Consider the following 57,671-nt stretch of genomic DNA (forward strand, 5'->3'; position numbering starts at 1 on the left):
TTACCCACCCCAAAAAGGGCTGAAAAAGGAGATCGAAAAGCATAATTGGAATATTGGAACGAGAGAATATTTTTATATATAAGATATTGTTTTAAATTATATAATTTGCTTTTTCCCCGTTCCAAACACGTTGGAACGGTTTGGAACGGCTGGAACCGATTTTGACGTTAAGGTAAGAATCCATTCCAACGTTCCAATATCCGTTCCAAAGTTATTGGAACAACGGAATGCGAAATTTTGAACCGGCTCGCTTCGGCCATGTGCCATTCATTTCAACAATGGACCCGCCCGTTATCAGCCATTCAATAGCGTCCATCAGTTCTCGGCTGTTCGCACCGCTCACACCCTTCTTGGCGATGAGTTTGGAATAGGGCAAACCAGTCGGTGCGCCTTCGACTGCGGCCAGCACCGACTTCCGCAGCGCCTCGGCCGGAGACGCCGCCATATGCTTGCGAACGCCTTCTTCAATAAGCTGGATTGACGAGTGCGTTATGGACCATCCCCACTCTATGTCGGTCAGACCGACGGACGGATTGGCCGGGTCGCGACTTACGGCCCGCAAAGTTGCGAGACGGATAGTATTTTCCGCGGCACGACCGGCAAGCTCAGACTTAGCCGTCTGCTGCCAGACGAATATTTCACCCCATCTCTTGTAGGCGTCACCGCCGCCACCGCCCTCCATCGGGACGGTGTATTTCCCAGCCAGATTGCCACTTTTCGGAAAGTTGGTGCACGCGTCAGACAATTTGGCAAGAAGCGCAGCCGGCGGCGTTGCCTGGTAGTCCAGTGGCGGCGGCACAATAGGACCGACGTGCGGCGTGGCGGTGAAAAATAGGAACCGATTCAGGAATCCATCGCCAATGCTTGCTTCTGATAGCCCGGAATAAAGCGTGTCGATCGTGGTCATGGCCAGCACAGTCAGCGCCGGCCCCACCAGTGGGGCCTCATCCTTCTTTGTCTCAGCCGACGCATAAACACGTCCGTCAAAAACAGAATTCGCCTGGTCATAAATTACCAGCAGGAATTTTCGAATGCCTGCTGCCACGCTGTTTTTATGCTTTGCATTAACGTCCTGTAGCGTGATTCCAAACTCATCCATCGTAACGACAGTTGACGAGTTCTTACGCAGAATTCGCTCCAACGCGGCGTAGGAAGTCGGGTCACCGTTTGTCACCGCACCGACCGTCCCGGGTTGGTCGGCCAAAGTTCGTATTGCCCGCGGCGGCCATCCCTTCCCGCCTGCAGTCCCAAGCAGCGTCGTGATGTAAACATTCACACCGGCTCGCGTCGGTGTGAGCGCCACACGCCCAAAGATGCCAGCGAGCAGCGCAACGGATGCGGCAAGCGACAGCTCTGGCACGGGGATGATTGCGGTCGAGGTAATCCAGCGGCTGATATCGGACAGCAAGCCACCCGCGGCCTCTGGCGCGAACGGTGATGGGTGCATTGGCGGCAGAACCACGGTCGGCAAATTGTCATTTGCGGGATGTTTGTCCGCAAGCCTTTCGCCAACCCACATTGCGTCGCGCACGCGCTCGACGGCCTGTGCGTCGCCGATGAATTGCACGCGGCCGCGTCGATCGACGTGAAGCGATACGCCATCCTCTGGGAAGCGAACGCCAAGCTGATCCGGCGGCCAGCCCCAATCTTCAACAATAAAAAGTTCGGGCGAGCAAGCTGAGTGCCAACCGTTCGGAGCAACTACAATCTCGCCACCCAGATCAACCCATGGCTGTAGTATGTCGGCAATTTCTGGTTCAAGCTGATTCTTGGTCATTGGCTGCGCGGCCCCCATCCATGGCGGCGACGGCCGCGTTTGTAATTTGTTGCCCCAGCTCGGGATGGAACGAAACAACATGCTTCCCGCAGGAATTTGCCGAATATGTTCGATAGCCTCGCGGAGTGTGTCGCAGCAAAAGACTGAAAAGCCGCAAGTGCTCATTTATTTCGACATCGAATCGCGCAACAGCGCCCGGCCCGTACAAAGGCCGGATTGAAAGTATTCGCATTATTGATGGTTCCAGTTGTGTTTTACTGCGTGAATGGCCGTTTTTGCGGCTCTTGTTGTTTATGCGGATCTGGATTCCTGTTCCGAAATCCAAGCGGCGAGCGTCGATTTGCGTGCGCAAACCGTTTCGCCCAGACGAAAGTGCGGCAGGCTTTTTTCGCGACAAGGTGATAAATCGCTCGGCGCGGAAAGCCCAAATATGCCGAAATGGCGTCAGCGCCGCGGAGAAGGTCGGCGGCAAGATTGTCGTTGTCGTGGATCATTTTTGCGTCCTTTTGGTTTGTGTGGACGCCACGCGCCATAAAAAGGCACGTAACTCTACCATGTAGCAGTGAGACGATTTTTTCCAACCATCGCTAAAAATTATTTCGTGTTGCAACGTGTTGCATTGATTCCGTTAGTCCAATATCTCTGAAACATGGCTATTCGGATTCGCAAGTGGAACACCAAAGGCGTCGAGAAATCCGCGTATGTCGTGGACTACGTTGACCAGCACGGAAAGCGGCATCTCAAGACTTTCAGGACTAGAAAAGAAGCAGATGCATTCGATAGCAAAACCCATGTCGAGGTCATGGGGCGCATACACGTCGCAGACGCGGATACTGTAACTGTGTCAGACGCTGGCAAGCACTGGCTGGTGGCTTGTAGCGACGCCGGACTTGAGAGATCAACAATCAATCAATACAATCAACACCTGCGAATTCATATTGATCCGTTCCTCGGCAAGACTCGCCTAAACGAAATTACAGTGCCGACCGTCCGCACATTTTTAGACAAGTTACGCGACGAAGGTCGGTCGCCGGCAATGGTTCGTGCTGTGCGTGTGTCGCTCGGATCGCTGCTTTCCGATGCACAGGAACGCGGGCTTGTTGTGCGAAACGCAGTCAAGGACATCGGCCGCGCAAAGGGGCGAACGAAGGCCGCAGCGCGCCACCTGAAACGCGCGGAGATCGGTGTTGATATTCCTTTACCGTCCGAAGTGAAAGCAATCGTAGGACACGCCAAAGGTAAAGCGCGGGTGTTCATTTTGACAGCTGCACTAACTGGCATGCGAACGAGTGAGCTTCGCGGCTTGCGGTGGTCTGATGTCGATCTCGCCAAGGCGATGGTGACGGTACGGCAACGCGCCGATGCGTTTCAGAAAATCGGATCTCCAAAATCTATAAATGGCCGTCGAACAATTCCTTTACCGGCGTCGCTGGTTGGCGCACTCATGGAATGGAATACTGAATGTCCAGCCGGGTCGCTTGGTTTGGTTTTCCCATCCGGCACAGGTTCGATTGAGTACCATGCCAATATCGTCAAACGCTGGTGGCACCCACCGCAGATTGCTTCGGACGTAATAAATAGGGACGGAAACGCGAAATATTCAGGGCTCCATGCGCTTCGGCATTTTTACGCTAGCATGTGTATAAATCGCCCTATTGATGGCGGCCTCGGCTTGCCTCCGAAAGTCGTTCAAGAACGACTAGGTCACTCTAATATTCAAATCACCTTGGATACCTATTCCCACCTATTTCCGCGGGGTGACGACGGTTCTGAAATGGATGCCGCAGCGGTGGCTATTTTTGGCTAACTGCAACATGAGTGCGACATACGGTGATTATCTCAATATAATCAGGGCTTGTTCAAACACTCTGACTCCGTTAGTCCTGGTTCGAATCCAGGTTCCCCAGCCAAGCACTTCCTCAGAATCGAACCTCTGGAAGCGCCCGATAAAACCTAGCGCCTTCCACGACTTAGGTTGCATATCGAGAACATCTCGGGAGCGGTAGCAACCTCCGCAGGCCACTTCCGGCTAAATGTACTGAAAATCTCCGAACGCCAATTCAGCCCTGACACTGGCCGGTCTGGCAATGTGCGATCAATCGTCAATGCGCGCAATTTTTCGCCTTTTGTCTGCCGTCAGAGTTTTCGAGCAGTTGGGCAGGACAAATTAACGGAGGCTCCGGCTCATTCGGGGTGTCATGCGTACTTCTGGTGCGCAAATCATCATGTCAACTGCTGCACCGGAAGCCATCAGAAGAAATAGTTGAACGGGAAAAAGGTACTGCATGGCAAAGCTAATAAGGGTGGCCTGAATTACGAACAGGCCAGTGAAAGCAGCACAGACGATGACTGTGGAATAGGAATTGGTAGTCGCGTTTCCTCGAATCCGAATCCACCCGATCAATATAATCGCTGCTGAGATCAGCGCGAGCATTTCCCATAGCTGCAATAATGAAAAAGCGATTGGCATAGCCGTGCGGAGAACAATCACCAATTTCTCAACGTAAATTTTCGCAACTTCGGCTGGATTGTTTCTTAGTATTTCGAAGTACCGCGTTCGAAGGATATCGTAAAATCGTGGGCTCAAATAGGTGACAGACGGATCAACCTCTTTCACCGCATCAATTGCGCTATAGTCGTTCCATTCAATCCCAAACGGGTTCGGCACACCGCCAAGTCCCATGTACAAATTTGCCCAAGTGCCGTGACTTTCTAGCTTTTCGGAGGGCGGCAACTGATAAAGAGCATCCCGGCTGCGCAGTAGCGCGTAGGGAACCATCGAAATTGCAACTGTCATGAGGACCAAGATCACCGGATAGGCGATTGAGCGACTTCGGATCACAAGCCACGCACACGCCCCGATCGCCGCTACAACACCCATCATTCCGAGGGCCTCTCGAAACAACATGGCAAGCGCCAGAGTGAACACTCCAATAGCCACCCAAATGGCTCGAAATCGAAACTTACACAGAACGGCCAGTGGTAGAATAGCTGCGAAACACGCAGCGCCGAATTGGGCCGGGTGTGGCGTAAGTGCGTGAAGATTGTTCGCTATTAGCGTCCCGCCCGTCAATACTGCCAGTGACGAAATCGGCAAACGAAGAAAGAATAAAAGCATGGCTAGGGCCGACAGCCCTGCGTAGTTGATCGTTGTGTTGAGCGTTGAAATTTGTTCAGGAACAACATTCTGGTCGGTAACAGCCGAATAAATCTCAAGCGCTAAAGCATGGCCGATATCATCGCCACCGAAGCCATTTGCAATCGGAACAACTTTATCGCCCTCGCACAACACCAGAAACTTTTTTGTAGCCTTTGCGCAATCTGCGCTGGCGAGCCATACCTTTGAAGTTGTCCATGCAAACTGTAGTCCTTGCGCGGACTGAAATGACACCACCATTTGCGGCATAGTGATCGAAACAAAGGCCGCAAATAACAGAGCCGAGTAAATAAGCCTGGTTCGCATGCCCTAGAGACAACCAGGTCGTAGAATGTTTTGCTGGCAGGGATTGATGGTAGGTTTTTCAAGATCAGGCGCGAAATAGATCAACGCCGCAAAAACAGCGGCGGCGAATAAGACGAACATATGATTGACATCTATGCACATCTGAATGATCGCAGCCCCGTCACCCTGAAAGCGCACATCCTATAGTCGCGCCTTCTCCCTGACAATGTGAAATCCCATCCACAACACGGTGATCGTCGCCTCGCCACGCACCCAACCAAAACAATCCAGACCTTCTCCTCTGCTCCAAGCCGACCCGGCCAGCCCATATCCGGGGTGTATTGGCCCTGTTAGGCAAAGGTTGACTCCAAGTTACTCGCCTTGCGACGCAGTATCTTGATGGGTTGCGTCGCCAATTCCATCCGCTTCACCAAATGTCTCAATCTCAATTTTCGCGTTGTTTGAAGCCAGCACGGGATATGCGATGCCCGCGACCGGGCATCATAAAGCGCGGTTGATGCGGCTTTTTCCAATTCGAACCGCGCGCTTATCGCGTATGCGTCCCCTACGAAGGGACTGTCAGGTCGAAGGTTTCGTCGGGGAAGAACTTTGCCAATCGGATGTCTGCGGTGCGGGCGTGGCCTTCCATCCCCTCCAGTCGGGAAATCCTCGCGGTTGCCTCGGCTACGGATCGTGATCCCTCTCGGCTGGCGCGCTGCCATGTCACCGTTTTCATGTATTTGTGAACGGACAGGCCACCGGTGTAACGAGCCGCGCCCGACGTGGGAAGCACATGATTGGGTCCGGCCGCCTTGTCACCAAATGCCACTGTCGTTTCTTCACCAAGGAACAATGAACCATAGGCGCGCAAATTCGCCAGCCACCAATCCAGATCCTTTGCCTGTATATGCAAATGCTCCGGGGCGTATCTGTCGGCAGTCGCAGCCATTTCATCCCGGTTGGAACAAACGATGACTTCAGCATAATCGCGCCATGCAGCGGATGCATTCCTGGCATTCGTTTCCGGCAATGTGGCTATCAGACCCGGCACAGCGTCGATGACTGCTTGCGCCAATTTCCCGCTATCTGTCACCAGCCAGACTGGTGAATTGTACCCGTGTTCTGCCTGCCCGACGAGATCCCAGGCAACGAGCATGGGGTCGGCAGTATGGTCGGCCACAATCATGGAATCTGTCGGCCCGGCAAACATGTCGATCCCAACTCTCCCGAACAGGATGCGCTTTGCTTGCGCCACATACTGGTTTCCCGGGCCAACAAGAATCTCGGCCTTCGGCAGTCCGAAAAGGCCGAAAGCCATCGCCGCCACGCCCTGAACACCGCCAAGGTTCAAAATACGGTCGGCGCCACACAGTTTCATCGTGTACAACATCGCGGCGGGAATACCGGTGCCCGGTTTGGGGGAGCAAGCCGCAATGTGGGATACGCCCGCGACCTTGGCTGTCGTTATAGTCATTATGGCCGAAGCGATGTGGCTGTATCGGCCTCCGGGTACATAGCAGCCTGCAGAATCAACAGGGATTTGTTTCTGCCCAGCCCAAAAGCCGGGCTGCACCTCGATGCTGCAATCCGAGATGGTTGCTTTTTGCGCTTCGGCAAAGCGGCGGATGTTGTCGTGCGCAAAACGAATATCGGCTTTGAGTTTTTCTGGAACCGCTTTCTCGGCCGCAGTGGCTTCTGCGTCCGACACCAGCACATTGCCTTGCCAGCCATCCAGATCCCGAGCGTAACGCAACGCGGCTTCATCACCCTCCCGCTCGAGTTCATTCAACATTGACTGGACCGTATTTCGAACCTGGTCCTCATCGCTTTCAGCCGAGCGAATAGCTTTCTTGAGGTACGTGATGGTCATGTCATTTCTCTTGTTTCTATAGCCGAGGCTCGCCCTGAACCCTGTTGTTGGTCTGCGAAGCAAATTTCACAATGCTGTCTGCCAATATGTCGATGCTGTCGACAACATTGCAGGTTTTTGGGATTGCGTCCTTGACGATCGAAAACTCGCTACACGCGACAAGCAGCACGTGAGCACCAGCCGTGACGAGTTCATCGGCGGCGTCTTTCAATATCTGCCGGGCTTCTGTGTCAGCACTCGACATCTTGATACCGCGAATTGCAGCCAGCATGCGCTGTTCATCGTGAGGATAAAGCGGCGTGATCTGCCGCTTCTCGAACGCGCGTTCATATATTCCTGTGATGCGGATTGCCGGCGAAGCCAGGATGCCGACGATAAGTGGATTTCCCACCGTCATTGCCGCCAAGTGATCTGCGGTCAGTTCAACCATGTCCAGAAAAGCTATCCCGATGGCTTGGACAATCGCAGGGGAATAATTGTGAGCGGTATTGCACGGCATGGCGATAGCCTCGGCACCGGCCATTTCAAGGCCACGAGCCATATTGGCGATTACCGGTCCGGGGTCTTCGCCAACGCCTTCGATCAGCGCCTTGATGCGCGATGGAACCTGGGTATTGTTGTCGACGATCATGGGAATGTGGTCGGCATCATCCTTGGCTTTGGTGCGTTGGATGACCCTTATCATGAGCAACACCGTGGCTTCGGGCCCCATGCCACCAATGATTCCGATCTTGCGGGGATAGCGGCCTGACATCACAATCTCTTTGCGCAAAATTCTGTTGTACAATCAGCGATAATGTCCGCCACGAGGGCGCAATCATCCACCGTGAATGTCAGTGGAATTCTCATATCGAACAGGCTTGAAAGTATCTCGTCGGTAACCGGCATTGATTGTGGTTCGAAATAGCGCCAGCTATGGTGGTTGCTGGTGTAGGCTGCTGGCGCGTCGGCACCAAACCATTTCAATTCCACACCATGTTCCAGATTGGCGGCAACAAACGCCTGCGCGTCTTGCGCCGAGATGCCGGGAATACGAAACTGGATCGAGCTTCCGACGTAACGCTCTTCTCGTGGCCGCTCCGCAATGGCAATTGCCGCAACCTCTTTCAACCTGCGTTCGATGGCGCGATATCGCTCGTTCCACCGGTCAATATTGAGCTCCAGAGAGGCCAATTGAGGCCGCAAGATCGCCGCCCGCAAATTGTCCATGCGGCCCGACATGTTGGGCATTTCAAGACGTACGTCGTCGAATACCGATGTGTCCGGGGCAGCACCGTGGCGCTGATATAGCATGTAGGAACCCGACAGGATGATGGCGCGCGCCATGAACTGAGGATCGCTTGACGTGATCAGCCCCCCTCCCCGGAGTTCATATGCTTGTAGGTTTGCGTACTGAAGCAGCCTGCAATGCCAAAATTTCCGCTTTTCACGCCGTTCCAGGTAGCACCCATCGTATGTGCGCAGTCCTCGATAAGCATCACGCCAGAGCGTTCGACAAACTCCTGAAGCTGCCCCATGTCAGCAAGGTGCCCGCGCATATTGGATAGCAGAAGAAAGCGGGCACCGGTTACGTCGATCTTGCGTGCCAGGTCATCAAGATCGATGACCAGATCGTTGGTGATTTCAACAAGCACCGGCTTGCCACCGGCATTCACAATTGCACCAGGCACCGGTGCCAGAGTGAATGCATTGGTGAGGACAATTTCACCACGCGCCAAGCCGGCAGCCCGCAAAGCAACGCTCATTGCGTAGCCGCCCGAAGCACAGGCGAGACAGTATTTTACGCCCTGATAGGCCGCAAATTCAGCCTCCAGCGCCGACGCGACCGATGTCTCATCAACCGCGGTGTTGTAGCGATGAATGCGCCCGGTCCGCAAAACCTCCACTGCGGCGGCAATCGCGTCTTCGCCTATTGGCTCCTGTTGGGTGAAATTGCCACGAAAGCGCTTCATGATAGGCTCGCCTTTGAAGTTCACTCAGCCGCGACAGATAAGTTTCCGTCATATCCAAAGGCATGTGTGTACCCAAACAACGCCGCAGAACCACCAGTGTGGACGAAAACGATGCGTTCGCCTTTCTTGAAATGGCCTTTGCGGATCAGATCAATCAGGCCCGCCGCACCCTTTCCGGAGTAGACGGGGTCGAGAAGGATGGCTTCGAGCCGCGCGAACATTTCTATCGCCTCGATCCCTCCCTTGGTTGGAACACCATACCCTTCGCCAACATAATCGGTGTTGGCCACGACGTCTTCGCGTTTGACAACACCCGGGCAGCCCAGCTTTTCGGCTGTGGCAACAGCCAGTTTATAAACATTGTCTTCCTGCTTCTGTTTTGGTGCCCGAACGCCGATACCCAATAACGGGATATTCGCGTTGATCGCCTTCAGGCCGACGATAAGACCCGCCTGGGTGCCGGCACTGCCCGTGGCATGGACGATATGATCGATCGCGAGGCCGAGATCGTTCGCCTGGCTTACAATCTCCAATGCACAATTGGCATAGCCAATCGCGCCCGTCGGGTTCGAGCCGCCACCGGGGATCGTGTAGACTTTTCGTCCCTCGCCCCGGAATTTATCTGCGGCCTTTTCCATCTCGGCATTCATGTCGAGACCACCGGCGCATCTTTCGGTCGTGGCGCCGTGCAAATGATCAAGGAAAACATTGCCGTTGTGGTTGTGATTTGGATCGTTGGAGCCGGTCCGGTCTTCCAAAAGGATATGGCAATCCATGCCGATCTTGGCGGCAAATGCAGCCGTCTGGCGGGCATGGTTCGACTGCGTGGCGCCTTGGGTCATGACCATATCAGCACCCTGTTCCACGGCTTCGGCCATAAGGAACTCGAGCTTGCGCGTCTTGTTGCCGCCTGTCGACAAGCCGGTGCAGTCATCCCGCTTTATCCAGATTTCCGGCCCATTCAGTTCGCGCGTCAGGCGCTCCATTGGCTCCAGCGCTGTGGGAAGATGCCCTACCCGAATCCGAGGGAAACGTGCCAGATGCATAGCGATCTACTCCTTATGAAATGATGTTAGCGCATAATCTTCCATCATCGACCACTATTCAAATGCAAATTTGTCTTTATAACTTGCATATTAGGCATAATGTGAAAAAAGCTAACCCAAAGGAAGCTCGGCTGAGGAACTTGATTCGGAAAAGAACGATTTGTTCCTGTTTGGCCTGCTTCCCATGCCAACCAGGTTCGCAACAACATTCGAAACGGCGACAGAAATCGCTATTTTGAACGCAGTTAAACAGCTTCCCGTTTCAACGTGTCTGGCCGATGTCACCCCATGAGCGTATTGAGCGAGCATCCGCCACGACCCGCTCAATCGAAATCTACAATTCCCACACTCTCCGGTGCAATTGCCCGCTCATCCCCTTACATGCCGATAATCCGGGTCATAAAGGCATTCCGGCGAGACGGAGGCCGAAAATTTGCGTCCGATTATCTCGATGTCGAGTTGCGTACCCTGCGAACTGAATTTTGGTTCCACAAAACCCATTGCGAGGTTCTTGCTGACCCGGTGACCCCACCCGGCAGACGTCACGGTGCCGACTACTCGACCATCCGCGAGGATTGAATCGCCTGGATGTGCAGGTGCCTCGTTGCCATCAATGACAACGGAGATGAATCGCTTGCGCGCACCGACATTGTGCATCTTCATCAGCGCGTCCTTGCCGACGAAGTCCTTTTCCAAGTTCACGAAGCGGTCGAGCGCACTTTCAAACGGATTGTACTCGGTAATCAGATCGGCCTTCCAGTGCCGATACCCCTTTTCCAGCCGCATGGACTCGGTCGCATGAAGGCCGAAAGGTTTCATGCCAAAGCTTTTTCCGGCCTCGCGCAGAATGGAAAAAGCGAGCTGCAATTGGGCATTGGGGATGTGCAATTCCCACGCCAACTCACCGGAGAACGAGACCGACATCGCAATTGCCTCGGCGTTGCCGATGAATGTCGGGCGAATGGAAAGCCATGGAAACCCTTCTCTGGACCAATCAGTGCGAGGCGCAGCCTTGGCAAGCACCTGACGCGATTTCGGACCAGCTACCACCAGTATCGTGTAGTCATTGGTCAGGCTTTTGATGCTCACGGAACCGTCCGCTGGCAATCGCTCGGTGAGCCAGTCCATATCATGATATTCTGCCGCAGCCGCAGAGCCATACCAAATCTTGTCGGCCGCAAGATTGGCGATAGTGGCTTCACCCTTGATATTCCCCTGCTCATTGAGAAGGTAGCAAAGCCCCACCTTGCCGGGCTTGCGCGTCAGCCGCGAGCACACAATGGTGTCGAGCCAGTCATGGGCATTCTCGCCGGTAATCTCATAGCGGTTGAAACCAGAGACCTCCATGAGACCCACGTCATTTTGAACGGCGTTGACTTCCTGGGCGACGACCTCGAACGTATTATTGAAGCGGAACGAGTGATTTTCGACAAAGTCGGCGCAGGGTTTGTAAAATGCCGCCCGCTCCCAACCATTGACCACCCCGAATTCGGCGTTCATCTCTGCAAGCGTTTCGGTCAGAGGTGTCGTCTTTGCCGGACGGCCCGCCGGACGATGCTCATGTGGCATGTGAAAACGGAATTCGTTCTGGTAGTCCTCAATAGCCTTGAGTGCCGTATATTCGACATTGGCGTAGCGTGAAAACCGCCTCGGATCGATGCACCATGTGTCGTAGCAGGCCTCGCCATGGGCGATGATCTGCGCCAGCAGCCAGCCATGACCACCACCTTCACCAAGACCGGCGCGAAGGCCCGTGATGCAGTAAGCATTCCGCTTTCCGGGGATATGACCAACGAGAGGCGAGCCGTCGGGCGTGTAGGTGATCGGACCATTTATGATGGTGTGCACGCCCGCCTCTGTCAGGCATGGCAAACGCTTGAATGCACCGTCCATGACATCAACGACGCGCTCAAGGTCATCAGGGCAAAGCGCCATCGTGAAATTCGGATCGATGCCATCGAGACCCCAGGTTTTGCAGTCCTGTTCATAGAACCCGACCAGAAGGCCGTTCTTTTCCTGACGCGAGTAGAAGTCGTCCGTCGGACAACGGATAAGAGGAACGCGAAAACCGAGCGCTTCTATCTCGGCAATCGGCTCGGTGAGCATGTATTGATGCTCCATGGAGGCGACCGGAAGCTCGACCCCCATCATTGCGCCCAGTTCATTGCATCGATAGCCGCCAGCGTTGACGATCTTCTCGCAATGGATATCACCGTTTTTGGTCTGGACGATCCAGCTTTGGTCCGGTTTTTGAACGAGCCCGACAACCGGATTGAAGCGGTAGATTTCCGCGCCTGCCTTGCGGGCACGGTACGCAAGCGCCTGACAAAGCTGTGCGGGATCGATGTCGCCGTCCATCGGGTCCCACAATGCGCCAAGCAGGTTGTCCGATGAAATCAGGGGGTGACGGCGCTTGCATTCCGCAGCGTCTATGAGTTCAAAGTCGACACCCATCCCCTTCGCCTGGCTTATGAAATGGTTGTAGCCATCAAGATGGTCCTGCGTCGCGGCAAGTCGGATTCCGCCGGTAGCATGGTGGTAGTTGATCGGATATTCAGGATCGTTCGCCAGTTCCTTATACAGGCGAATGGAATGGCTCTTCAGCCCCACCATCGTCTGGGTCCCACCAAAGTTCGTGACCTGCGCCGCTGAATGCCATGTCGTGCCGGACGTTAGCTCGTCCCTCTCGACCAGAACGCAGTCAGTAATCCCCTCCTGCGTAAGGTGATAGAGCGTGGAGCAGCCGCCAATACCACCACCTATAACGACAATTTGAGTGTGGGATTTCATTTTCTCGTTCCGGTTTCCACAATAGCAACAGACTTTTCCGGCCCCCACATTTGCGCGGCAGCACCATTCATTTCCAGCCCCATCTCACTTGTTTATATTTTTGAAACAGCTTGTTCCGAATTCATAACATTTCACTCCAGCCATTTCGCTCGTAATGAATATGCGCGAGATTTGGATTCCAGACTTGGGAGGAGCCGCGATGACGAGCCAGGAATTGCATATCAACCGGCGCGGACGTGCCTCTCGCGTGCTGGCACGTAGCATGCCCAAGTCAGAGGCCAATCCATGTCCTCCCGGACAACGCGGAGGGCAATACCGTCCCCTTTCGGAACATGAACTCACGCAGATTATCGACACTGCCCACCGGATTTTGGAGGAAATCGGGATCGGTGAAGTTCCGCCGGTGGTGTTTGAACGAGCGCTGGAACAGGGTGCGACGAAGAGCGATAGCGGGCGTCTGCTTTTTTCACGATCCTTTGTGGAGGATATTCTCAACGGTGCAGCGAAGACGTTCGTCTACCATGGTCGTGATCCCAGTCACGACTTTGAAATCGGAGGTGACCGCGTCTATTTCGGCACGGGAGGTGCGGCCGTTCAAACACTCGATATGGATACCGGCCTTTACCGCTCGTCGACGCTCAAAGACCTTTACGATTTCACCCGTCTGGCCGACACGCTCGACAATGTAAGCTGGTTCACGCGCTGCTGTGTGGCAACCGACATTCCGGACAATTTCGATCTTGACGTGAACACCGCCTACGCCCTTCTGGCCGGCACAACCAAACCTGTCGGCACCTCATTTACGATTGCCGAACACGTCGATCCGATCATCGACATGTTCGATCTGGCACTTGGTGGCGAAGGGCGGTTTCGTGAGCGCCCCTTCTGCAAAGCCCACATTTCACCAGTTATCTCACCGTTGCGCTTTGGCGAAGACGCCGTTGATGTGACGCTTGCGTGCATTCGGCGCGGTGTGCCGATAAATTCCATCATCGCGGCGCAGTCCGGTGCGACTGCTCCAGCTACGCTTGCCGGGATGTTGGCCCAGACCACAGCTGAAACGCTCGCCGGGCTAATTCTCGTGAACATATTCGCCCCTGGCTATCCGATGATCTTTTCCAACTGGCCGCTGGTCATTGATCTCAGAACAGGCGCGTTTTGCGGCGGCGGCGGGGAAATATCGCTTATGAATGCCGGTGCGGCGCAGATCAGCAACCATCTGGGCCTGCCATCTGGTGTGGCGTCGTCAATGGCGGACGCTAAAGCGGTCGATGCCCAAATGGGCGCCGAAAAGGCAATTGCTGCCTTGGCTGCCGGATTGGCCGGTGGAAACATGGTCTACGAGTCATCTGGAATGATGGCCAGCCTTCTTGGGGCGTCTTTTGAAGCATTCGTGGTCGACAATGAAATGCTGTCGCATATTCACCGCATGGTGCGCGGCATTGAAGTGAACGAAGAAACGCTCGGCTTCGAGGCCATCAAGAGTGCCGTCACCGGCGAAGGTCATTTCCTCGGAGCGTCGCACACAATGTCTGCCATGCTACGCGATTATTTCTACCCGCCCCTTGCAGATCGCGACGCGCCGCGTGTGTGGGAAGAAAAAGGTGCTCACGACATTTGGTCGAAGGCGCGCGACAAGGCAAAGCACATCCTCTCGACGCATTACCCGCATTATCTCGACAGCGCGGTCGATGCCCAAATCCGGGATCGCTTCAACATCGCCTTGAAGCCGAATGCCATGAAACTCACTGCCTGAGGCTACTCGTCCTCAACCACTTCAATGGTCGTCGAGATTTCCGGGGCTATCTCGGAAAATCTCGGCAGGAGCCGCTCGCGGACCAGTCTGCGGCAATCCACTGCAAGTTGTTGCGGCAAATGTCCAAGCTCCTCACTGCGCGCAATGAGGTAAATCCGCCGCGAAAAGGCCGGGAATGGCATCGTCATGACATCGAGATAAGGCACGAAACGCTCCGCATCCAGGACGTTGAGCGGTGTCGTCAATGTCCAGCCTTTTGTTTGAACGGCCATTGCAAAAACAGAGCGCGACGCCTCGAATGCGTAGTGGCGTGGCGCCTTGAATCGCAGGCGTTTCATTTGCTGCGCCACTATGCGCCCGATAGGCATGGCTTCGGAATATTGCACGAATGGAAGGTTTTCCAGTTGTTCGCGAAGATCATGGGAGGGAGAGATAATTCCCTTCGCCGCGACAAGAACGAAAGGCTCGCGCAAAATCGCAATTGAGCGGAATCTGTTGGCATCGGATGGCATGACAACCGAGACAGCGATATCGGCTTCACGGTCGATGACCTTTTGCGTGATGGTATCGGAGCGCCCTGAAAACGCGTTCACAAAGCAATTGCGGAATCGTTTTTGAAGACTGGCGACCAGAACGGGCGTGAGTGAAGCGTCCAAATCGTCAATGATCGCAAGGTTCAGTTGCGGCAAACTCGAAAGATTGAGTTCAGCCAGTTCAGACTGCGCTTCAGACACGGCTTCAAGGATGCGATGGGCGTGAACGCGTAGCACCTGCCCCGCTGGCGTCAAAGTAACGGGGCGCGAGCGGCGGTCAAAGAGCTTGGCACCGATGCTCGATTCCAGTGCCGTTATCTGCTGCGATACGCCTGACGGGCTGCCACCGATCTGGGTGGCCGCTTCACTGACCGACCCCGTCTCCTCAACAGCGACGAACACGCGTAGGCCACGCAAACTCAGCCCTGAGTTGGGTTTGGTAGGCTCTTTCGAGGATCGAATTGTTTCGGCGCTCAATGTTGGGGGAACCTGATTTACGACAGCTCACAGTGTACCTATTTTGAAGCCTGAGCAATTGGCCTGGCGCAATAGCGCGATGAGCTTCCTCTTGAAAAGGGTGGCCGAGTGCATTGCTGTTGTTTGTGGGTTAAAATGAGAGTGGTTCAGCTTTTGATAAAACCGCCGAGCCGAACTAATTAACTATTTTTACACTATTTTTTACGGAGAATCGCTGAGCACTTCTCCTGATATTTCTCTAATATCTGAACTGTTCGGTCAGGATTCGTTCGTTCCAGGAATGGCTCGGATCAAATAGCAGCGTCGCCGTAGCTGTCATCGACTGGCATATGGTGACGGATTTCACGGCCTTTACTTCCGTATGGTCGGCAGCCACGTTAACGGGCCGCTTGTCAGCTTCCAATATATCGAAGCGCACGGTGGACTTGTTCGGCAACAGCGCACCACGCCAACTGCGTGGCCTGAACGGGCTGACCGGCGTCAGCGCAAGAAGTTGGGCATCGAGCGGCAAGATCGGCCCATGCGCCGATAGATTGTAAGCCGTCGAACCGGCAGGCGTGGCAACCATAACGCCGTCGCAACTCAACTCTTCCATTCTGACATGACCGTCCACGGTGATGCGTATCTTGGCTGTCTGGTAGGATTGGCGCCAAAGCGCAACTTCATTGATGGCGAGTGCCGAAGCCGTTGCGCCTTCCATGGTAATGGTGCGCATCTCAAGTGGCCGGATGGTTTCTGCGACCGCAGCAGCAATGCGCGCCGGCAGCGCCTCCATCTGATACTCATTCATCAGGAACCCGATCGTGCCACGGTTCATGCCGTAAACTTTCTTGCCAGTCCCCATCGTATCGCGCAGCGTTTGCAACAAAAACCCGTCGCCGCCCAGAGCGACAATGATATCGGCATCGGCAACGTCGATCTGACCATAGCGCACCGACAATTCATCAAGCGCGGCCGTTGCCTCGTCCGTATCAGATGAAATAAAGGCGAGTTGGGGAGATGCTTTGCTCATGGTTCCTTGTGGGATAGCCCAGTCGCGTTTTCGTCAAGGGCGTTCAATGGGAATGGTCGCGCGTCTCTATCTCATTGTTCAGGCATCGGATTTTTCAACGAATGACACCCGGCATCGGAATCGAACCACTAGCATGGGCTGACGGTGGTGCAAAGAGATGCAATTGAGGCTGACAGTTCACGTGATGTGATGTCGATCACATCGTCACCGCGCCGAGAATTGACTTCCGCGGGACACAGTGTGGTTAAGATCGGGCTTAAGATATCGTAAACGCGATTGGTTCAATTTAACACAATCATATCGGTGGCGTGGGGCCTAAGCCGATCGGGACGCACTTGCCAGTTGTTCGTATGTTTATCGTGTTCCTCATTGCAGGAACCTTCGCGCTCGCGTTCGCCGGACTTGTTCGCCAGGCGGATGCGCTGAGCGCGCGCGCCTATATGGGTAATGCGCAATGCGATGCCGCCCTGGGAATGCCGTGCGCGTCCGAACAGACTTTGCGATTGCAGCCGAACGAGTAGAGCGGTCCATTTTTTGATGAAAACGTCAAGCCGCTCCAAATATTTGTTCCAGCACTTTCGCAAACGCAGGACTACCTGAAAGCACCAATGGCTCCTGACCCTAAGATGTGCAATTTCTCGCATGGTTGCATGACGGAATAAATAGAAATGGCTATATCAGGCACGCAGGTGCACGATATATTTAGTCTAATCGCGTGTATCTGGCTATTTCAGGACTGTTTGTGTTGACAAATTGCGGAGTTGCGCCTATCGCGATGCGCAATGTTGCATATGCGAGGCATGTGCCGCGACGCTAGGTGTCGCGCTCCCCAAAACCAGCCAAAGACAGCAAAAAACACTTGTCCTCAGACATCCAATCCGCCGAAGAGGCGTTGAAATTTTCGGATCTCGGCCTTTCGCCAAAAGTTTTATCGGCGGTGACCGACGCCGGCTACACCCAACCCACACCAATACAGGCGGGAGCAATCCCCCACGTATTGCTTGGCAAGGACGTGCTTGGTATCGCCCAAACGGGGACCGGCAAGACAGCTTCATTCGTATTGCCCATGCTGACCCGTCTGGAAAAAGGGCGGGCGCGGGCACGGATGCCGCGCACGCTGATATTGGAGCCGACCCGCGAACTTGCAGCCCAGGTCGAAGAAAACTTCATCAAATATGGCAAAAACCACAAGCTCAACATCGCCTTGTTGATCGGCGGCGTCTCCTTCGACGAGCAGGAAAAGAAGCTGGAACGCGGTGCGGATGTGCTGATCGCGACGCCAGGTCGTTTGCTCGACCACCGCGAAAGAGGCAAACTGCTGCTGAACGGCGTCGATATTCTGGTGATCGACGAGGCGGACCGCATGCTCGACATGGGTTTCATCCCCGATATCGAGCGTATTTGCGAGATGATCCCGTTTACACGCCAGACCCTGTTCTTCTCAGCCACGATGCCGCCGGAAATCACCAAGCTGTCGGAGAAATTCCTGCAGGCACCGGTTCGCGTTGAAGTCGCCAAAGCGGCAAGCACGGCATCGACCGTCACCCAGCGACTTGTCAAATCGGCAACGAAGCCGTGGGACAAGCGCGCCGTGTTGCGCGACCTTATCCGTGCCGAAGATGACAGCTTGAAAAACGCGATCATTTTCTGCAATCGCAAGGTCGATGTTTCCGAGCTTTTCCGCTCATTAATCAAATACGAATTCGATGCTGGCGCGCTTCATGGCGACATGGATCAACGTGCGCGCATGGCCATGCTGGCGAATTTCCGGGATGGAAAGCTCAAATTGCTCGTTGCCTCCGATGTTGCGGCGCGCGGTCTGGACATCCCTGATGTCAGCCACGTCTTTAATTACGATGTTCCAATCCATGCCGAGGATTACGTCCATCGCATCGGGCGTACCGGGCGCGCCGGCCGTTCCGGCAAGTCATTCACGCTTGTCACCAAGCCAGACAGAAAATATGTCGATGCCATCGTTGATCTCATCGGTCAGGAAATCGAATGGCACGACGGTGACATATCGACATTGCCGGTCAGTGACACCGAGGACGAAGCGCCACGCCGCGGGCGTGGTGCTCCGCAACGGGCGCGTCACAAGGACGACGCAAGCAAAAACCGCCGAGAGCGCAAACCTCGTGGCAAGCCTCAGGAACAAAATCTTGAGGCCAACGCTTCTGAAGAAAAGGCGCAACCCGCTAACGAGACACTTCCGGCTGCTGAGGCAACCGCTCCATCTCGCGGACCTGCCAATGGCAGACGTCGGGTAGATTCCGGGCCGGCTGACGGGCGCGAACGCGGCAATGCGCGAGCGCAACGCGATCACCGCCCAAGCCGTCACGGCGAGAACGATAGCGACGGCACGATCGGGTTTGGCGACGACATGCCTGCCTTCATGCAGATCGTCGCAAAGGTCTGATTTTCAGCGCAAGCTGACGGCCTGATCCTGCATAGTGCGACTTTCACCGAATGCCGCACTTTACGCAGAGCGCCGCGCACCCAGTCGGTGCACACTGGATGCGCCATCGCTTTGATCGAGCATCGTGGCATTCCAAAATGCTAATCATTATTCTTGGAATTGCTCTAAATCAGCTTGTCAGTCCAGTTGACGATCTGTTGCGCGGTATCGCCGAACGCCTTGTCGAGCGCGCCGACATAGGCTTGATTGCCACTTCCTGAAACTGCAACATTGGCAGAGAAGCTCTTTGCGGCGCGCACCTCGCCATTCCGGTCATTTAGGAGCCGCACGAAAAGCTCAACGGTGGCATGCTCACCGCCACTGACCTCGACTTCAAACGAACGAATTTCGACGATTATCTGATAGTCGATCGCCAACCCCTCGCCCGGCTTTCCTACCCCGGAAAAACCGCCGGACTTCTGGAATGTCTCGGCAAGCCTCGCTTGCACGATCAGTGGCAGACGGTCGGCCCATTGCGCGCCCTTGAGATACTGGATCGATCCGGGCGTTGGCTTGATGACGATATTTTGCCCGTCGAGTGCTTTCAGCGCCGACGGTTCTGCGATCAATATCTGGCGGCGGCTGCGATTGTGTGCATCCACAGAAGGTGATGACAATTCATAAGTGTCCAATGGTGCCGGGCCACCTCCCGGCAAAGCTGCGCACCCGCCGATGGCAAGCGCAAGCAACATCACGCCAGAGCGGACCCCAAATGCCTTCACGCGCGCTGTCCGTTGTTCGCCAACCATACAACCATTTTGTTGTGCCCCGATGAATGCTTGTTTCTTGCGGTGATCGATAAACATTGTCAACGCCGCACCCGCCCATCGTACTGGCGCACTTCACCGTCGCCACCTGACAAAATTCGTTGAGGATTGCGTTGAATATCGCTCACAGCCTGTTCGATGCGATTGATGGAACGGCGGCTGTCTTTGACCAGCGCTTCCACTCCCTGCAGCCCCTGACCTGAGAACCGCGCCAGATTGTCGGTGATCGTACCCAATCGCGCGTTCAGCGTATCAGCGACCTGCTGGAATGATTTCAGCGTGTTTCTGGCGTCAGCCATCACGCCATCAGCCTGGCCGGAGCCGAGCAGTTTGTCGACTTTGACCAGAATGCCATCAACACGAACGGATGCAGCGTTAAGGCGTTCGGCCAATTGCTGCGCATCGCTGATCGTCCGGTCGATATCGTCAGCGTGTTCGCTGAACTTGTCAGTGACTTTGGCAATGTCGCTTGCCGCCTTGTTGGCGTTTTCACTTGCCGTCTTGATGTTCGCCATCACATCGCGCACATCTTTCGGGTCGATGCCATCCAGAACGCCATCCACCCGGGAAAGCGTGCTTTTCGTATTCTGGGCAAATTCGTTGATCGTTCCGACGGCGGTGTTCACGCCGTTGATGACGCCATCGAACTGATCGCTCGACTGTCGCAGATTTTGAGTGAACGTATCGACATTGGCAACGATCGCCTTCACCTGATCCTTGTCGACAGCGTTGAGCAAACCTTCTGCTGCTTTCAATGTACCGTCCAACTTGCCGGATACGCCTTGCAACTCGTCCGAAAGCGCGCTCACGCTCGCCAGGAATTTGTCGATACCGTCAGCATTCTTTGCCAACGCGTCCGAGAAAGTCTGGGCGTTCTGCAAAGTTTTCGTCAGAGGCCCGCGTGCATCCTTGGAAAAGCCCTCCAGTTCGCTCAGCACCTTGTCGGCGCGAGTGAATATGTTCTGCGCCGTTTGCAACAGATTTGTCACTGCGGACGGATTGGCAACAATTTCGGCAACCGTCCCATCGGCATCCGCCTGATCGAACAGTTTCACTTCTTTTCCCGCGGCACCTTTGAGCTCAATATTTGCCTGCCCTGTAAGACCGGCCAGACCGATATCAGCCTGTGTCGACTTGGTAATCGGCGTCAGACGATCTACCTCGGTATCGGCGATGGCGACGGTTGGATTATCGACGTCGATATAAACGCGGCGCACGTCACCTACCTTGACGCCATTGAACAGCACGAAGCTTCCGCGCCCAAGACCGGAGGCCGAGCCTGGAATGCGCACCCTCAACAATGCTGTTTCACCCCTGCCACTGATGGCGGCGGTCCAATAGACGAACCCGAAGGCTGCGAGGATCGCGACCAGCGTGAAGATGCCGACAATGATGTAGTTGGCTCTGGTTTCCATCGGCCTATTTATCGCTATGCACGGGCGGCAAGATCAAGTTGTCGGGCGCGTTTTCCGCGGAAATACGATTTTACCCACGGTTCTTCGCACTTTAGCATGCTGTCGATTGTCCCTTCGATCAGAATTTTCTTGTTGCCCAGAACGGCAACACGGTCGCAAGCGGTAAAAAGCGAATCGAGATCGTGCGTCACCATATAGACCGTCAAATCCATTGTATCGCGCAGTTTCACCACCAATTCATCGAATTCCGAGGCGCTGATCGGATCGAGCCCGGAGGTCGGTTCATCCAGAAAAACGATATCCGGATCAAGCGCCAGCGCACGCGCCAATGCGGCGCGTTTGATCATGCCGCCAGACAATTCGGAAGGGAATTTGCGCGCCGCATCGGGCGGCAGGCCCACCAATTCCACCTTCAACATTGCCAGCTCATCCATCAACTTCTTTGGCAGGTCGAGATATTCGCGCATTGGCACCTGCACGTTTTCTTGAACTGTCAGCGCAGAAAACAGCGCGCCGTGCTGGAACAGGACACCGAGGCGCATGTCGACCCGCAGGCGTTCGATGTCACTGGCGTGATCGACATCGACACCAAACAGCTCAATCGAACCTGACTGCTTTTTATTCAAACCCAGAATCGTTCGCAAAAGCACCGATTTGCCGGCACCTGAGGCACCAACAAACCCAAGAATTTCGCCGCGTCTGATTTCGAGCGACAGCTTTTCCAGTATCACCTTGGAGCCAAAGGACACAGTGATGTCGCGCGCCGACAGCACGACCTGCTCCTGCTCGCTGGAAGGTATTACTTGCTCGTCGGGTTCGCTCATGCCGGCCATGTCAGAAACTGATCGCTGCGTAGAAGATGGCAAACAAGCCATCCAGAACGATGACCACGAAGATGGATTTCACCACGGAAGCCGTGACATGTTCGCCCAGGGATTCGGCGCTGCCGCCTACTTTCATGCCCTCCACCGAAGCAATGGTGCCGATGATCATGGCCATGAATGGTGCTTTGATAAGACCGGCAAAAATGGTGCTGAGATCGATGGCCACGCGTAGCCGATCAATGAATGCGGCAGGTGGAATGCCGGAATACAGCCAGGCCGCCAGCATACCGCCGCCAAGCGATGCGAAATTCGCGATGATGGTGAGACATGGCAACGCAATGACCAGCGCCACCAGACGCGGGAAAACGAGAACGCCGATTGGATTGAGGCCGATAACCTTGAGCGCATCGACCTCTTCGCGCATTTTCATCGAACCGATCTCGGCGGTGATGGCACTGCCGGATCGGCCAGCTATCATGATCGCCGTCAACAAGACGCCCATTTCGCGCAACACCAGCACGCCAACGAGATCAACGACAAAAATGTCTGCGCCGAAATAATTGAGCTGATATGCACCTTGCTGCGCGACAATCGCCCCGACGATGGCGGACATCAAAAGCACAACCGGTATTGCACCAACGCCCATGCGGTCGATCTGGGAGATGATCGCGGCCGGATTGACGGCGTGGCCACGGCCCAATTTCATCTGTGCACCACGTATCGTGGCCCCCAGAATATTCATCGCCGCAAGAAAATCGTCCCGCATTTCATAGACACGTCGCCCCACGCTTTCCAGGCCGCGAATGATGAAATTGGCCCCGCGCTCGGGTTGCGTGTCGTCGCTACGGCGCACGGCATCTGCAACAGCCTCGAGAAGGATAGATGCAATCTTGCTTTCGCCTTGAAGTTTGACCGGAATGCCCCTGGTTTCATTGACGCTGACCAGTCGATCAATCAGCCATGCCCCCGCAGTGTCCATCTTTTCGATGTTCGACAAATCGAGCGTCAGGGCATTGAAATCGGACCTTGTTTCAAGTTTGCGCATTTCACTGTCAATGATCGCGACACTGCGAGTAGTCCAGAAACCGGAGAACGCACAGCAAAGCACATCGCCATCCTCGCTTATGGCGATATTCGGGTGGTGGTCAGCCTCCCCGGCAACAGTGCCGCTTGCGTCGCGTTTTCCTATGGTCAACATGACATCTGTTTAGCCCGGCAGAAACCGCCTGTCGATTTGCCGTTGGTTTCGTTTGCCTCTTGCGGAGAAGAAAAATATGGCGCGTGTCATTTCGGTCGAAGCTGAGCGATTTCCCATTGCCGGAGTTTTCACGATCTCACGCGGGTCCAAGACCGAAGCCGAAGTCATTACTTGCCAGATCACCGATGCTGGCCATACCGGGCGCGGCGAATGCGTGCCTTATGCACGCTATGGCGAAACGATGGAGAGCGTCCAGCAGGCAATCGAATCGGTGCGCGGCGAAATCATGGCGGGCATGAGCCGTGAAGCGTTGCTTGGCGCTATGCCTGCCGGAGCGGCGCGTAATGCCATCGATTGCGCGCTGTGGGATCTTGAGGCCAGGCAATCTGGCATTTCCGTTGCCGATCTCATCGGCGTGGTGCCAACGCATCTTACAACAGCCTACACCCTGTCGCTGGGTTCGCCCGAAACAATGGCCGAGCAGGCGCGCGCCAACGCCAAGCGCCCGCTACTCAAGGTCAAGATCGGCGCGGACAACGATATTGCTTGCATTCGCGCGGTCACAGACGCCGCCCCGAACAGCCGCATCATCCTCGACGCCAATGAAGGCTGGAACGACGCCAACATCGTCGAGAATCTTGCTGTAGCCGCAGAGCTTGGCGTCGCGCTGATCGAGCAGCCATTGACGACCGGGCGTGACGACATTCTTCGCCACATCGCACACCCCGTACCGATCTGCGCCGATGAGAGCGTGCACGAGGCCAAAGACCTCGCATCTCTCGTGGGTCTTTATGATGCAGTCAATATCAAGTTGGACAAGGCGGGCGGCCTGACGGCGGCACTGATGTTAAAGGATCGCGCCCGCGAACTTGGGTTTTCTGTCATGGTCGGTTGCATGGTTGGCACGTCGCTTGCCATGGCACCAGCCGTACTTTTGGCGCAGGATGCGGATTTCGTCGATCTGGATGGGCCGTTGCTTCTGGCACGTGACCGCACCCCCGGTCTTGTCTATGAAGGCTCGCTTGTCTCAGCCCCGCAGCGATCTTTATGGGGCTAAGATTGACTTGACTGCAAACACCCAAAGCGGGCGTGGCAAGAATCTTCTCAAACGGCGGCAGCGCTCTTGCCCTTGATGCAGACCGGTGCCTATCCATTGCCCACATGCATGCACTCATCTTTCCCTCATTTCCTGAATACGCGTCGGAAAAATGCTGGCAGTTTCGGGGTGATTTTCGTATCACTCCGGCATCCGGATAATGGAACCCAATGATGTTTGAAAAACTGCAGCCTGCGCCCACCGACAAGATACTTGCTCTCATCACACATTACCGCGCCGATCCGCGCACCGACAAGGTCGATCTGGGTGTCGGTGTCTACAAAGACGAGCATGGCGCAACGCCAGTGATGCACGCCGTTCGAAAAGCCGAAAAGCGGCTGCTCGATGAGCAGAACACCAAGACCTACCTTGGCCTTGCAGGCGACACGGCTTTCAATGCAGCCATGACCGGGCTCATCCTCGGTGAAGCTGGCGACGTATCGCGCATTCGCACGGCTCAGGCTCCTGGCGGTTCAGGGGCATTGCGCTTGGTAGCAGAATTGTTGAAACGAACGAAAGCCAACGCCACCGTTTGGGTTTCTGACCCGACATGGCCGAACCATATTCCAATGTTGCGTGCCACCGGTTTGGAGATTGCGCAATATCCCTATTTCGACCTGTCGTCAGGCACGGTACGTTTCGATGCGATGATGGCAACGCTGAAGAAAGCCGAGCGCGGCGATATCGTTCTGCTTCATGGCTGCTGTCACAATCCCACCGGTGCCAATCTCGACGCCGCGCAATGGACAGTGGTTGGTGATTTGTTAAACGAACACGCTCTCTTGCCATTCATCGATATAGCCTACCAAGGGTTCGGCGAAGGTCTCGATGCCGACGCACGGGGCCTTCGTATCCTTGCTGACAAGATGCCGGAAATGGTCGTCGCTGCCAGTTGCTCGAAGAACTTCGCAGTTTACCGGGACCGCGTTGGCGCAGCCATGGTCATGGGCAAGACCGGGGCAGAGGCCGATATCGCGATGAGCCATATGCTATCTGCGGCGAGAACCTTGTACTCGATGCCGCCAGATCACGCCGCAGCAGCGGTACGCATTGTTTTGGAAGACCCTGCCCTTCGCGCCGAATGGGAGGCGGAATTAAACGCCATGCGCCAACGCATGCTCAGGCTGCGGCGGGATTTTGCCGATGCCTTGCGTCGCCAATCCAATTCCGATCGTTTCGATTTTGTCGCGCACCATCGCGGCATGTTCTCGCGGCTTGGCCTTTCGGAAGAGCAGGTGGAGCGCCTTCGCACCGAACATGGCGTTTATATGGTTGGAGACAGCCGCATTAACGTCGCCGGATTGCCCGAGGATGGTCTGGACAAGCTGGCAAAAGCGATAGTTTCGGTTCTCGACTGACGATGAAATCTTCCGGCGACATCTCCCGTCTGATCGAAATCATGGCGGCATTGCGCGATCCGCAAACCGGTTGCCCGTGGGATGTCGAGCAGAATTTCGAGACAATCGCACCCTACACGATAGAAGAGGCGTATGAGGTTGCCGATGCTATTGCGCGCGCTGATATCGAAGATTTGCGTGAGGAGCTTGGCGACCTTTTGCTCCAGGTTGTCTATCACGCCCGCATAGCTGAAGAATCCGGCGAATTTGCCTTTGCCGATGTGGTGAAAGCGATCACCACCAAGATGATCCGCCGACATCCCCATGTCTTCGGTGACGAACAGGCCCGCAATGCCGGCATGGCAAAAGGCATGTGGGAGAAGATCAAGACAGAAGAAAAAGCCGGGAAACGTAACGCCAGACTGGCACGCGGGCTTGAACCCGAAGACAATGGCAAGGGCTTTCTCGACAGCATCCCGCTTGCCTTTCCGGCATTGACACGCGCCTTGAAGCTTCAGGAAAAATCTGCGCGCATCGGTTTCGATTGGAGCGAATCCGAACCGATACTCGACAAGATTGAAGAAGAAATCGGTGAGTTGCGTGAAGCACTCTCCAAAGGCGACACGGCTTCAATCAAAGACGAATTCGGCGATACGCTTTTTGCCTTCGTCAATCTCGGCCGCCATTTGAAAATTGATTCAGAAGCAGCCCTTGGCGGGACCAACGAGAAATTTCGCAGGCGTTTCCACTATGTGGAGCGCGCGCTCGAAAAAGCTGGCAGATCGTTAGAGTCGGCATCGCTGGATGAGATGGAAGCATTGTGGCAGGAAGCCAAGGCTTCAGATTAACAATACCGATTGCGCATTCAATTCTGCGGCCATCTCAGCCGATAATACCCCCTTCTGTCCTGCCAAGTCGGTCTAGGAGTGGCATCTCCCCCTCAAGGGGGAAGATCAGGCTTCGTTTTTTTGTCTTTCGCCAACCACCAACCTTGCGCGACAAGTGTCATCAATGGCGTTTGGCCAATCTCCCCACCTGAGGGGGAGATGTCCGGCAGGACAGAGGGGGCGAAGAAACGCAAACCACAATGAAATTGTAAAAAAATTAGGCTGAAAATGCGTTCGCGTCGCGCAGCTTCGTCCTGATTTCATCACATGCGCTTTGCGTTGCATTCAATGTGATGGTCACGCTGCCGTCTTCATTGTCGGATCGTGAGACAACATCGCCATTGCGGTAGAGCCAATCGACCAGTCCCATTTGGCTCGGTGTGAGCGTCACCGTGATGGATGAAAGTGCGCCGGACACCATTGTTTCAATCTTGGCTGCAAGTTGGTCGAGCCCTGCGCCCGTCACAGCGGAAATGGCTATCGGTGCCGAGTTGGCACGATCACCGCCTTCATATGAAAGCTGCGTACGCCCGTTTTCATCCAGCAGATCGATCTTGTTCCAGACCTCGATAACGCGCTTGTCATCCGTCGCGTCTACGCCGAGATCAGCAAGGATGTGCTCCACGTCCTCAGCTTGCGCTGCGGAGTCGGGATCGGAAATATCGCGCAGGTGGATTACGAGATCGGCTTCAACCACTTCTTCAAGGGTTGCCCGAAAAGCAGCAATCAGATGAGTCGGCAGATCGGAGATGAAACCCACCGTATCGGAAAGGATAATGGGCGTGCCATGAGGCAGACGCAGGCGGCGAAGCGTCGGGTCAAGAGTTGCAAAAAGCATATCCTCAGCCAACACCCCTGCCCCGGTCAGCTTGTTGAACAGCGTTGATTTTCCGGCATTGGTGTAGCCAACGATCGCCACCACGGGAAATGGCACCTTTTTGCGCTTGGCCCGGTGCAGTTCGCGCGTCCGACGCACGGTCTCAAGTTCGCGCTTGAGCTTGACGATCTTGTCTTGCAGCGCGCGCCGATCAGCCTCGATCTGCGTTTCACCGGGACCACCCAAAAAGCCCGAGCCGCCTCGTTGGCGTTCGAGATGGGTCCAGCTTCTTACCAATCTACCCTTCTGGTAGTTGAGATGGGCAAGTTCCACCTGCAAGGTGCCTTCCTTGGTGCGGGCACGTTCACCGAAAATTTCGAGGATCAGTCCGGTTCTATCCAGGACCTTGGCATTCATCTCTTTTTCGAGATTGCGCTGTTGAACCGGCGTCAATGGATGGTCAACGATGACGAGTTCGGCGTGATTTTCTTGCACAATCTCAACGAGTTCAGCGACTTTCCCACGCCCCAAAAGGGTCGCGGGGCGCGGATCGTTCACAGTAACGACTGCCGTATGAACAGGATCGAGGCCAATGGCTCGGGCGAGGCCGACCGCCTCTTCGCGGCGCGCATCGCCGGACCGCGTGCTGCGCTGGCGACCAGTATCGTCGAAATTCTGGGATTGCCGGGTAATGACAGGTACGACAACAACCGCACGAGTCGGTTGTTTCTCGTCGACACCGACATTGCTGCCAGAGCGTGAACCCGATTTACCTACGCCATCATTCGCGCGCGTCAATCAGTCGCCCTGGCTTTCCTCACCATCGAACATCTGAACCGGCTGGCTCGGCATGATCGTGGAAATAGCGTGTTTATAGACAAGCTGGGAATGCCCGTCGCGCCGGAGCAGGACGCAGAAATTGTCAAAGGATGTGACCACTCCGGTAAGTTTTACGCCGTTTATAAGGAAGATAGTAAGTGGATTCTTGCTCTTGCGAACCGAATTCAGGAACAGATCCTGGAGATTTTGCGAACGTTCCGCCATTATTCTTGTCTTCCGCCAGATCCCGTTCAATTTGCTTGTCAGTGCGCCGCTTGAATTCTACGCAGGCTAACCTCACAAACACCGCTGCCACAAGTTGCGACAATCAGAATGAGACATATTGATATACTTTCCACCTTTGCGGTTATCAGGCCGGACTTTTTCTGCAACGTCAAAAAAGGCTTGGCGCAAGGAAAGTGTCATTGAACCCGGGTGGCCGTTGGCGATTGTTTCGCCGTCGATGGAGACTATCGGCAATGCAATCGTCGTTGCAGAGGACATGAAAACCTCCCTAGCTGCTTTTGCTTCCGCCACCGAAAATCCTCGTTCTTCTACCTTGAAGCCGAGTTTGGCTGCCACCTCGAAAAGTGTAGTCCGGGTTATTCCACGCAAAATCCCGTGATCGGCCGGGCGCGTTACCAGCACACCTTCCCTGGTGATAATCCATGCGTTGGTCGATGCACCTTCCTTGACGATGCCGTCAGCATCCACGAACCATGCCTCGTAGGCTCCGGCTTCCTTCGCCTTTTGCTTGGCAAGAACGTTCGGCAACAATCCGACACTCTTGATATCCACCCTGTCCCAGCGGTTCTCTGGAACGGTAATCACTTTGACGCCGAGTTGCGCTTTCTTCTCAGACGCCTCGGGATTGATGCTTTTCGCCGTCACAACCAGCGATGGCTTTGTGCCGGGCGCCGGAAAAGCATGGTCGCGGCGTGCAACACCTCTGGTTATCTGGAGATAGACGAGACCATTTCGCGTGCGATTTTGGCGGATCACCTCACGCATGACGACAATGAGCGCGGAGCGACTTAGCGGCCAGGCAATTTCAAGCTCGCCCAGCGAGCGGTCCAGCCTGTCGAGATGGCGGGTCATGTCGATGATGAACCCGCGCGACACCTCACAGACCTCATAGACCCCGTCGCTGAGTTGATACCCGCGATCTTCAATATGCACACAGGCATTCTTGTGGGCAAGGTAGCGCCCATTCACGTAGGCAATTCGTGTCATGCGGGATCTTTCACGTCTGGAAATAACTTACGTGATTCCTTACTGAAATGACAGAAAATCAAGCCTGCTGACCATCGTGAGAAAGCATATTTATTGTCATTTCTAGTTTGGTGGTTTTGAAGTTCGTTACATTGTCGATATCGGCTTCCCAAACGAATTTCACAATCGGGACACTAGCTCAATGTGCGGCGCACCGCATCACGCCAACCCTTGAGCTTGGCCTTGCGCAAAGCGGGTTCCATCTCAGGCGTAAAACGATGATCGAGTGCCCAGGCCTTGGCGAACTCTTTCGCCTTTGGCCAAACGCCAGCCTTTGAACCTGCGAGCCAGGCTGCACCAAGTGCTGTCGTTTCCAGAACCGTCGGGCGATCCACCGGCGCATCGAGAATATCGGCAAGGCGTTGCATCGTCCAATCGGAAGCAACCATACCTCCGTCAACACGAAGCACGGTCTTCGCGGTGCGTCTCTTCCAGTCCTTGTGCATGGCGTCAAGCAGATCGCGCGTCTGATAGGCAACCGACTCCAGTGTGGAGCTGGCAAATTCGGCTGGTCCCGAATTGCGGGTGAGCCCAAAAATCGCACCTCGCGCATTGGCGTCCCAGTGCGGTGCGCCCAAGCCGACGAAAGCAGGCACGAGATACACAGATTGTGTGGGATCAGCCTTTTGCGCCAAACGGCCTGTTTCATCGGCCTTGGCGATAATCTTCAAGCCGTCGCGCAACCATTGCACCGCCGCACCTGCAATAAAAATGGAGCCTTCAAGCGCATAGGTGGTTTTTCCGTTCAACCGATATGCGATGGTGGTCAGCAAGCGGTTTTTCGATCGCACAAGATCGCTGCCGGTGTTGAGCAATGCGAAGCACCCCGTGCCATATGTCGACTTCAGCATTCCCGGTAGAAAACATGCTTGCCCGATCGCTGCCGCATGCTGGTCGCCTGCAACACCGAGAATTTTTATCTGCGCCCCAAACAGGTTTTTTTCCGTGATTCCAAAGTTGTCAGCGCAATCTTTTACGCTTGGCATCATCTTTGCCGGGATTTTCAGAATATCCAGAAGTTCGTCGTCCCACTGGTTATTCTCGATGTTATAGACGAGCGTGCGTGACGCATTGGTGGCATCCGTTGCGTGCACCTTGCCACCCGTCAAGCGCCAGATGAGGAACGTGTCGATGGTTCCGGCGAGCAGTTCGCCTTTCTCCGCGCGCTTTCGCGAGCCTTTTACCTTGTCCAGCATCCAGGAAATTTTTGTGCCCGAGAAATAAGGGTCGAGCAGCAGGCCGGTCTTGCGACTGAATTTTTGTTCCAACCCTTGCTTTTTCAGCTTCGCGCATAGCGGTGCGGTTCGCCGATCCTGCCAGACAATGGCGTTGTGCAGTGGCTTGCCGGTTTGCCTGTCCCATATGACAACGGTTTCACGCTGGTTGGTAATGCCGATGGCGGCAATATCGGATGCCTTGCATTTCGCCTTTTTCAACGCCGTCTTTACCGTCGAGACAACACTTGTCCAGATTTCCTCGGGATCGTGCTCGACCCAACCGGACGCCGGATAATGCTGCGTAAATTCCATCTGTCCGGTGCCGACGATTTTCATCTCGGCATCGAAAACAATGGCGCGGGTCGAAGTCGTTCCCTGGTCAATCGCCAACACGAAACCGGTCATTCCATCCTCCCAGTATAGATGAGGGAGGCGATACGACACCGCCTCCCCGCTAAGCCTACTATACGGACCAATCAGCCCGCATATAGATTACTTCTGCCAGCTTTTGACCAGTTCGTCATAATCGACGGTCATCGGCTTTTCCTTTTCGTTGGCGATCTTGAGCTGTGGTGCAAGATTGCCCTTGGAAACGGCATCCTTGTTCCAATATTCAAGATCGTGCTCTTCGGCGAGCTTCGGTCCGATATCGCCCTGAACGCCGGACTTCTCGATGCGGCCCATGACCTTTTCCTGTGCCGCACATAGTGAGTCCATCGCCGCCTGAGCTGTTTTTGCTCCCGACGATGCGTCACCGATTGCCTGCCACCAGAGTTGTGCCAACTTCGGATAATCAGGCACATTGGTGCCGGTCGGCGACCACTGGACACGCGCAGGCGAACGATAGAACTCTATCAGTCCACCAAGCTTCGGCGCACGTTCGGTGAAGCTCTTGTCGTGGATCGTGGAGTCGCGAATGAAGGTCAGGCCAACATGGCTTTTCTTCACGTCCACAGTCTTTGATGTCACGAACTGCGCATAGAGCCATGCAGCCTTGGCACGATCTTCCGGCGTTGATTTCATCAACGTCCAGGAGCCAACGTCCTGATACCCAAGCTTCATGCCGTCCTTCCAGTAGACGCCATGCGGTGAAGGTGCCATGCGCCATTTCGGCGTGCCATCCTCATTCATGACGGGCAGACCCGGCTTGACCATGTCGGCGGTGAAGGCGGTATACCAGAAAATCTGCTGGGCGATTGCACCCTGTGCAGGAACCGGCCCGCTTTCGGAAAAGGTCATGCCCTGTGCTTCTTCAGGTGCATAGGCCTTCAACCAGTCGAGATATTTCTGGATCGAGTAAACGGCTGCCGGACCATTGGTATCGCCACCGCGCGCCACGCACGAGCCGACTGGTTGGGACTTATCGTTGACCTTGATGCCCCATTCGTCGACCGGCAAGCCGTTCGGCAGACCCTTGTCGCCATTGCCGGCCATCGACAACCAGGCGTCGGTGAACCGCCAACCCAGCGACGGGTCCTTTTTGCCATAATCCATATGGCCATAGACTTTCTTGCCGTCGATTTCGCGACCGGTGAAGAACTCGGCGATGTCCTCATAGGCAGACCAATTGACCGGAACGCCCAGATCGTAACCGTATTTGGCTTTGAAATCGTCCTTGTTCTTCTGGTCGTTGAACCAGTCATAGCGGAACCAGTAGAGGTTCGCGAACTGCTGATCGGGAAGCTGGTAGAGCTTCTTGTCAGGCGCCGTGGTGAACGAGGTGCCGATAAAATCGTTCAGATCGAGCATCGGATCGGTAACGTCCTTGCCCTCGTTTGCCATCCAGTCAGTCAGGTTGCGGACCTGCTTGTAACGCCAATGCGTGCCGATCAGGTCCGAATCATTGACCCAGCCGTCATAGAGGTTTTGCCCCGTTTGCATCTGAGTCTGGATTTTTTCGACCACATCGCCTTCCTGCAGAAGGTCATGGGTGACCTTGATGCCGGTTATGGCTGTAAATGCAGGTGCCAGCACCTTCGATTCATAATCATGGGTGGTCAGTGTTTCCGACACCACCTTGATATCCATACCGGCAAATGGCTTGGCGGCATCGATGAACCATTGCATTTCCTTTTCCTGATCGGCGCGCGATAGCGTCGAAAGGTCACCTATCTCTTTGTCAAGAAAGGTTTTTGCCTCGTCCATGCCTGCATAGGCATTACCAATGCCAAGCAAGAGGGCAAGGGCCGTCGTGGATGTTAAAAGTTGCCGTCGCATAAGTGTCCTCCACAGATTAAGTTCTACGTGCGATCGGAATGGTCGCCGGCATGCGGCCATTCCAACAATTTCTCCCTCTATACGTAGCGAAACACCCCAATGGCGTAGACTACGGAGAGAGCGAGAGCCCACCACAGATTTGACCCAACAAGGCCCAACCAAGCGAGATGGATAAAGGCGCTGCCAAGCAGCGATACGAACAGGCGGTCGCCGCGCGTCGTTTCAAAACGCAGCACGCCGACACGAGGATTTCCGCCCGGAGAAACATATTCCCATGCGCTCATGCCGAGCAGAAGCAAGGCGATGACGATGAAGAAAATGGCGGTTGGCAACGTCCATGCCATCCACGACAGATCGAAATTCATGGTCATACCCTCCCCAGGGCAAAGCCCTTGGCGATGTAGTTTCGGACAAACCAGATCACCAATGCGCCCGGCACCACGGTGAGCACGCCGGCCGCGGCGAGCAGCCCCCAGTCCATGCCCGATGCAGAAACCGTACGCGTCATGATGGCGGCGATCGGCTTGGCATCGGTGGTGGTCAGCGTGCGCGCGATCAGCAGCTCGACCCAGGAGAACATGAAACAGAAGAAGCACGCGACCCCAATGCCGCTTGCAATCAACGGCATGAAAATCTTGACGAAAAAGCGCGGGAACGAATAGCCGTCAATATAGGCCGTTTCGTCGATCTCCTTGGGAACACCCGACATGAAGCCTTCGAGGATCCAGACAGCCAGGGGCACATTGAACAGGCAGTGCGCCAGCGCGACCGCGATATGGGTGTCGATCAAGCCAAATGCCGAATAGAGTTGGAAAAACGGCAATGCAAAGACCGCCGGCGGCGCCATCCGATTGGTCAAAAGCCAGAAGAAAAGGTGCTTGTCGCCGAGGAACCTATATCTCGAAAATGCATAGGCAGCGGGCAATGCGACGGAGACGGAAATCACCATGTTCATAACCACATAGGTGATCGAATTGATGTAACCTGAATACCATGACGCGTCGGTGAATATGATCCGGTAGTTACGCAATGTCGGGGCGTGAGGGTAAAGCGTCAGCGAGTTGACGATCTCCCCATTGGTCTTGAAACTCATGTTTACAAGCCAATAGATCGGCAGCATCAGCACAATGATGTAGATCGTTGGTACCAGCCACCACCACCGCGATTCTTCACCACGACGGCGCATGCGGCGGGTAATTTCATCTTGTGAAATGCTACTGCTTTGCGGCTTGGCAAAGTCAGTTCCACTTGTTGCTTCGCGCTCGGTTCTTTCGTTGGCACCCGTCATGTCAGCGCTCCGCGTCATAGTTGGTCATGACCGTATAGAACACCCATGACAGAAGCAGCACGATGAGGAAGTAGACGAGCGACATCGCAGCCGCCGGGCCGAGATCGAACTGCCCAAGCGCCACCTTGACGAGGTCAATCGAAAGGAACGTCGTGGAGTTGCCGGGACCACCGCCCGTCACCACAAATGGTTCAGTGTAAATCATGAAACTATCCATGAAACGCAGCAGCACCGCAATCAGCAGCACGCGTTGCATTTTCGGGAGTTGGATGAAGCGGAAAACCGACCAGCGCGAAGCGCCATCGATCTTGGCAGCTTGATAAAATGCATCCGGGATCGAGACGAGGCCAGCATAGCAAAGCAGCACGACGAGGCTCGTCCAATGCCAGACGTCCATGATGATAACCGTCACCCAGGCATCAAACGGGTCTTGAACGTAATTGTAGTCGATGCCGATTGCATTCAGATAATAGCCGAACAAGCCAATATCGTTGCGGCCGAATACCTGCCAGATCGTGCCAACCACGTTCCACGGGATAAGCAGCGGCAACGCCATGAGTACGAGGCAAACCGGTACGCCCCATCCTTTTTTCGGCATATTCAGAGCGATGAAAATGCCAAGCGGAACCTCAATCGCCAATATAATGAACGAGAAAATCAGGTTGCGGATCATTGCTTGCCAGAAGCGGGATGAGACGAGCAATTCCTGGAACCATTCGGTTCCGGCCCAGAAGAACTGATTGTTGCCGAATGTATCCTGAATGGAATAATTGACGACAGTCATCAAGGGGATCACGGCCGAGAACGCGACCAGAACCAACACCGGCAGCACCAGAAACCAAGCCTTGTTGTTCCATGTTTTTTCCATGTCAGGCTCCCATCTCGACGCGCCATGAATTGGCGTAAATGTTGATGCCGGCAGGATCGAACAGCACCTTGGGATCGGCAGGGATAGAGCTATCCTCGCCGATAACGGCAGCAATCTCGCGCCCCTCCAGATTTGCGCGTACAACCTTGTGACGACCTACGTCCTCGACCTTCGTTACCGTTACCGGAAACCCTTCAGACCCAAGGCTGATATATTCAGGGCGAATGCCGAGTTCCATTCCGTCGCCCGATGCTTGCGGAGCACCCGGCAGGAGAATTTCCTGCGCGCCGAGCTTGGCCTTTGACCCCTCGATGGTTACGGGCATGACATTCATGCCCGGCGAGCCGATGAAATAGCCAACGAAAGTATGGCGCGGGCGTTCAAACAACTCGGCGGGCGTCCCGATCTGCACGATCTGGCCATCGTACATGACCACGACATGATCGGCGAAACTCAGAGCTTCGGTTTGATCATGCGTGACATAGACCATCGTATAGCCGAAACGGCGATGAAGGCGCTTCAACTGCGAGCGTAAAATCCATTTCATGTGCGGGTCGATGACGGTGAGCGGTTCATCGAACAAAATGGCGTTGACATCGGAACGCACCAGCCCCCGGCCCAGCGAAATCTTCTGCTTCTGGTCAGCCGTCAATCCGCGCGCCTTGCGTCTGGCCCAATCGCTCAGATCTATCATGTCGAGCGTCTCGCGCACCTTGCGATCGACATCTGCTTCCTGGACGCCGCGATTGCGCAATGGGAAGGCCAGATTGTCGTAGACGGTCATGGTGTCGTAGATGACGGGAAACTGGAAGACCTGCGCGATGTTGCGCTCCTGCGTCGACAGATTGGTCACGTCCTTGCCGTCGAAAAGCAATTCGCCGTGCGAGGGATGAAGCAGACCTGAAATGATGTTGAGCAATGTCGTCTTGCCACAGCCGGATGGCCCTAACAGCGCATAGGCTCCGCCGTCCTTAAATGTGTGATGCACTTCCTTGAGCGCAAAATCAGCATCATCTTGCGGATCAGGCAAATAAGAGTGACGGATATGATTGACGTCGATGCGTGCCACTGCGCGCCTCCTATGCCGCTTGCTTGGGCGCAGCAACCGCACCACCGCTGGCGTCGAAAATCATGATATGTCGCGGATCGATGAAAACCTCGATCTCGGTATCCGTTTCAAACTGGCGGATACCATGTGTCAGCATCACCCAGCGTGCGTCGGCGAAATCGAGATGAATGAAGCTTTCCGAACCCGTGATCTCGGTCATGGAAACCTTTGCCTGCACGGGGACCGCACCGTCGGTCTTCTTCTCAAGTGAAAGATGGTGGGGCTGGAAGCCAATCGTATATTGTGTATCGGCAATGCCTGAAAATGCATCGGGAACCGGCAGGTCTACCGCACCGTCGAGCAGAAAATTCCGACCTTTCTTGGCAAGGCTTATGGTGTTGAGAGGTGGATCGGAAAATGTCCTGGCCGTCACCAGATCGACGGGCTTGCGAAACACCTCGATGGTTGACCCGAATTGCGTCACCCTGCCTTGCGAAAGCGTCGCCGTATTTCCGCCAAGCAGCAATGCTTCATGCGGCTCGGTGGTTGCATAGACGAAGATCGTACCTGCCTCGGCAAAAATCTTCGGCAGTTCCTCACGCATTTCTTCGCGCAATTTGTAGTCGAGATTTGCCAGCGGCTCATCGAGCAGAACCAGGCCAGCATTTTTCACAATCGCTCTCGCCAACGCGGTGCGCTGCTGTTGGCCGCCGGAGAGATTGAGCGGTGTCCTGTCCAGGAACGGGGTCAGTTTGAGAAGCTCTGCGGCCTGACGAACCTCGCTGTCAATCTTCGCCTTATCCACACCCGCGACACGCAACGGCGATGCAATGTTCTCATAGACCGTCATTGCCGGATAGTTGATGAACTGCTGGTAGACCATGGCGATATTGCGCTTTTGCACCGGCATGCCGGTTACATCCTTGCCATCAAACCAGACCGAACCGCTGGTCGGGACATCCAACCCGGCCATCAGCCTCATCAGGCTGGTCTTGCCGGAAAGGGTTGGGCCCAACAGCACGTTCAATGATCCATGCTCAAGCGCAAGCGACACATTGGTTATATGCTTGTCGCCACCTACGACTTTCGAAACATTTCTGAGTTCCAGCATTTGAACTCTCACTCCAACTTCATCTATTCAGCCGCAGCGATATGGCGGCTTGTCAATCCTCGTAAAAACTCGTCAAGCGCGGTTGACTGCTCGTTGCTAAAGCGAAGCCCACGCTTTGTTCTTCGCCACAATATGTCTTCTGCGGTCATCGCCCACTCATTATCGACAAGGTAGCGCACTTCCGCCTCATAGAGATCGGCACCGAAACACTGGCCGAGATCGGCATTAGACCTGGCCTCGCCAAGCAAAACGCGCGCGCGCGTGCCATATAGTCTTACCAGACGGCGCGCATGACCTGCTTCGAGAAACGGGTATTGCGTCTTCAGCCGGGCAACTTCATCGTCGAACCCCTGGGCGGGGAAATCGCCGCCGGGAAGCGGGGCATCGGCCGTCCAGCGTTTGCCACGCTTGCCGAGAAAGCCCTCGATCTTTTCGAGCATGGTTTCGGCAAGCCGGCGATATGTGGTGATCTTGCCGCCAAAAACATTGAGAAGCGGCACATCTTTTTCACCACCATCGACTTTGAGAACGTAGTCGCGCGTTGCTTCCTGTGCCTTCGAGGCCCCATCATCGTAAAGCGGACGAACCGCCGAATAGGTCCACACAATGTCGGCGCGCTTGACAGGTTCAGCGAAATATTCACTGGCGGCATCACACAGATAGTCGATTTCCGCATCGCTGATTTTCACATCATGCGGATCGCTCGTATAGTCCTTGTCGGTCGTGCCAATCAGCGTGAATTCCTCTTCATAAGGAATTGCAAAAATAATGCGGCCATCCTTGTTCTGGAAAAAATAGGCACGCGGATCGTCGAATTTTCTCGGCACCACGATATGACTGCCCTGAACAAGGCGAACATTGTGAACATCATTGCGGCCCACCGCCTCCGCGAGGAAGTGATCGACCCACGGGCCAGCCGCATTTACGAGCAGCTTTGCTCTAACTTCTTCGCGTTTATTGGAGCGGCAATCTTCCAGTTCCACCACCCATATGCCGTCATCCCGGCGGGCACCGACAACCTTCGTTCGCGTGCGGATGGTTGCGCCTCGGTCGGCGGCGTCGCGCGCATTCAACGCAACCAGCCTGGCATCGTTGACCCAGCCATCCGAATATTCGAATGCCTTGGAAAACAACGGGCGCAAAGGCTTGCCCGCCGCATCCGTGTGCATATCGAGCGTGCGGGTCGGCGGCAGCAATTTGCGCCCGCCGATATAGTCGTAAAGAAACAATCCGAGGCGCAGCATCCAGGCAGGACGCAGCCCCTTTGTATAGGGCAGGACAAACCGCATCGGCCAGATAATATGCGGCGCATTGCGCCATAGCACTTCACGCTCCATCAACGCTTCGCGTACCAGGCGGAACTCGTAGAATTCCAGATAGCGCAACCCACCGTGAATGAGCTTGGTCGATCCTGATGATGTGCCACTGGCCAGATCGTTCATCTCGGCAAGCAATACCGAGTAGCCGCGCCCCGCAGCGTCACGCGCTATACCGCAGCCATTGATGCCGCCGCCAATGACAACGATGTCATGGATCGCAGATGTGTCCAAGAAATCCTCCCAAGGCATCACACACGCCACCCCGTCGGCACATATGAAACCATAAGAGGATTATTTCGAAAATGAAATGAATGTCAAACGAAATTCTAAAATCGATTGAAATTTCCTATTGCAGGACATCACAAGTCCTTGGTTTCAATCAACTGAACGTCGTTTTCCCCACATATCTCACGTATGGAGCCGATCTCGCATCGATCGGTGATCAGCGTGTGGACTTGAGAAAGATGGCCGATGCGCACCGGTGCGGTACGTTCGAATTTGGTGCGGTCGGAGACAAGGATTACATGCCTGGCATTGGCGATGATTGCCTGCGCGACTTTCACTTCGCGAAAATCGAAATCAAGTAATGCTCCATCGTGGTCAATCGCCGAGACGCCGATCACCGCATAATCGACCTTGAACTGCTTGATGAAATCGACCGCAGCCTCCCCCACAACACCGCCATCGGAACCACGAACGACGCCACCAGCGATGACAACTTCAATTGAAGGATAAACGCGCATCCTGTTGGCAACATTGATGTTATTCGTAATCACCATCAGCCCCGAATGATCGAGGAGTGCGTTGCTGACACACTCGGTCGTGGTCCCAATATTGATGAACAGGGACGCGCTATCGGGAATAAGACGGGCAGCAGCGCGCCCGATCGCTTCTTTCTCTTCGGCGGCGATCTTGCGCCGCGCTTCATATTCCATATTCTCTATACCGGAGGGAAAGAGTGCCCCGCCATGAACGCGGCTCAACAGCCGCTGATCGCATAGGTCGTTGAGATCCTTGCGGATTGTCTGTGGTGTTACCGAAAAATGCGCTGCCAGATCATCGACCAGCACCTTTCCCTTATCCTTGGCCAACTGGATAATCTCGATATGGCGCGGTGGCAGGTACATGGAATGGCCTCTTGTTTTCGTTTCTTCTTGCTTTAACCTAAAACGAAAGCCATGACCAGTGACAAGCCGGCTAAAGGAAACCTGTCATTCGCACGGATAAACCGACCGGCAATTCGGTTTGAATATTTCAGGCGTGGCACTGGGTGGTTTCGATGACCATTTTGGGCGATTCAGCTTCAAATTGAATTGCCCGGCCGCCCCAATGCGTATCAACCAAAAGTGCGCAACGTTTTATTGCGCGATGGTATGAATTAAAACAACGACTTAAAGCGTGCTGCCTCAATATCTTCAGACAAGACCCGCCTGAATTGTCGTACGCAATCTATTTGGGATCGTCGGGTTATTTGGGATAGTCGGGAAGTTTCTGGAATGCCTCTTTCAGTGCATTTGACCAGCCATCCGAAATTTCGCGATAATACGCATCGTCCTGTCCGATGCGCTTCTTCAAGGCTACCTTGAAGGCGTCATTTTCATAGTAGAGAAGATCGAGCGGCAAACCGACGGAAAGGTTGGACTTTAGCGTCGAGTCGAAAGAAACAAGCATAAGCTTCACACATTCAGCGAAGGTCATCGTTTTCTCATAGGCCCTTACCAGAATTGGCTTGCCATATTTGGTCTCGCCTATCTGGAAAAATGGCGTGTCATCGCTGGCCTCGATGAAATTTCCTTCTGGATAGATCATGAACAGGCGTGGCGCGTTGCCTTTGATTTGGCCGCCGAGAATGAACGATGCATTGAAGTGCGCCTCAGCTTTTTGACCTTCGATAGAAGAACTGGCGATAACCTCCTTGACGGTGTCTCCAACCACGCGGGCCGTTTGGTACATCGAAGGGGTTTCAAGCACCGTGGAATGACGGTCCTCAATCGCCTTGCTTCGTTCGTCGAGCAAGCTCACGACGGCTTGGGTGGTCGCAAGATTGCCGGCAGACATCAAAACGATGACGCGCTCGCCCGGCTGTTCCCACACATGCATCTTCGGGAACGTGGAAATCGAATCCATCCCTGCATTGGTGCGGGTGTCCGACATGAACACCAACCCGTGGTCAACCCTCAATCCAACGCAATAGGTCATGGAATCTCTTCTAGCGCACCTTGTCGGCGGATTACTGCTCTACCATGAGAGAGACTGCAAGCCGTTCCTGCGCTTGTCCAAACCGGATTCCCGATACTGGCGTTGCTTCGCGATAGTCGCGTCCAATGGCGATCCGCACATAGCGCTCATCCGGTGAGATGCCATTGGAGGCATCGAAAGCCACCCATCCAAGACCAGGCACATGCGCTTCTGCCCACGCATGGCTTGCTACCTGATCGACGACGTCATTCATCATCAGATATCCGCTCACATAGCGGGCCGGAAAACCCATGGTTCGCGCCGCGGCTACGAAAATATGGCTGTGATCCTGACAAACGCCGGTGCCCAACGCGAGCGCATCCTCGGCAAGCGTCTGGGCCGACGTTGAACCGGTCGTATAAACCACCTGCGAAGCAATTGTTTTCATTAGCGCATGCAGGCGTTCAACATCGGCTCCCGCTTCAATGGACGCAGCCAATGCGCGTATCCTGGCTCCAGGGGCTGTTAATGGCGTTTCGCTGCAAAACAACCAGAGTGGCGCAAACCCGTAATGAAGTCCGTAGACACCGGCTGTATCCTTGGTTTCCACCATGCCGGTCGCTTCCACCACAATCAGGCGTGGATCACCTTCAATGCTGATCAGGCGCGTTTCATTGGAAAACTGATCGAGAAATTGTACTTCCTCATGTGCGCCTTCAATATTCAGCCCCCAAGAGACCACCGTTTGTGTCGGCCCGCTTGCCGGGTTCAACCGCAATCGTTGCAGTCCGTACTGAACCGGTGCGTCATAGTGGTATTCGGTTCGATGGGTAATTTTCAGCCGCATGCCAGCCTCAGTTGAACCGGTAGTCTTGCGCAATCTGCGCGCCGACCTTCGTGTTAGCCTGAATGAAGTCGCTCAGAAATTCATGCAATCCGATATCGAATATTTCCTTGACCGAGCCAACCTTGAGCATGGTTCGTATTCGCTCCGTTGTTTCATGGCACGGATGGCGCTCGCCATAGTCGTCGTCGATGAATTGAAGATGTTCAGTGACGAAGCGGTAGCAAAACGCCAGAGACCGAGGCATGCGAACATTGAGAATAAGAAAATCGGCGATATTGGTGGGCTTGTAGGTCGCCTCATAGTTCCAGCGATAGGAGCGATGCGCTGAAACCGAGCGCAAGATCGATTCCCATTGGGTGCTGTCGAGCGACGACCCAATCCATGAGACGGAGGGCAAAAGTACGTAATATTTTACGTCAAGAATGCGCGCCGTGTTGTCGGCACGTTCCAGATAGGTGCCAAGTTGTGAAAAGTTGAATTTCTCATTGCGAAGCATCGTCCCGTAAAACGCGCCGCGAATAAGCGCCGTTTCCCGCTTGATCGCATCGAGTACTGCGGGAAGATCACGTTCGTCGATCGGCTTGGCCAGCATTCTTTTCAGCGACATCCATGCTTCGTTGATGCTTTCCCATGTTTCGCGGGTCAATGCGGTTCGCACCATGCGTGCATTGGTGCGTGCGGTGGCGATCGACGACATCACGCTTGATGGATTGGAAGTATCGCGCAGCAGAAAATCCGCGACATTGGCGGCGCTATACTCATCGTATTTTTGTGAGAAAGAGTGATCTGCCCCGGCACTCATCACCACCGATGTCCATTCTTCGGAAGCGTCATGGGCGCGCGTCAGTGCCATGCGCAGACCCGCGTCCAGCAAGCGCGCCATGTTTTCAGCCCGCTCGATATAACGGTTCATCCAGTAAAGCCCATTGGCGTTGCGCCCCAGAAGCATCAGCTGTCTCTCCTGCCGCGATCAGTCATCGAGCACCCAAGTGTCCTTGGTGCCACCACCTTGAGATGAATTGACGACCAGAGATCCCTGTTTCAACGCAACTCGCGTCAAACCTCCGGGAACAAGCTGTATGCGGTCGGAAACCAGAACATAGGGGCGCAGGTCAACATGGCGTGGCGCCAGGCCCTTCCTAGTCAGAATGGGGCATGTCGAAAGCGCCAGAGTTGGTTGCGCAATATAGTTGGAGGGCTTTGCAGCCAGTTTTTTCGAAAAAACCTCACACTCCTTCTTCGACGCTGCCGGGCCAACCAGCATGCCATATCCGCCAGAGCCATGAACTTCCTTGACCACCAGTTCGTTGAGATGCTCAAGCACATATTTCAGGCTATCGGGTTCCGAACAACGCCATGTCGGGATGTTGCCCAATATGGCCTTGCGGCCGGTATAAAACTCAACGATCTCCGGCATGTAAGAATAGATCGCCTTGTCGTCGGCAATGCCGGTGCCGGGCGCATTGGCAATGGTAATATTGCCGGCACGATAAACATCCATGATGCCGGGAACGCCAAGGGTGGAGTTCGGATTGAACGTCAGTGGATCGAGATAGTCATCGTCAACACGGCGATAGAGCACGTCAATCTGTTTGTAGCCTTGCGTTGTGCGCATGGCGACATGACCGTCGACGACGCGCAAATCCTGGCCTTCCACCAGTTCCACCCCCATCTGATCAGCAAGGAACGCGTGCTCGTAAAAGGCGGAATTGTAGCTGCCCGGCGTCAGCACGGCGACCGTCGGGTTGCTTCTGACCGCCTCAGGACTGACCGCTGCCAGCGATTGACGCAGCAATTGCGGATAGTTTTCTACCGGCCGAACCTTGATCTTCTGAAACAGTTCGGGAAAAAGCTGCATCATCGTTTCACGATTTTCCAGCATGTATGACACGCCCGATGGCGTGCGCGCATTGTCTTCAAGAACATAGAATTCGTTCTCGCTGATGCGCACGATGTCGACACCGATGATGTGCGTATAGACACCGGCAGGCGGGCGAACACCTATCATCTCGGGAAGGAAAGCCTCGTTTCGCGCAATAAGCTCTTTTGGAATCCGCCCGGCACGAAGAATTTCCTGGCGGTGGTAAATATCGTCCAGAAACGCATTCAGCGCCTGCACACGCTGTTCGATACCTTGAGCGAGCCGGCGCCATTCCTGGCCTGAGATAATGCGCGGAACAATGTCGAACGGGATCAATCGTTCGGCAGCTTCCTGTTCGCCATATACCGCGAATGTTATTCCGGTTTTGCGAAAGACGCGCTCGGCATCCTGCATTTTTTGAGAAAGTCTTGCCGGATTTTGCTGCTTCAACCAACTATCGTAGGTTGAATAAGGATGTCTTAGTCCGGACGTTTCCGGAAGCATTTCATCGAACGCTGTCAATCGCGTACTCCCATGACCCTTATTAGAGATGGTCCAGAGGGAGAAAAGCAAGGGCAATCGGAAATTTTATCGAACGCGCGCGTCGTTCCGCGTGAATTGCCCGAAATTGAGGCATCACCAACGGTCTATTGTGCGAAGCCAGCCTGCCTTGGAGGCGATCATCAAAACGCGCGGAAGGTCACCATTGTGAACGTGTCCTTGATTCCGGGGATGATCTGAACCTTCTGATTGACGAAATGGCCAATGTCATCCTTGTCCTCGACATAGAACTTGGCCAGCAAGTCGTATTGTCCGGCAGTCGAGTAGATTTCCGAAGCGATCTCCGCGTCGGCCAATTGGCTGGCGACGTCATAGGCTTTGCCGAGTTCACATTTGATCTGTACGAAAAACGCTTTCATCGCCCTATCCTGCTTGCAGAGAAGTGTGGTCCTTGTCGCAGACTGCCAGACAGCTTTCAAGCGTGGCAGACAAGGTGTTTTTCTCCATGATGAAACCTGCGCCTGCTTTTGTTCGTATGTATAGTGTCACCACTTGGCACCAAGTTCGGAGGAGCTAGCATGCGTCGCGCTCAATTTGCCCTGTCAGCCATCCTTTTTCTGTTTGCATCGGCGGCATTTGCCGGTGAAACCGAGGTCAAGGCAGCACAAGGGGTCATCGACAGCCAGCTAAAGGCATTCATCGCCAATGACGGTTCGCTGGCCTATAGTTTTGCTGCACCCAACATCAAGCGGCTGTTTCCCACCCCGGAAATATTCATGAGCATGGTTGGCAAGGCTTACGCGCCAGTTCGCAAACCGCAAACCTATGCGTTCGGCAAATCACAGGAAACCAGTTCCACCTCGATCATTCAGCAGGTATTGATCGTTGGGCCGGATGGTAAAGATTATGAGGCGGTCTACACACTTGAATTGCAACCGGATGGCAGCTTTCAGATCACCGGATGCAGCTTGCGCGCATCGACCGCGCTGAGTGCGTGATCCCGTTCAAAGTGCGGCTATGTCACCTGACGCCCACGCCTGCGAGATCTCCGCCGCACGCTTGTCAAATTCGCTGCATTCGATGGCATCGCGAATATCTTGCATAAGCGTTTGATAATAAGACAGATTGTTCCACGTCAGAAGCATCGCGCCCAGAGATTCCTGGGAGCGCACCAGATGGTGAAGATAGGCCCTGCTATAATCGCGCGCCGCCGGGCAATTGCTTTCTTCATCCAGCGGACGATGATCCTCGGCATGGCGCGCATTGCGTAGATTGACCTTGCCGCGCCTGGTGTAGGCCAGCCCATGGCGTCCTGCCCTTGTCGGCATGACGCAGTCGAACATATCAATGCCGCGCGCGACCGATTTCATGATGTCGTCCGGCGTTCCGACCCCCATCAGGTAGCGCGGCTTGTCTACCGGCAGTTCAGGGCATGTAATCTCCAGCATTTCGAGCATGACGGCCTGTGGTTCACCCACTGCCAGCCCGCCGACGGCATATCCCTTCAAATCCATCGCCTTCAGCGCCTGCGCCGAGCGCACACGCAACTCAGCGTTATCGCCACCTTGCACGATGCCGAACATGGCCTTGCCGCTTTGCTCGCCAAAAGCGGTCTTGCAGCGCTGCGCCCAACGCAACGACATTTCCATTGCCCGCTCGATTTCGTCGGGCGTTGCGGGTAGCGCCGTGCATTCATCAAGCTGCATCTGAATGTCGGAATCGAGCAGGCCCTGTATTTCTATCGACCGTTCCGGCGACATCTCGTACGTCACGCCATCTATATGCGAGCGGAAGGTAACGCCCTTTTCCGTCAGTTTTCTGAGTTTTGATAGCGACATGACCTGAAATCCACCACTGTCGGTGAGGATCGGATGGGGCCATCTGGCAAATTCGTGCAGCCCGCCAAGCCGTGCGACGCGTTCGGCCCCCGGCCTCAACATCAGGTGATAGGTGTTGCCGAGGATGATATCCGCCCCCAGTTCACGCACCTGATCCATATACATCGCCTTGACCGTACCACCCGTCCCCACGGGCATGAATGCAGGCGTGCGTATGGTGCCGCGTGGCATGGAAACTTCGCCGCGCCGTGCGTTGCCGTCTGTTGCGATCAACCGAAATGTAAAGTCAGACGTCATTTCTCTTCCCGATAAGAAGACTGGTCTGCTCCCGAAAAAGAAGACTGGCATCACCATAGGAATAGAACCGGTATTCATCCTCGACGGCATGCTGATAGGCATCGTGCATCGTTTTCATTCCGGAAAATGCCGAAACCAGCATGAACAGGGTTGAGCGCGGCAAATGGAAATTGGTCATCAGCACGTCCACCGCCCTGAACCGATAGCCCGGCGTAATGAAAATCTCGGTCGGGCCGGACCATTCCTCTATCGTTCCATCCTCGCAAGCTGCACTTTCCAGCAAACGCAACGATGTCGTTCCTACCGCAACGACACGGCTACCTCGTGCATGGGCCGCATTGAGGGTTTCGGCGACACGGCGCGGCACTACGCCGGTTTCGGCGTGCATCTTGTGATCGGCGGTGTCTTCCGCCTTTACGGGCAGGAAGGTGCCGGCACCGACATGAAGCGTGACAAAACACCGTTCAATACCTTTTGCGTCCAGCGCGGCAAACAGTTCAGGCGTGAAATGAAGCCCGGCCGTGGGTGCGGCAACCGCCCCTTCTTCATTGGCATAAATGGTCTGGTAGTCGCGGCGGTCGCGCTCGTCATCATCGCGTTTCGAGGCAATATAGGGCGGCAGCGGAATATGGCCGACAGCGTTCAATGCTTCGTCGAGAAAGGGGCCTGAAACATCGAAACCAAGAAGGACTTCGCCGCCATCGCGCTTTTCGATCACCGTCGCGTCAAGCTGACCCAAAAAACAGGAATTTCCGTCGTGACCGAAATGAACCCTGTCGCCCGCAGCGACCCGTTTTCCCGGACGCACAAAAGCCAGCCATTGATCGGGCGCTGTGCGCATGTGCAGCGTAGCTTCGACTTGAGCTGCGGCTTCACCGCGCCGGCGCACGCCCTTCAGTTGAGCCGGGATGACCTTGGTGTCGTTGAATACCAGAACGTCACCGGCATCGAGCAGCGATGGTAAATCGACTACCGCAAGGTCTTGCAATTCTTCATTTGGTTTTACGACAAGCAGGCGGGCGCTGTCGCGCGGCTCAACCGGGCGAAGTGCAATGTGTTGTTCCGGCAGTTCAAAGTCGAACAAATCGACGCGCATATTAAAAAATCCGGATCAACATTGCCCCGGCGAGCAACAACACCGCACCGGCGATACGTCCAAACGAAATCTCGCGGACGGCCAATCCCAAAAAACCGATCCGGTCGACCAGCATTCCAGTGAACAATTGCCCGGCAACAACAAAAGCCATGGTCGCTGCCGCACCCAGACGAGGCGTCAAAATTATAATGGCTGTTACAAAAGCCGCGCCAAGGCAACCGCCTGCTATGAACAACCATAAGGGCGGGACGCGCCAACTAATGGCGACGCCCTGCGCTTGCGAGATAAAGAGCGATATCACGGCGAGTGCCACGGCCCCGGCAAAGAACGACGAGGCTGCGGCAGCCACCGGCATTCCGAGTCCACGGCTCAAGGCTGCATTCACCGGTGCCTGGATAGCCACAAAAGAACCGGCTGCCACACCAAGGGCAGCCCAGAGCACGCTCCAGATCATTTTGCCTCTCAGGCGGCCACGTCGGCTGCAACTTTCATCGACACGATCTTGTCGGGGTCCTGAACCGGCTCACCGCGCTTGATATTGTCAACATTGTCCATGCCCTCGATGACCTGCCCCCAAACAGTGTACTGACGGTTCAGGAATGCGGCATCGCCGAAGCAAATGAAGAACTGCGAGTTTGCAGAGTTCGGATTCTGAGCCCGCGCCATCGAGCAGGTCCCGCGTCCGTGGTTGGCGTTGGAAAATTCCGCTTTCAAATCCGGCTTGTCGGAACCGCCCATGCCGGCGCGGCTGGGGGCAAAATCCTCTCCACCCGATTTGCCGAATTTCACATCGCCGGTCTGCGCCATGAAACCGTCAATGACGCGGTGAAACACGACGCCGTCATAAGCACCTTCGCGTGCCAGTTCCTTGATGCGACCAACATGACCGGGTGCCAGATCGGGTAAGAGTTCGATCGTGATCGTACCCTTGGTTGTTTCCAGGATGAGCGCGTTTTCGCGGTCCTTGATTTCTGCCATGTCGATATGTCCTTTCAAATCCTGATTTACTTGCTGTCAGCCGCGATACGAACCTTGATCATACGATCGGGGTCGCTGACTGATCCATTTTGGGCCTGATCGCCCTTCTTGATGTTGTCCACCAGATCCATGCCACTCTCGACCTCACCGACAATCGTGTAGTTCTTGTCCAGGTTGGGTGCGGGCGCGAACATGATGAAAAATTGTGAGTTGGCAGAATTCGGGTCCGAGGAACGGGCCATGCCAAGCACACCGCGCACAAAATGTTCGTCGGAAAATTCCGCCGGCAGGTCCGGCAGTTCAGAACCACCGGTGCCGACAGCGTCGGCATTATATCCGTCATTCATATCCCCAAATTGTACATCGCCGGTTTGTGCCATGAAGCCGTCTATCACCCTGTGGAAGGCAACATTGTCGTAAGCGCCCTCTCGTACAAGTTTTTTGATCTGTTCGACATGTTTGGGAGCAAGGTCGGGGCGAAGGGCTATGGTCACATCACCATTCTTGAGCGTGATGATCATGGTATTTTCTGGCTCCGCAGCACGCGCAACCATAGGACCGATTACCAGACCGGCCAGAACGACAAAAAAGAAGCGAGCCTGATGAGCCGCATGTTATTGATCTCCAGATCTCTATTTCGAGAATTTCCCGGCCAGCGCATTGGCAACGACCAGCGGCACGAAGGGGCGAATATCACCGCCCATCGACGCAATCTGGCGTACAAGTGTGGCGGTAATCGTTCGCACCGATGGGCTCGCAGGCAGGAAAACAGTCTGCAAATCGGGAGCCATTGTCTCGTTCATGCCAGCCATCTGCATCTCGTAATCGAGATCGGTGCCGTCGCGCAGACCACGGATCATGATCGAAGCGCTTTGCTTTCTCGCCGCATCGATAACCAATCCGTCAAATGCCACAACCTTTATTCGTTTGCCGTCCATGCCAAGTTCAACGCGCGTCGCCTCCTCGATCAGTGTCACCCGTTCCTCGAAAGAAAAAAGCGATTGCTTTCCAGGATGAATGCCAACGGCGGCATAAACCGTATCGGCAACCATTAACGAGGCTTTCAACACGTCAAGGTGCCCGTTGGTCAACGGGTCGAATGAGCCGGCATAGATGGCGATACGTTCGTTCATGGCAGGAGTGCTTCTAGCGATACGGTCGCACAAAGGCAAATCTGTTTACCAGCATCTCGTGAACCTTTTGGCTTTGATGAACAGCACATGAACACGCCCCTCAGCAACAGTTCAACACGCACTCACCAAAGTGTGAGCAATGTCACAGTGAAACCAATCCCGAACTTGTACGTTCTTAATAACAGGAGATACGCACATGATCATCTATATGCTCGCCGCCGCAATGACCGTAGCCATGCTGATAGCAACGGCATTCGGCCTCCATCAGGAATCGCAACGCGTTCGCACCAAAACAGCCGCAAAACGCGTTGACGCCTTTGCTATACGCCGGATTGGCCATCGTCGTTACTGACCAATTTCGTCGGGATATCGCCGTTCATCGGGGCATTCCCGGCAAGCTGCATCGCTTGCAGGTATAGCTTAATAGGGCCCGGTCACCCCGTCGGCGAGATCAGGTTCTGCGGCATCGGTCTCGGCTTCATCACCTGCGACGTCGCCATTTCCCTCGACGGCTTCAACATCTTCTTCAACACCGTCTTCTTCATCGCCATTCGGCTCTGAAATACGCTCGACGGAAACGACTTTCTCGCCATCGCCGGTATTGAATATCGTCACGCCTTTGGTTGCGCGGCTGGCAAAGCGTATTCCCGCGACAGGCACCCTGATAACCGTACCCCCGTCCGAGACAAGCATGATCTGATCGTCATTTCCAACCGGGAAGGTTGCGACCAGCATGCCGATCTCTGCAACCTTGGAAACATCCGTGGCACGTATGCCCTTGCCGCCCCGATTTGTGTGACGGAAATCATAGGATGAAGAGCGTTTGCCGTAGCCGTATTCCGTGACGGACAGAACAAATTGCTCATGCGCCTTCAGGTATTCGAAGCGTTCATCGGAAAGCTGCGCTTCTTCATCGACATTTTCGTTGGTCAGCGCGATCTCTTCTTCCTCGCCCGCTTCAGAAAGCAAGCGTCGCTCACTGGCGGAGCGCTTGAGATAGGCGGCCCGTTCGGCAGGCGGCGCATCGACATGCTCGATCACCGCCATCGAAATCACCCTGTCGGTCTCGCTCATCGCAATACCACGCACACCGACCGAGTTTCGGCTCTGGAAAACGCGGACATCTGTCGCACGAAAACGGATGCACTGGCCTGAATTTGCCGTCAAAAGCACATCGTCGTTTTCCGTACAGGTTTCGACGCCGAGGATTTCGTCGCCTTCTTCTTCAAGCTTCATGGCGATCTTGCCATTGCGGTTGACCTGAACGAAATCGCTCAACTTGTTACGACGCACCGTACCCCGCGTGGTGGCGAACATGACGTAAAGATCACCCCACTGCGTTTCATCTTCAGGCAGCGGCATGATCGTGGTGATGCGCTCGCCCTGCTGCAGCGGCAACATGTTTATCAGCGCCTTGCCGCGCGATTGCGGACTACCGATGGGCAAGCGCCACACCTTTTCCTTGTAAACGATGCCGCGCGAGGAAAAGAACAGAACCGGCGTATGCGTATTGGCAACGAACAGCCGTGTTACATAATCCTCATCCTTGGTGGACATGCCGGACCGGCCCTTGCCACCTCGGCGCTGCGCCCGGTAAAGCGATAGCGGCACACGCTTGATATAGCCAGTGTGGCTTACCGTGACGACCATGTCTTCGCGCTGGATCAGGTCTTCATCGTCCATATCCGCACCGCCCTCGGCGAGTTCGGTGCGGCGCGGCACTCCAAACTCATCGCGAACCGCGAACAACTCATCCTTGATAAGCTGCTGAATGCGGGCGCGGGACGATAATATGTCAAGGAAATCAATTATTTCCGCACCAATCTTATTCAACTCGTCGGCAACTTCGTCACGCCCGAGAGCTGTCAGGCGTTGCAGACGCAATTCGAGAATAGCGCGCGCCTGTTCTTCGGAAAGATTATAGGTGCCGTCATCATTGATGCGATGGCGCGGATCGTCGATCAACAGGATCAGCGACTCGACGTCGGCGGCCGGCCAGCGGCGCTCCATCAACTGTTCGCGGGCCATTTGCGGGTCTGGTGCCGCGCGGATGAGCTTGATCACTTCGTCGATATTGGCCACGGCAATGGCCAGCCCAACCAACACATGGGCACGATCGCGCACCTTGCGCAGCAGGAATTTCGTACGGCGGCTGATCACCTCCTCACGAAACGCAACGAACGCCTTCAAAATATCGATCAGCGTCATCACTTCCGGCTTGCCGCCGTTCAACGCGACCACATTCGCGCCGAAGGATGTCTGCAGCGGCGTAAAGCGATATAATTGGTTGAGGACGACCTCGGCATTGGCATCGCGTTTCAACTCGACGACGACGCGGTAGCCTTGCCTGTCGCTCTCGTCGCGAATGTCGGAAATACCCTCGATGCGCTTGTCACGCACCAGTTCCGCCATTTTCTCAATCATCGTTGCCTTGTTCACCTGGAAGGGAACCTCGGTGATGACAATAGCTTCGCGGTCGCCGCGCGCTTCTTCAATCTGCACTTTTCCGCGCATCATGATGGAACCGCGCCCGGTCGAATAGGCGTTGTGGATGCCGGTGCGCCCCAAAATGATGCCGCCGGTCGGGAAATCCGGTCCGGGGATGATTTCCATCAGATCCGGCAGTTCCATTGCCGGATTTTCCATGATGGCAACCGCACCGTTGCAAACCTCCACCAGATTATGCGGCGGAATATTGGTTGCCATGCCGACCGCAATACCACCCGATCCATTGACCAGCAGATTGGGGAAACGCGCGGGAAGCACTCTGGGCTCGTTGCCGGATGAATCATAGGTATCCTGGAAATCGACCGTGTCCTTGTCGATATCCTCCAGCAATTCATGCGCGACCTTGGTGAGGCGCGACTCGGTGTAGCGCATGGCCGCAGGCGGATCGCCGTCAATCGAACCGAAGTTGCCCTGGCCGTCTATGAGCGGCACGCTCATCGACCACCCTTGGGCCATGCGCACCAATGCGTCATAGATCGAGGCATCGCCATGCGGATGGTATTTACCCATCACGTCAGCGACAGGACGCGCCGATTTCACATATTTGCGATTCCAATGATAGCCACTTTCGTGCGCAGCATAGAGAATGCGGCGATGCACGGGTTTGAGCCCATCACGCACATCGGGCAGCGCACGAGAGACGATTACGCTCATGGCATAATCGAGATAGGAACGCTGCATCTCTTCGATGATGGAAATCGGTTCGATGTCGGAAGGGCCACCCGGCCCGCGCGGTGTATTCTGGTCGGTCAAAGCAGTTCACACAAAATAGGAATCATCGGCTTTATATATAGGAAGGGTGGCGGATTCTCCAACAGTGATCGCTCTTTTCCAAGGCTGAATTCATCCTAAATTTCAATTAGATATGCCATGTCATCCTAATTGTTGAGAACACGCTTTTTCTCAACCGCATCGCCTTGCCATATTTTGCAAGCCGATATTGGCGACTCACCACGACTGGCATCACAAGACCGATCGCGCTAGTTTGGCGAACCGGGAGCGGCTCATTATGACATTCGACAGCGTTTTCAATGCCTTCGTCACCATTCTCGTGACCATCGACCCGCCCGGTCTGGCACCGATATTCCTTGCGGTCACGCGCGGAATGAACCGCAGTGAGCGCAATCAGGTGTCGGTGCGCGCCAGCATCATCGGCTTTTGCGTGATGGCGACGTTTGCGGTCGCCGGTTCTTCGATCCTGTCAATGTTCGGCATCACATTGCCAGCATTTCGCGTTGCAGGCGGTTTTCTCCTGTTTTACATCGCCTTCGAAATGGTGTTCGAGCGCCGCCAGGACCGCAAGGAGAAGATATCCGACGTAGCTGTCACCAAGGATATGATCCATAATCTGGCAGCCTTCCCGCTCGCCATCCCCTTGATCGCCGGGCCGGGGGCAATTTCCGCAACCGTTCTCCTGTCGGCGTCGTTTGACGGGTTTGCCGGGCAAGCCGCCTTGGTCGGCATTATCTTTGCCTGCCTTGCAACTACTTATCTGGTGTTTCTTCTGGCAGAAAGGATCGACGGCATTCTCGGCCAGACCGGACGCTCGATCCTGACCCGGCTGCTCGGCGTCATTCTGGCCGCACTGGCGGTGCAGTTCGTCGCCGACGGGATCAAGGCACTGATTGCCGGTTGATAGCGGACTGCATAAGGTTATCCAATGAGGACCACGGCCACTTCCGTCAGACCGGCCAATCCAATCAGCGCAGCCGACATCATCTTGAGGAGACCAAGATTTCGCCGCTTGGCATTTTGACCATATTGCGATTCCCCTGTTGCCTCGTCCATGTCGTCGCGAAGGATCGAGATGTCATCCAAGGCAGTGCTCCCGGCCAGAATTCCGAATAGCGACACAGCTATGATCAGGAGAACAAGAGGGAGCGCAATCCCTTCGGCACCAAAACCGATGATGGCAACGATACCAATCAAGCTCCCCAAGGTCGTGCGCATTATATCGCCATAGTGGCCTGTGCGCGCGATCTGCAAACGCATGCGAAGTTCTGAGTTCATCTGGTACCCCTTGCACGATATATATGAATGGAGATTCCTGGAATTTTTGTCCTTCCCCAGACACAGCGCCCTGAACAACAGGGCAGATCAACCGGACAAACCAAACGCTTGAGATGCTTCAACACGAAAAGCTGCCGGTCGGGCATTGTGGCCTTTGTCAAATCCCAACGCAACGGATCTGAAACTATCGTCTTATGACTTAAGCCTCATATGCCAAAGCCCAATTGAGCATTTTGCCTTTATTCAGCTAGTGTTCGGCCACCTGCGACGCTTCGGGAGGGTCGTCGTCGGGACTCAACCTTACGGGAGGATCTTGATGTCCAAATTCATTATGACGCGCCGCGGTCTGTTACGAGCGGGTGCGGCTTCTGGTGTTGCTCTTGCTGCACCCATGCACTTCATCCGGGGCGCCTATGCCGAGGATATGTCGTGCAATATGCCTACGGGCGATACGGTTACATTCGGCTGGAATGTTCCCCAGACCGGCCCCTACGCCGATGAAGGTGCCGACGAACTCAAGGCATTCCAACTCGCCATCAAACATATCAATGGCGAAGGCGATGGCGGCATGATCAACACGATGAAGCCGACTTCACTCAAGGGTAACGGTATCCTTGGCAAGAAGGCGGCTTATGTCAGCGGTGATACGCAGACCAAGTCGGATGCAGCGCGTGATGGTGCCAAGCGCATGATCGAACGCGACGGCGCAATCATGATTTCAGGCGGTTCGTCATCTGGCGTTGCCGTCGCCGTCCAGAGCCTTTGCCAGGACATGGGCGTCATCTTCATGGCTGGCCTTACCCACTCCAACGACACCACCGGAAAAGACAAGAAGCGCTATGGCTTCCGTCACTTCTTCAATGCTTATCAATCCGGCGTGGCTCTCGGTCCGGTGCTCGGCCAGGAATATGGCAATGACCGCAAGGCTTATCACCTGACCGCCGATTACACATGGGGTTGGACGCAGGAAGAATCGATGAAGGCGGCAACCGAAAAGCTCGGTTGGCAAACGGTTGCGGCAGTTCGCACACCGCTTGGATCGGCCGACTTCTCGCAGTACATCACCCCCGTCTTGAACTCGGGTGCCGACGTGCTGATCCTGAACCATTATGGCAAGGACATGGTCAACTCGCTGACCCAGGCCTTGCAGTTCGGCCTTCGTGACAAGATGGTGAACGGCAAGAAGTTCGAAATTGTCGTGCCGCTATTCTCCGAATTGATGGCACAAGGTGCTGGCGATGCGGTTAAGGGCATCTTTGGTACAGGCAACTGGGACTGGAAGCTCGACGACGACGCAACGAAGGCCTTCACCCAGTCCTTCGGCAAAGAATATGGCGCGCCACCATCGCAGGCCGCACATACCTGCTATGTTCAGGCCCTGCTCTATGCGGATGCCTGCGAACGTTCGGGAACATTCTTTGCCCCCGAAGTCATCAAGGCGCTCGAAGGCTTCGAGTTCGACGGTCTTGGCAACGGCCCGACGCTTTACCGCGCGGAAGATCACCAGTGCATGAAGTCCTGCGTTGTCGTTCGCGGCAAGGAAAACCCGAAGGACAAGTATGACCTCATGGAAGTCGTGAAGGTCGTTCCACGCGAGGAACTCACCTACGATCCGGCGATCTTCGGCGGTGAACTGGGGCCATCAGACGCCAAACAGTGCTGATGCCATAAATGACAACCCGGTCGTCGCCATGACGACCGGGTAATTTCTTCAAGAACCTAACGCCAATTCGGGATCGGTTGCGCATGGACGCCATATTGCTGCAAATACTGAACGGTCTCGACAAGGGCGGAGCCTATGCGCTCATCGCGCTTGGCTTGACGCTGGTATTTGGGACACTTGGCGTCGTGAATTTCGCGCATGGTGCGCTCTTCATGATGGGTGCCTTTTGCGCGGTTACTTTCAACAAGCTCCTCAATCTGGAAAGTGTCGTGCTCGACCCCAGTCAGACGACTGCATGGGGTTCACCACTTGAAGTGCGCACACCTTATGTCGAGTTGTGGCTTGGCAATTTCGGCCATTTTCTCAATGACTATTCCGTGCCGGCTTCCATCATTTTTGCAGTTCCTGTCATGCTAATCATCGGCATCGTCATGGAGCGTGGCCTTATCAGGCATTTTTACAAACGGCCTCACGCCGACCAGATCCTGGTGACCTTTGGCCTGGCAATCGTCGTTCAGGAAGTCATCAAGCATTTCTTTGGTGCCAATCCCATTCCTCAGCCCGCACCGGACGCATTCAGCGGCACCGCCTATGTCGGCCAACTCCTTGGCATGGGCCAGGCGCTCGCCTACCCGTGGTGGCGCATCATCTACCTCCTGTTTTCATTGGCTGTGATCGGCGGGGTTTTCGCGTTCCTGCAATTCACGACCTATGGCATGGTGGTGCGCGCAGGCATGCGCGACCGCGAAACCGTTGGCCTGCTTGGGATCGACATTGAACGGCGCTTTACCGTGGTGTTTGGCATAGCTGCCGTGGTCGCAGGCGTCGCCGGGGTCATGTACACGCCCATCCTGCCTCCAGACTATCATATGGGCATGGAATTTCTGGTGTTGTCATTCGTCGTCGTTGTTGTCGGTGGAATGGGATCGCTTGGTGGGGCGGTCGCTGCCGGCTTCCTCCTCGGTATTTTGCAATCCTTCGCATCCATGAACGAGGTCAAGGCAATCTTCCCGGGTATAGATCAGATCATCATCTATCTGGTCGCAGTGGTCATCTTGCTGACGATGCCGCGCGGATTGATGGGCCGCAAAGGCGTGATGGAGGACTGATCAATGTTCAATGGCCTCACACGCAAAGACTGGTTCCTGTTCCTTGGCTTTGCTGCATTCGTGCTGCTCATGCCGATCATCCTGCAGCCAGTCGGTGCCGCCTATCCCGCACTGATGCAGAAATTCTGCATCTTTGCCATCTTCGCCATAGGTTTCAACATCCTGTTTGGCCTGACAGGCTATCTTTCCTTCGGCCATGCGGCTTTTCTCGGCGTCGGTTCCTACGCTGCGGTCTGGTCGTTCAAACTGTTCACGATGAGTATCATTCCCGCGCTTCTGATGGCGCTGATTTTTGCCGCGATCTTTGCACTGGCTATTGGCTACGTATGCCTGAGGCGCTCGGGTATCTATTTTTCGATCCTCACCCTGGCGTTCGCGCAGATGTGCTACAATCTGGCCTATTCGGTGCTGACCCCCTTACCAATGGTGAAACCGGTCTTCAATTGACATTGCGCGATCCGCGCTGGATCGATGCCATGTTCAAGACACCTGGTGGTGGGTTACCTCGTTCGACGCTGTTCGGCCTCGATATCAGCGGTGGCGGTCTCGGTGGATTTTATCTGTGCGCCATTGCCCTCATCATCTGTTTCTTTATCTCGATGCGCATTTTCCGTTCGCCATTCGGCATGATGCTGCGCGCCATCAAGTCCAACCAGACACGCATGCGCTACACTGGCTTCAACACGAGGCCCTATTTGCTCTCCGCATTCGTAATCTCAGGCATCTATGCTGGATTGGCCGGCGGTCTCATGGCCGCGACCGATCCGCTTGTGGGTGCCGAACGCATGCAGTGGACCGCTTCCGGCGAAGTGGTGTTGATGACCATTCTGGGTGGCGTTGGAACATTGGTTGGTCCGGCTATCGGCGCTACTGTCATCAAATATTTCGAGAATATTTTCTCTGCCTTTGGTGATCGCACACTTCACGGCATTCTCGGCTTCCTGCCCGATGCCATCGAGAAGCCGCTTGTCTCGTTCCTTTCGCTGTTTGTCGGCGACGGCTGGAACCTGACACTTGGCGTTGTGTTCATGCTTATCGTCAT

The 57,671-nt window shown here is 55.0% G+C and carries 49 protein-coding genes and 3 pseudogenes (1 of these 52 cut by a window edge); 12 read left to right on the forward strand and 40 right to left on the reverse strand.

The genetic code is table 11. The features are described 5' to 3' along the window. Positions 1 to 211: 211 nt before the first annotated feature. Together AC0L7S_RS17790 and AC0L7S_RS17795 are read right to left on the reverse strand one after the other, a co-directional pair. Positions 212 to 1,777, reverse strand: a complete 1,566-nt coding sequence (locus AC0L7S_RS17790) for a YfjI family protein (RefSeq protein ID WP_473472221.1) — start codon at positions 1,775 to 1,777, stop codon at positions 212 to 214. Then, a complete protein-coding gene (locus tag AC0L7S_RS17795) occupies positions 1,758 to 2,249 on the reverse strand; it encodes a hypothetical protein (protein ID WP_473472222.1) in 492 nt (163 codons plus the stop codon). Before AC0L7S_RS17795 ends, AC0L7S_RS17790 begins: the two co-directional genes overlap by 20 nt. A 177-nt stretch (positions 2,250 to 2,426) precedes the next feature. On the opposite strand from AC0L7S_RS17795, the gene AC0L7S_RS17800 reads away from it, so the two are divergent. Then, positions 2,427 to 3,584: a tyrosine-type recombinase/integrase gene (locus AC0L7S_RS17800; RefSeq protein ID WP_473472223.1), complete on the forward strand. Its 1,158-nt coding sequence runs from the start codon at positions 2,427 to 2,429 to the stop codon at positions 3,582 to 3,584. A 360-nt stretch (positions 3,585 to 3,944) separates the two neighbouring features. Here the strand turns inward: AC0L7S_RS17800 and AC0L7S_RS17805 are convergent, their stop codons facing one another. The 6 genes and pseudogenes from AC0L7S_RS17805 to AC0L7S_RS17830 all read right to left on the reverse strand — a co-directional run bounded on the left by AC0L7S_RS17805 (position 3,945) and on the right by AC0L7S_RS17830 (position 12,877). Continuing rightward, positions 3,945 to 5,240, reverse strand: coding sequence for a hypothetical protein (locus tag AC0L7S_RS17805; protein ID WP_473472224.1), 1,296 nt, complete (start codon positions 5,238 to 5,240; stop codon positions 3,945 to 3,947). A 544-nt stretch (positions 5,241 to 5,784) separates the two neighbouring features. Then, the gene (gene hisD / locus AC0L7S_RS17810; protein WP_473472225.1) at positions 5,785 to 7,089 is read right to left on the reverse strand and encodes a histidinol dehydrogenase; all 1,305 of its coding nucleotides are present in this window, start codon (positions 7,087 to 7,089) and stop codon (positions 5,785 to 5,787) included. 16 nt (positions 7,090 to 7,105) lie between these two features. After that, the gene (gene cuyB / locus AC0L7S_RS17815) at positions 7,106 to 7,843 is read right to left on the reverse strand and encodes a cysteate racemase (RefSeq protein ID WP_473472226.1); all 738 of its coding nucleotides are present in this window, start codon (positions 7,841 to 7,843) and stop codon (positions 7,106 to 7,108) included. Beyond that, a pseudogene (locus AC0L7S_RS17820) lies at positions 7,843 to 9,041 on the reverse strand (DegT/DnrJ/EryC1/StrS family aminotransferase). Before AC0L7S_RS17820 ends, cuyB begins: the two are co-directional and overlap by 1 nt. Positions 9,042 to 9,061: 20 nt before the next feature. Then, positions 9,062 to 10,087, reverse strand: a complete 1,026-nt coding sequence (cuyA, locus tag AC0L7S_RS17825) for a D-cysteate sulfo-lyase (RefSeq protein ID WP_473472227.1) — start codon at positions 10,085 to 10,087, stop codon at positions 9,062 to 9,064. Positions 10,088 to 10,456: 369 nt separating this feature from the next. Beyond that, positions 10,457 to 12,877, reverse strand: a complete 2,421-nt coding sequence (locus AC0L7S_RS17830) for a GcvT family protein (RefSeq protein ID WP_473472228.1) — start codon at positions 12,875 to 12,877, stop codon at positions 10,457 to 10,459. 199 nt (positions 12,878 to 13,076) lie between these two features. Between AC0L7S_RS17830 and AC0L7S_RS17835 the strand changes: the two genes are divergently transcribed. Beyond that, a complete protein-coding gene (locus tag AC0L7S_RS17835) occupies positions 13,077 to 14,633 on the forward strand; it encodes a trimethylamine methyltransferase family protein (protein ID WP_473472229.1) in 1,557 nt (518 codons plus the stop codon). A gap of 2 nt (positions 14,634 to 14,635) precedes the next feature. On the opposite strand, the gene AC0L7S_RS17840 is transcribed toward AC0L7S_RS17835, so the two are convergent. The 3 genes from AC0L7S_RS17840 to AC0L7S_RS17850 all read right to left on the reverse strand — a co-directional run bounded on the left by AC0L7S_RS17840 (position 14,636) and on the right by AC0L7S_RS17850 (position 17,215). Then, the gene (locus AC0L7S_RS17840) at positions 14,636 to 15,643 is read right to left on the reverse strand and encodes a LysR family transcriptional regulator (RefSeq protein ID WP_473472230.1); all 1,008 of its coding nucleotides are present in this window, start codon (positions 15,641 to 15,643) and stop codon (positions 14,636 to 14,638) included. Positions 15,644 to 15,881: 238 nt separating this feature from the next. Next, the gene (locus AC0L7S_RS17845) at positions 15,882 to 16,655 is read right to left on the reverse strand and encodes an NAD kinase (RefSeq protein ID WP_473472231.1); all 774 of its coding nucleotides are present in this window, start codon (positions 16,653 to 16,655) and stop codon (positions 15,882 to 15,884) included. 281 nt (positions 16,656 to 16,936) lie between these two features. Further along, the gene (locus AC0L7S_RS17850) at positions 16,937 to 17,215 is read right to left on the reverse strand and encodes a hypothetical protein (protein ID WP_473472232.1); all 279 of its coding nucleotides are present in this window, start codon (positions 17,213 to 17,215) and stop codon (positions 16,937 to 16,939) included. A gap of 299 nt (positions 17,216 to 17,514) precedes the next feature. On the opposite strand from AC0L7S_RS17850, the gene AC0L7S_RS17855 reads away from it, so the two are divergent. After that, positions 17,515 to 19,071 (forward strand): DEAD/DEAH box helicase, encoded by a 1,557-nt coding sequence (locus AC0L7S_RS17855; RefSeq protein ID WP_473472233.1) that lies wholly within the window; start codon positions 17,515 to 17,517, stop codon positions 19,069 to 19,071. 164 nt (positions 19,072 to 19,235) lie between these two features. Here the strand turns inward: AC0L7S_RS17855 and AC0L7S_RS17860 are convergent, their stop codons facing one another. From AC0L7S_RS17860 to AC0L7S_RS17875, 4 genes are all read right to left on the reverse strand, one after another. Continuing rightward, complete coding sequence (locus tag AC0L7S_RS17860; RefSeq protein ID WP_473474354.1) at positions 19,236 to 19,802, reverse strand: ABC-type transport auxiliary lipoprotein family protein; 567 nt, start codon at positions 19,800 to 19,802, stop codon at positions 19,236 to 19,238. A gap of 116 nt (positions 19,803 to 19,918) precedes the next feature. Next, positions 19,919 to 21,292 (reverse strand): MlaD family protein, encoded by a 1,374-nt coding sequence (locus AC0L7S_RS17865; protein ID WP_473472234.1) that lies wholly within the window; start codon positions 21,290 to 21,292, stop codon positions 19,919 to 19,921. A 14-nt stretch (positions 21,293 to 21,306) separates the two neighbouring features. Then, positions 21,307 to 22,116 carry an ABC transporter ATP-binding protein gene (locus tag AC0L7S_RS17870; RefSeq protein WP_473472235.1) on the reverse strand — a complete coding sequence of 270 codons (810 nt, stop codon included), beginning with the start codon at positions 22,114 to 22,116 and terminating at the stop codon, positions 21,307 to 21,309. 10 nt (positions 22,117 to 22,126) lie between these two features. Then, positions 22,127 to 23,314: an MlaE family ABC transporter permease gene (locus AC0L7S_RS17875; RefSeq protein WP_473472236.1), complete on the reverse strand. Its 1,188-nt coding sequence runs from the start codon at positions 23,312 to 23,314 to the stop codon at positions 22,127 to 22,129. Positions 23,315 to 23,390: 76 nt separating this feature from the next. Between AC0L7S_RS17875 and dgcA the strand changes: the two genes are divergently transcribed. The 3 genes from dgcA (at position 23,391) to mazG (ending at position 26,595) form a co-directional block, all read left to right on the forward strand. Beyond that, positions 23,391 to 24,371 (forward strand): N-acetyl-D-Glu racemase DgcA, encoded by a 981-nt coding sequence (dgcA, locus tag AC0L7S_RS17880; protein WP_473472237.1) that lies wholly within the window; start codon positions 23,391 to 23,393, stop codon positions 24,369 to 24,371. Positions 24,372 to 24,583: 212 nt separating this feature from the next. After that, positions 24,584 to 25,768 (forward strand): amino acid aminotransferase, encoded by a 1,185-nt coding sequence (locus AC0L7S_RS17885; protein WP_473472239.1) that lies wholly within the window; start codon positions 24,584 to 24,586, stop codon positions 25,766 to 25,768. A 2-nt stretch (positions 25,769 to 25,770) separates the two neighbouring features. Beyond that, positions 25,771 to 26,595 carry a nucleoside triphosphate pyrophosphohydrolase gene (mazG, locus tag AC0L7S_RS17890; RefSeq protein WP_473472240.1) on the forward strand — a complete coding sequence of 275 codons (825 nt, stop codon included), beginning with the start codon at positions 25,771 to 25,773 and terminating at the stop codon, positions 26,593 to 26,595. Between the two features lie 256 nt (positions 26,596 to 26,851). Here the strand turns inward: mazG and hflX are convergent, their stop codons facing one another. From hflX to AC0L7S_RS17975, 17 genes and pseudogenes are all read right to left on the reverse strand, one after another. Further along, complete coding sequence (gene hflX, locus AC0L7S_RS17895; protein WP_473474355.1) at positions 26,852 to 28,144, reverse strand: GTPase HflX; 1,293 nt, start codon at positions 28,142 to 28,144, stop codon at positions 26,852 to 26,854. Positions 28,145 to 28,249: 105 nt separating this feature from the next. Next, a complete protein-coding gene (gene hfq / locus AC0L7S_RS17900; protein ID WP_473472241.1) occupies positions 28,250 to 28,495 on the reverse strand; it encodes an RNA chaperone Hfq in 246 nt (81 codons plus the stop codon). A 156-nt stretch (positions 28,496 to 28,651) separates the two neighbouring features. Then, positions 28,652 to 29,503: pseudogene (locus AC0L7S_RS17905) on the reverse strand (D-amino-acid transaminase); the annotation flags it as partial. Between the two features lie 173 nt (positions 29,504 to 29,676). Beyond that, a complete protein-coding gene (gene glpK / locus AC0L7S_RS17910) occupies positions 29,677 to 31,164 on the reverse strand; it encodes a glycerol kinase GlpK (protein ID WP_473472242.1) in 1,488 nt (495 codons plus the stop codon). A gap of 87 nt (positions 31,165 to 31,251) precedes the next feature. After that, positions 31,252 to 32,976, reverse strand: a complete 1,725-nt coding sequence (locus AC0L7S_RS17915; RefSeq protein WP_473472243.1) for an ABC transporter substrate-binding protein — start codon at positions 32,974 to 32,976, stop codon at positions 31,252 to 31,254. 77 nt (positions 32,977 to 33,053) lie between these two features. Next, positions 33,054 to 33,341: a DUF2160 domain-containing protein gene (locus AC0L7S_RS17920; RefSeq protein WP_473474356.1), complete on the reverse strand. Its 288-nt coding sequence runs from the start codon at positions 33,339 to 33,341 to the stop codon at positions 33,054 to 33,056. 2 nt (positions 33,342 to 33,343) lie between these two features. Next, complete coding sequence (locus tag AC0L7S_RS17925) at positions 33,344 to 34,264, reverse strand: carbohydrate ABC transporter permease (RefSeq protein ID WP_473472244.1); 921 nt, start codon at positions 34,262 to 34,264, stop codon at positions 33,344 to 33,346. Between the two features lies 1 nt (position 34,265). Then, a complete protein-coding gene (locus AC0L7S_RS17930; protein WP_473472245.1) occupies positions 34,266 to 35,132 on the reverse strand; it encodes a carbohydrate ABC transporter permease in 867 nt (288 codons plus the stop codon). Position 35,133: 1 nt separating this feature from the next. Then, the gene (locus tag AC0L7S_RS17935; protein WP_473472246.1) at positions 35,134 to 36,201 is read right to left on the reverse strand and encodes an ABC transporter ATP-binding protein; all 1,068 of its coding nucleotides are present in this window, start codon (positions 36,199 to 36,201) and stop codon (positions 35,134 to 35,136) included. Between the two features lie 10 nt (positions 36,202 to 36,211). Beyond that, positions 36,212 to 37,291 (reverse strand): ABC transporter ATP-binding protein, encoded by a 1,080-nt coding sequence (locus tag AC0L7S_RS17940; protein ID WP_473472247.1) that lies wholly within the window; start codon positions 37,289 to 37,291, stop codon positions 36,212 to 36,214. Between the two features lie 23 nt (positions 37,292 to 37,314). Then, a complete protein-coding gene (glpD, locus tag AC0L7S_RS17945; protein WP_473472248.1) occupies positions 37,315 to 38,841 on the reverse strand; it encodes a glycerol-3-phosphate dehydrogenase in 1,527 nt (508 codons plus the stop codon). Between the two features lie 128 nt (positions 38,842 to 38,969). Beyond that, a complete protein-coding gene (locus AC0L7S_RS17950; protein WP_473472249.1) occupies positions 38,970 to 39,737 on the reverse strand; it encodes a DeoR/GlpR family DNA-binding transcription regulator in 768 nt (255 codons plus the stop codon). Positions 39,738 to 40,077: 340 nt separating this feature from the next. Beyond that, a complete protein-coding gene (locus AC0L7S_RS17955; protein WP_473472250.1) occupies positions 40,078 to 40,809 on the reverse strand; it encodes a proteasome-type protease in 732 nt (243 codons plus the stop codon). A 31-nt stretch (positions 40,810 to 40,840) separates the two neighbouring features. Beyond that, positions 40,841 to 41,635: a transglutaminase family protein gene (locus AC0L7S_RS17960; RefSeq protein ID WP_473474357.1), complete on the reverse strand. Its 795-nt coding sequence runs from the start codon at positions 41,633 to 41,635 to the stop codon at positions 40,841 to 40,843. A gap of 7 nt (positions 41,636 to 41,642) precedes the next feature. Beyond that, positions 41,643 to 42,584, reverse strand: a complete 942-nt coding sequence (locus tag AC0L7S_RS17965) for an alpha-E domain-containing protein (RefSeq protein ID WP_473472251.1) — start codon at positions 42,582 to 42,584, stop codon at positions 41,643 to 41,645. A 21-nt stretch (positions 42,585 to 42,605) separates the two neighbouring features. Further along, on the reverse strand, positions 42,606 to 44,018 hold the full coding sequence (locus AC0L7S_RS17970) for a circularly permuted type 2 ATP-grasp protein (RefSeq protein WP_473472252.1): 1,413 nt from the start codon (positions 44,016 to 44,018) through the stop codon (positions 42,606 to 42,608). 161 nt (positions 44,019 to 44,179) lie between these two features. Then, complete coding sequence (locus AC0L7S_RS17975; protein ID WP_473472253.1) at positions 44,180 to 44,416, reverse strand: Lrp/AsnC ligand binding domain-containing protein; 237 nt, start codon at positions 44,414 to 44,416, stop codon at positions 44,180 to 44,182. A 159-nt stretch (positions 44,417 to 44,575) separates the two neighbouring features. On the opposite strand from AC0L7S_RS17975, the gene AC0L7S_RS17980 reads away from it, so the two are divergent. Continuing rightward, entirely contained in the window at positions 44,576 to 44,995 is a 420-nt protein-coding gene (locus tag AC0L7S_RS17980) for a DUF4864 domain-containing protein (RefSeq protein ID WP_473472254.1), read from the forward strand. Between the two features lie 6 nt (positions 44,996 to 45,001). Here the strand turns inward: AC0L7S_RS17980 and tgt are convergent, their stop codons facing one another. From tgt to coaD, 6 genes are all read right to left on the reverse strand, one after another. Further along, positions 45,002 to 46,132 (reverse strand): tRNA guanosine(34) transglycosylase Tgt, encoded by a 1,131-nt coding sequence (tgt, locus tag AC0L7S_RS17985; protein WP_473472255.1) that lies wholly within the window; start codon positions 46,130 to 46,132, stop codon positions 45,002 to 45,004. Beyond that, entirely contained in the window at positions 46,122 to 47,228 is a 1,107-nt protein-coding gene (gene queA, locus AC0L7S_RS17990; RefSeq protein WP_473472256.1) for a tRNA preQ1(34) S-adenosylmethionine ribosyltransferase-isomerase QueA, read from the reverse strand. The genes tgt and queA overlap by 11 nt, the downstream gene beginning before the upstream one ends. 1 nt (position 47,229) lies before the next feature. Beyond that, a complete protein-coding gene (locus AC0L7S_RS17995) occupies positions 47,230 to 47,679 on the reverse strand; it encodes a DMT family transporter (protein ID WP_473474358.1) in 450 nt (149 codons plus the stop codon). 11 nt (positions 47,680 to 47,690) lie between these two features. After that, positions 47,691 to 48,206: a peptidylprolyl isomerase gene (locus tag AC0L7S_RS18000; RefSeq protein WP_473472257.1), complete on the reverse strand. Its 516-nt coding sequence runs from the start codon at positions 48,204 to 48,206 to the stop codon at positions 47,691 to 47,693. A gap of 26 nt (positions 48,207 to 48,232) precedes the next feature. Further along, on the reverse strand, positions 48,233 to 48,760 hold the full coding sequence (locus tag AC0L7S_RS18005; protein WP_473472258.1) for a peptidylprolyl isomerase: 528 nt from the start codon (positions 48,758 to 48,760) through the stop codon (positions 48,233 to 48,235). 78 nt (positions 48,761 to 48,838) lie between these two features. Then, entirely contained in the window at positions 48,839 to 49,339 is a 501-nt protein-coding gene (coaD, locus tag AC0L7S_RS18010; RefSeq protein ID WP_473472259.1) for a pantetheine-phosphate adenylyltransferase, read from the reverse strand. Positions 49,340 to 49,535: 196 nt separating this feature from the next. On the opposite strand from coaD, the gene AC0L7S_RS18015 reads away from it, so the two are divergent. After that, positions 49,536 to 49,691 (forward strand): hypothetical protein, encoded by a 156-nt coding sequence (locus AC0L7S_RS18015; protein ID WP_473472261.1) that lies wholly within the window; start codon positions 49,536 to 49,538, stop codon positions 49,689 to 49,691. 68 nt (positions 49,692 to 49,759) lie between these two features. Here the strand turns inward: AC0L7S_RS18015 and gyrA are convergent, their stop codons facing one another. Beyond that, positions 49,760 to 52,600 (reverse strand): DNA gyrase subunit A, encoded by a 2,841-nt coding sequence (gene gyrA / locus AC0L7S_RS18020; RefSeq protein ID WP_473472263.1) that lies wholly within the window; start codon positions 52,598 to 52,600, stop codon positions 49,760 to 49,762. A 253-nt stretch (positions 52,601 to 52,853) separates the two neighbouring features. Here gyrA and AC0L7S_RS18025 point away from each other — a divergent pair, with 253 nt between their 5' ends. Next, positions 52,854 to 53,483 carry a MarC family protein gene (locus tag AC0L7S_RS18025; RefSeq protein WP_473474359.1) on the forward strand — a complete coding sequence of 210 codons (630 nt, stop codon included), beginning with the start codon at positions 52,854 to 52,856 and terminating at the stop codon, positions 53,481 to 53,483. Positions 53,484 to 53,500: 17 nt separating this feature from the next. Here the strand turns inward: AC0L7S_RS18025 and AC0L7S_RS18030 are convergent, their stop codons facing one another. Beyond that, positions 53,501 to 53,857, reverse strand: a complete 357-nt coding sequence (locus AC0L7S_RS18030) for a hypothetical protein (RefSeq protein WP_473472264.1) — start codon at positions 53,855 to 53,857, stop codon at positions 53,501 to 53,503. 316 nt (positions 53,858 to 54,173) lie between these two features. On the opposite strand from AC0L7S_RS18030, the gene AC0L7S_RS18035 reads away from it, so the two are divergent. The 3 genes and pseudogenes from AC0L7S_RS18035 to AC0L7S_RS18045 form a co-directional block, all read left to right on the forward strand. Further along, positions 54,174 to 55,520 (forward strand): substrate-binding protein, encoded by a 1,347-nt coding sequence (locus AC0L7S_RS18035; protein ID WP_473472265.1) that lies wholly within the window; start codon positions 54,174 to 54,176, stop codon positions 55,518 to 55,520. A gap of 83 nt (positions 55,521 to 55,603) precedes the next feature. Next, positions 55,604 to 56,629 carry a branched-chain amino acid ABC transporter permease gene (locus tag AC0L7S_RS18040; RefSeq protein ID WP_473472266.1) on the forward strand — a complete coding sequence of 342 codons (1,026 nt, stop codon included), beginning with the start codon at positions 55,604 to 55,606 and terminating at the stop codon, positions 56,627 to 56,629. 3 nt (positions 56,630 to 56,632) lie between these two features. Beyond that, positions 56,633 to 57,671: pseudogene (locus tag AC0L7S_RS18045) on the forward strand (branched-chain amino acid ABC transporter permease); it runs 112 nt beyond the window's last position.

The sequence above is a fragment of the Mesorhizobium sp. G2-6-1 genome, assembly GCF_055809095.1.

Excerpts from the sequence above, each read along its gene's own strand:
- AC0L7S_RS17925 (WP_473472244.1), bottom strand. The coding sequence starts at position 34,264 with ATGACGGGTGCCAACGAAAGAACCGAGCGCGAAGCAACAAGTGGAACT.
- AC0L7S_RS17955 (WP_473472250.1), bottom strand. The coding sequence starts at position 40,809 with ATGACCTATTGCGTTGGATTGAGGGTTGACCACGGGTTGGTGTTCATG.
- AC0L7S_RS17950 (WP_473472249.1), bottom strand. The coding sequence starts at position 39,737 with ATGTACCTGCCACCGCGCCATATCGAGATTATCCAGTTGGCCAAGGAT.
- queA (WP_473472256.1), bottom strand. The coding sequence starts at position 47,228 with ATGCGCGTCGATTTGTTCGACTTTGAACTGCCGGAACAACACATTGCA.
- AC0L7S_RS18015 (WP_473472261.1), top strand. The coding sequence starts at position 49,536 with ATGATCATCTATATGCTCGCCGCCGCAATGACCGTAGCCATGCTGATA.
- AC0L7S_RS18040 (WP_473472266.1), top strand. The coding sequence starts at position 55,604 with ATGGACGCCATATTGCTGCAAATACTGAACGGTCTCGACAAGGGCGGA.
- AC0L7S_RS18035 (WP_473472265.1), top strand. The coding sequence starts at position 54,174 with ATGTCCAAATTCATTATGACGCGCCGCGGTCTGTTACGAGCGGGTGCG.
- AC0L7S_RS18005 (WP_473472258.1), bottom strand. The coding sequence starts at position 48,760 with ATGGTTGCGCGTGCTGCGGAGCCAGAAAATACCATGATCATCACGCTC.
- AC0L7S_RS17875 (WP_473472236.1), bottom strand. The coding sequence starts at position 23,314 with ATGTTGACCATAGGAAAACGCGACGCAAGCGGCACTGTTGCCGGGGAG.
- AC0L7S_RS17830 (WP_473472228.1), bottom strand. The coding sequence starts at position 12,877 with ATGAAATCCCACACTCAAATTGTCGTTATAGGTGGTGGTATTGGCGGC.
- tgt (WP_473472255.1), bottom strand. The coding sequence starts at position 46,132 with ATGACGTCTGACTTTACATTTCGGTTGATCGCAACAGACGGCAACGCA.
- AC0L7S_RS17860 (WP_473474354.1), bottom strand. The coding sequence starts at position 19,802 with ATGTTGCTTGCGCTTGCCATCGGCGGGTGCGCAGCTTTGCCGGGAGGT.
- AC0L7S_RS17870 (WP_473472235.1), bottom strand. The coding sequence starts at position 22,116 with ATGAGCGAACCCGACGAGCAAGTAATACCTTCCAGCGAGCAGGAGCAG.
- cuyA (WP_473472227.1), bottom strand. The coding sequence starts at position 10,087 with ATGCATCTGGCACGTTTCCCTCGGATTCGGGTAGGGCATCTTCCCACA.
- AC0L7S_RS17885 (WP_473472239.1), top strand. The coding sequence starts at position 24,584 with ATGTTTGAAAAACTGCAGCCTGCGCCCACCGACAAGATACTTGCTCTC.
- dgcA (WP_473472237.1), top strand. The coding sequence starts at position 23,391 with ATGGCGCGTGTCATTTCGGTCGAAGCTGAGCGATTTCCCATTGCCGGA.
- AC0L7S_RS17920 (WP_473474356.1), bottom strand. The coding sequence starts at position 33,341 with ATGAATTTCGATCTGTCGTGGATGGCATGGACGTTGCCAACCGCCATT.
- AC0L7S_RS17805 (WP_473472224.1), bottom strand. The coding sequence starts at position 5,240 with ATGCGAACCAGGCTTATTTACTCGGCTCTGTTATTTGCGGCCTTTGTT.
- hisD (WP_473472225.1), bottom strand. The coding sequence starts at position 7,089 with ATGACCATCACGTACCTCAAGAAAGCTATTCGCTCGGCTGAAAGCGAT.
- AC0L7S_RS17940 (WP_473472247.1), bottom strand. The coding sequence starts at position 37,291 with ATGCTGGAACTCAGAAATGTTTCGAAAGTCGTAGGTGGCGACAAGCAT.
- mazG (WP_473472240.1), top strand. The coding sequence starts at position 25,771 with ATGAAATCTTCCGGCGACATCTCCCGTCTGATCGAAATCATGGCGGCA.
- AC0L7S_RS18000 (WP_473472257.1), bottom strand. The coding sequence starts at position 48,206 with ATGGCAGAAATCAAGGACCGCGAAAACGCGCTCATCCTGGAAACAACC.
- AC0L7S_RS17965 (WP_473472251.1), bottom strand. The coding sequence starts at position 42,584 with ATGCTTCTGGGGCGCAACGCCAATGGGCTTTACTGGATGAACCGTTAT.
- cuyB (WP_473472226.1), bottom strand. The coding sequence starts at position 7,843 with ATGTCAGGCCGCTATCCCCGCAAGATCGGAATCATTGGTGGCATGGGG.
- AC0L7S_RS17845 (WP_473472231.1), bottom strand. The coding sequence starts at position 16,655 with ATGAGCAAAGCATCTCCCCAACTCGCCTTTATTTCATCTGATACGGAC.
- AC0L7S_RS18030 (WP_473472264.1), bottom strand. The coding sequence starts at position 53,857 with ATGAACTCAGAACTTCGCATGCGTTTGCAGATCGCGCGCACAGGCCAC.
- glpK (WP_473472242.1), bottom strand. The coding sequence starts at position 31,164 with ATGACCGGTTTCGTGTTGGCGATTGACCAGGGAACGACTTCGACCCGC.
- AC0L7S_RS17835 (WP_473472229.1), top strand. The coding sequence starts at position 13,077 with ATGACGAGCCAGGAATTGCATATCAACCGGCGCGGACGTGCCTCTCGC.
- AC0L7S_RS17790 (WP_473472221.1), bottom strand. The coding sequence starts at position 1,777 with ATGACCAAGAATCAGCTTGAACCAGAAATTGCCGACATACTACAGCCA.
- AC0L7S_RS17980 (WP_473472254.1), top strand. The coding sequence starts at position 44,576 with ATGCGTCGCGCTCAATTTGCCCTGTCAGCCATCCTTTTTCTGTTTGCA.
- AC0L7S_RS17960 (WP_473474357.1), bottom strand. The coding sequence starts at position 41,635 with ATGCGGCTGAAAATTACCCATCGAACCGAATACCACTATGACGCACCG.
- hfq (WP_473472241.1), bottom strand. The coding sequence starts at position 28,495 with ATGGCGGAACGTTCGCAAAATCTCCAGGATCTGTTCCTGAATTCGGTT.
- AC0L7S_RS17975 (WP_473472253.1), bottom strand. The coding sequence starts at position 44,416 with ATGAAAGCGTTTTTCGTACAGATCAAATGTGAACTCGGCAAAGCCTAT.
- AC0L7S_RS17865 (WP_473472234.1), bottom strand. The coding sequence starts at position 21,292 with ATGGAAACCAGAGCCAACTACATCATTGTCGGCATCTTCACGCTGGTC.
- AC0L7S_RS17930 (WP_473472245.1), bottom strand. The coding sequence starts at position 35,132 with ATGGAAAAAACATGGAACAACAAGGCTTGGTTTCTGGTGCTGCCGGTG.
- AC0L7S_RS17915 (WP_473472243.1), bottom strand. The coding sequence starts at position 32,976 with ATGCGACGGCAACTTTTAACATCCACGACGGCCCTTGCCCTCTTGCTT.
- coaD (WP_473472259.1), bottom strand. The coding sequence starts at position 49,339 with ATGAACGAACGTATCGCCATCTATGCCGGCTCATTCGACCCGTTGACC.
- AC0L7S_RS17800 (WP_473472223.1), top strand. The coding sequence starts at position 2,427 with ATGGCTATTCGGATTCGCAAGTGGAACACCAAAGGCGTCGAGAAATCC.